The sequence below is a fragment of the Psychrobacter sp. PL19 genome (genome assembly GCF_017875835.1).
Lineage (GTDB): Bacteria > Pseudomonadota > Gammaproteobacteria > Pseudomonadales > Moraxellaceae > Psychrobacter.
This window is the reverse complement of record NZ_JAGING010000001.1, coordinates 346,029-403,699: the sequence shown is the minus strand read 5'-3', so window position 1 is coordinate 403,699 and position 57,671 is coordinate 346,029. Positions and strand designations below refer to the sequence as shown.

Annotated in this window: 47 protein-coding genes, 4 tRNA genes and 1 pseudogene (2 of these 52 cut by a window edge); 27 read left to right on the top strand and 25 right to left on the bottom strand. The window is 43.0% G+C overall.

Going from position 1 to position 57,671, the window contains the following annotated elements; all coding sequences use genetic code 11:
• A protein-coding gene (locus H4W00_RS01615) for a cation:proton antiporter domain-containing protein (RefSeq protein ID WP_209955786.1) crosses the window boundary here: on the bottom strand, window positions 1–813 show its 5' portion. 1,437 nt of this gene lie to the left of the window's left edge; 813 of the gene's 2,250 nt are visible here — the first part of the coding sequence; the start codon lies at window positions 811–813; its stop codon lies off the left edge, out of view.
• Between the two features lie 735 nt (window positions 814–1,548).
• On the opposite strand from H4W00_RS01615, the gene H4W00_RS01610 reads away from it, so the two are divergent.
• The 5 genes from H4W00_RS01610 (at window position 1,549) to H4W00_RS01590 (ending at window position 6,501) form a co-directional block, all read left to right on the top strand.
• Window positions 1,549–2,991 carry a Do family serine endopeptidase gene (locus H4W00_RS01610; protein ID WP_209955784.1) on the top strand — a complete coding sequence of 481 codons (1,443 nt, stop codon included), beginning with the start codon at window positions 1,549–1,551 and terminating at the stop codon, window positions 2,989–2,991.
• Window positions 2,992–3,456: 465 nt separating this feature from the next.
• The gene (dapA, locus tag H4W00_RS01605; protein ID WP_209955782.1) at window positions 3,457–4,362 is read left to right on the top strand and encodes a 4-hydroxy-tetrahydrodipicolinate synthase; all 906 of its coding nucleotides are present in this window, start codon (window positions 3,457–3,459) and stop codon (window positions 4,360–4,362) included.
• Window positions 4,363–4,452: 90 nt separating this feature from the next.
• A complete protein-coding gene (locus tag H4W00_RS01600; protein WP_209955780.1) occupies window positions 4,453–4,776 on the top strand; it encodes a hypothetical protein in 324 nt (107 codons plus the stop codon).
• 162 nt (window positions 4,777–4,938) lie between these two features.
• Window positions 4,939–5,652 (top strand): phosphoribosylaminoimidazolesuccinocarboxamide synthase, encoded by a 714-nt coding sequence (gene purC / locus H4W00_RS01595; RefSeq protein ID WP_209958799.1) that lies wholly within the window; start codon window positions 4,939–4,941, stop codon window positions 5,650–5,652.
• Window positions 5,653–6,168: 516 nt separating this feature from the next.
• On the top strand, window positions 6,169–6,501 hold the full coding sequence (locus tag H4W00_RS01590) for a DUF3817 domain-containing protein (protein WP_442966452.1): 333 nt from the start codon (window positions 6,169–6,171) through the stop codon (window positions 6,499–6,501).
• A gap of 8 nt (window positions 6,502–6,509) precedes the next feature.
• Here H4W00_RS01590 and H4W00_RS01585 read toward each other — a convergent pair whose 3' ends face one another.
• Window positions 6,510–7,211 carry a glutathione S-transferase gene (locus H4W00_RS01585; protein ID WP_209955775.1) on the bottom strand — a complete coding sequence of 234 codons (702 nt, stop codon included), beginning with the start codon at window positions 7,209–7,211 and terminating at the stop codon, window positions 6,510–6,512.
• Window positions 7,212–7,422: 211 nt separating this feature from the next.
• On the opposite strand from H4W00_RS01585, the gene H4W00_RS01580 reads away from it, so the two are divergent.
• Both H4W00_RS01580 and H4W00_RS01575 read left to right on the top strand, forming a co-directional pair.
• Entirely contained in the window at window positions 7,423–8,070 is a 648-nt protein-coding gene (locus H4W00_RS01580; protein ID WP_209955773.1) for a DNA-3-methyladenine glycosylase, read from the top strand.
• A 166-nt stretch (window positions 8,071–8,236) separates the two neighbouring features.
• On the top strand, window positions 8,237–8,548 hold the full coding sequence (locus H4W00_RS01575; protein ID WP_209955771.1) for an NGG1p interacting factor NIF3: 312 nt from the start codon (window positions 8,237–8,239) through the stop codon (window positions 8,546–8,548).
• A 648-nt stretch (window positions 8,549–9,196) separates the two neighbouring features.
• Here H4W00_RS01575 and H4W00_RS01570 read toward each other — a convergent pair.
• The gene (locus H4W00_RS01570; RefSeq protein WP_209955768.1) at window positions 9,197–9,925 is read right to left on the bottom strand and encodes a hypothetical protein; all 729 of its coding nucleotides are present in this window, start codon (window positions 9,923–9,925) and stop codon (window positions 9,197–9,199) included.
• 441 nt (window positions 9,926–10,366) lie between these two features.
• Between H4W00_RS01570 and H4W00_RS01565 the strand changes: the two genes are divergently transcribed.
• Window positions 10,367–11,074 (top strand): ZIP family metal transporter, encoded by a 708-nt coding sequence (locus tag H4W00_RS01565; RefSeq protein ID WP_209955766.1) that lies wholly within the window; start codon window positions 10,367–10,369, stop codon window positions 11,072–11,074.
• Between the two features lie 623 nt (window positions 11,075–11,697).
• Here H4W00_RS01565 and H4W00_RS01560 read toward each other — a convergent pair.
• Together H4W00_RS01560 and H4W00_RS01555 are read right to left on the bottom strand one after the other, a co-directional pair.
• Window positions 11,698–11,901: a CsbD family protein gene (locus H4W00_RS01560; RefSeq protein ID WP_209955764.1), complete on the bottom strand. Its 204-nt coding sequence runs from the start codon at window positions 11,899–11,901 to the stop codon at window positions 11,698–11,700.
• Between the two features lie 410 nt (window positions 11,902–12,311).
• Window positions 12,312–13,541, bottom strand: coding sequence for an NADH:flavin oxidoreductase/NADH oxidase family protein (locus H4W00_RS01555; protein ID WP_209955762.1), 1,230 nt, complete (start codon window positions 13,539–13,541; stop codon window positions 12,312–12,314).
• A 189-nt stretch (window positions 13,542–13,730) separates the two neighbouring features.
• On the opposite strand from H4W00_RS01555, the gene H4W00_RS01550 reads away from it, so the two are divergent.
• Window positions 13,731–14,468, top strand: coding sequence for a TetR/AcrR family transcriptional regulator (locus tag H4W00_RS01550; RefSeq protein ID WP_209955760.1), 738 nt, complete (start codon window positions 13,731–13,733; stop codon window positions 14,466–14,468).
• Window positions 14,469–14,533: 65 nt separating this feature from the next.
• Window positions 14,534–16,789: a molybdopterin oxidoreductase family protein gene (locus H4W00_RS01545; RefSeq protein WP_209955758.1), complete on the top strand. Its 2,256-nt coding sequence runs from the start codon at window positions 14,534–14,536 to the stop codon at window positions 16,787–16,789.
• Window positions 16,790–16,928: 139 nt separating this feature from the next.
• On the opposite strand, the gene H4W00_RS01540 is transcribed toward H4W00_RS01545, so the two are convergent.
• A complete protein-coding gene (locus tag H4W00_RS01540) occupies window positions 16,929–18,269 on the bottom strand; it encodes a D-amino acid dehydrogenase (protein WP_209955757.1) in 1,341 nt (446 codons plus the stop codon).
• 77 nt (window positions 18,270–18,346) lie between these two features.
• On the bottom strand, window positions 18,347–19,141 hold the full coding sequence (ygfZ, locus tag H4W00_RS01535) for a CAF17-like 4Fe-4S cluster assembly/insertion protein YgfZ (RefSeq protein ID WP_209955754.1): 795 nt from the start codon (window positions 19,139–19,141) through the stop codon (window positions 18,347–18,349).
• Window positions 19,142–19,472: 331 nt separating this feature from the next.
• On the opposite strand from ygfZ, the gene H4W00_RS01530 reads away from it, so the two are divergent.
• Both H4W00_RS01530 and hemL read left to right on the top strand, forming a co-directional pair.
• Window positions 19,473–19,826 (top strand): zinc ribbon domain-containing protein YjdM, encoded by a 354-nt coding sequence (locus H4W00_RS01530; protein WP_327192578.1) that lies wholly within the window; start codon window positions 19,473–19,475, stop codon window positions 19,824–19,826.
• 170 nt (window positions 19,827–19,996) lie between these two features.
• Window positions 19,997–21,298 carry a glutamate-1-semialdehyde 2,1-aminomutase gene (hemL, locus tag H4W00_RS01525; protein WP_209955752.1) on the top strand — a complete coding sequence of 434 codons (1,302 nt, stop codon included), beginning with the start codon at window positions 19,997–19,999 and terminating at the stop codon, window positions 21,296–21,298.
• A 167-nt stretch (window positions 21,299–21,465) separates the two neighbouring features.
• Here hemL and H4W00_RS01520 read toward each other — a convergent pair whose 3' ends face one another.
• Entirely contained in the window at window positions 21,466–21,807 is a 342-nt protein-coding gene (locus H4W00_RS01520) for an Mpo1-like protein (protein ID WP_209958796.1), read from the bottom strand.
• 507 nt (window positions 21,808–22,314) lie between these two features.
• Here H4W00_RS01520 and ppx point away from each other — a divergent pair.
• The 5 genes and pseudogenes from ppx to H4W00_RS01495 all read left to right on the top strand — a co-directional run bounded on the left by ppx (window position 22,315) and on the right by H4W00_RS01495 (window position 28,804).
• Entirely contained in the window at window positions 22,315–23,865 is a 1,551-nt protein-coding gene (ppx, locus tag H4W00_RS01515) for an exopolyphosphatase (protein WP_209955750.1), read from the top strand.
• Between the two features lie 429 nt (window positions 23,866–24,294).
• A pseudogene (locus H4W00_RS01510) lies at window positions 24,295–25,110 on the top strand (acetyl-CoA carboxylase carboxyltransferase subunit alpha); the annotation flags it as partial.
• 117 nt (window positions 25,111–25,227) lie between these two features.
• Window positions 25,228–26,907: a tRNA lysidine(34) synthetase TilS gene (tilS, locus tag H4W00_RS01505; RefSeq protein WP_209955746.1), complete on the top strand. Its 1,680-nt coding sequence runs from the start codon at window positions 25,228–25,230 to the stop codon at window positions 26,905–26,907.
• Window positions 26,908–27,283: 376 nt separating this feature from the next.
• Window positions 27,284–28,117, top strand: a complete 834-nt coding sequence (proC, locus tag H4W00_RS01500) for a pyrroline-5-carboxylate reductase (RefSeq protein ID WP_209955744.1) — start codon at window positions 27,284–27,286, stop codon at window positions 28,115–28,117.
• A gap of 117 nt (window positions 28,118–28,234) precedes the next feature.
• Window positions 28,235–28,804, top strand: a complete 570-nt coding sequence (locus tag H4W00_RS01495) for a YggT family protein (protein WP_209955742.1) — start codon at window positions 28,235–28,237, stop codon at window positions 28,802–28,804.
• A 97-nt stretch (window positions 28,805–28,901) separates the two neighbouring features.
• Here the strand turns inward: H4W00_RS01495 and H4W00_RS01490 are convergent, their stop codons facing one another.
• Window positions 28,902–29,708 carry a hydroxymethylpyrimidine/phosphomethylpyrimidine kinase gene (locus H4W00_RS01490; protein ID WP_209955740.1) on the bottom strand — a complete coding sequence of 269 codons (807 nt, stop codon included), beginning with the start codon at window positions 29,706–29,708 and terminating at the stop codon, window positions 28,902–28,904.
• A 346-nt stretch (window positions 29,709–30,054) separates the two neighbouring features.
• On the opposite strand from H4W00_RS01490, the gene H4W00_RS01485 reads away from it, so the two are divergent.
• The 3 genes from H4W00_RS01485 to H4W00_RS01475 all read left to right on the top strand — a co-directional run bounded on the left by H4W00_RS01485 (window position 30,055) and on the right by H4W00_RS01475 (window position 31,594).
• Window positions 30,055–30,144, top strand: a tRNA-Ser gene (locus H4W00_RS01485).
• Between the two features lie 184 nt (window positions 30,145–30,328).
• Window positions 30,329–30,405, top strand: a tRNA-Arg gene (locus H4W00_RS01480).
• A 532-nt stretch (window positions 30,406–30,937) separates the two neighbouring features.
• Window positions 30,938–31,594: an RDD family protein gene (locus H4W00_RS01475; protein WP_209958794.1), complete on the top strand. Its 657-nt coding sequence runs from the start codon at window positions 30,938–30,940 to the stop codon at window positions 31,592–31,594.
• A 52-nt stretch (window positions 31,595–31,646) separates the two neighbouring features.
• Here the strand turns inward: H4W00_RS01475 and H4W00_RS01470 are convergent, their stop codons facing one another.
• The 11 genes from H4W00_RS01470 to H4W00_RS01415 form a co-directional block, all read right to left on the bottom strand.
• Window positions 31,647–32,618, bottom strand: coding sequence for a calcium/sodium antiporter (locus H4W00_RS01470; RefSeq protein ID WP_209955738.1), 972 nt, complete (start codon window positions 32,616–32,618; stop codon window positions 31,647–31,649).
• A gap of 319 nt (window positions 32,619–32,937) precedes the next feature.
• Window positions 32,938–33,930, bottom strand: a complete 993-nt coding sequence (locus H4W00_RS01465) for a calcium/sodium antiporter (RefSeq protein WP_209955736.1) — start codon at window positions 33,928–33,930, stop codon at window positions 32,938–32,940.
• Window positions 33,931–34,162: 232 nt separating this feature from the next.
• On the bottom strand, window positions 34,163–34,543 hold the full coding sequence (gene panD, locus H4W00_RS01460) for an aspartate 1-decarboxylase (RefSeq protein ID WP_209955734.1): 381 nt from the start codon (window positions 34,541–34,543) through the stop codon (window positions 34,163–34,165).
• Window positions 34,544–34,769: 226 nt separating this feature from the next.
• Window positions 34,770–35,351 carry an aminoacyl-tRNA hydrolase gene (gene pth, locus H4W00_RS01455; protein WP_209955732.1) on the bottom strand — a complete coding sequence of 194 codons (582 nt, stop codon included), beginning with the start codon at window positions 35,349–35,351 and terminating at the stop codon, window positions 34,770–34,772.
• A gap of 276 nt (window positions 35,352–35,627) precedes the next feature.
• Window positions 35,628–36,311, bottom strand: coding sequence for a 50S ribosomal protein L25/general stress protein Ctc (locus H4W00_RS01450; RefSeq protein ID WP_209955730.1), 684 nt, complete (start codon window positions 36,309–36,311; stop codon window positions 35,628–35,630).
• A gap of 463 nt (window positions 36,312–36,774) precedes the next feature.
• The gene (locus tag H4W00_RS01445; RefSeq protein WP_209955728.1) at window positions 36,775–37,722 is read right to left on the bottom strand and encodes a ribose-phosphate pyrophosphokinase; all 948 of its coding nucleotides are present in this window, start codon (window positions 37,720–37,722) and stop codon (window positions 36,775–36,777) included.
• Between the two features lie 94 nt (window positions 37,723–37,816).
• Window positions 37,817–37,891: transfer RNA gene (locus H4W00_RS01440), tRNA-Gln, on the bottom strand.
• 222 nt (window positions 37,892–38,113) lie between these two features.
• Window positions 38,114–38,188 (bottom strand) — tRNA-Gln (locus tag H4W00_RS01435).
• Between the two features lie 164 nt (window positions 38,189–38,352).
• Window positions 38,353–39,471: a 4-(cytidine 5'-diphospho)-2-C-methyl-D-erythritol kinase gene (gene ispE, locus H4W00_RS01430; RefSeq protein ID WP_334684841.1), complete on the bottom strand. Its 1,119-nt coding sequence runs from the start codon at window positions 39,469–39,471 to the stop codon at window positions 38,353–38,355.
• Between the two features lie 101 nt (window positions 39,472–39,572).
• Window positions 39,573–40,193: a lipoprotein insertase outer membrane protein LolB gene (gene lolB / locus H4W00_RS01420; protein WP_209955726.1), complete on the bottom strand. Its 621-nt coding sequence runs from the start codon at window positions 40,191–40,193 to the stop codon at window positions 39,573–39,575.
• Between the two features lie 176 nt (window positions 40,194–40,369).
• The gene (locus H4W00_RS01415) at window positions 40,370–42,289 is read right to left on the bottom strand and encodes a hypothetical protein (RefSeq protein WP_209955724.1); all 1,920 of its coding nucleotides are present in this window, start codon (window positions 42,287–42,289) and stop codon (window positions 40,370–40,372) included.
• An 861-nt stretch (window positions 42,290–43,150) separates the two neighbouring features.
• Here H4W00_RS01415 and hemA point away from each other — a divergent pair.
• From hemA to H4W00_RS01395, 4 genes are all read left to right on the top strand, one after another.
• Window positions 43,151–44,533: a glutamyl-tRNA reductase gene (gene hemA, locus H4W00_RS01410; protein ID WP_209955722.1), complete on the top strand. Its 1,383-nt coding sequence runs from the start codon at window positions 43,151–43,153 to the stop codon at window positions 44,531–44,533.
• A 594-nt stretch (window positions 44,534–45,127) separates the two neighbouring features.
• Complete coding sequence (locus H4W00_RS01405) at window positions 45,128–46,264, top strand: aminotransferase class V-fold PLP-dependent enzyme (protein WP_209955720.1); 1,137 nt, start codon at window positions 45,128–45,130, stop codon at window positions 46,262–46,264.
• Window positions 46,265–46,452: 188 nt separating this feature from the next.
• Window positions 46,453–46,890: a YeeE/YedE family protein gene (locus tag H4W00_RS01400; RefSeq protein ID WP_209955718.1), complete on the top strand. Its 438-nt coding sequence runs from the start codon at window positions 46,453–46,455 to the stop codon at window positions 46,888–46,890.
• A gap of 56 nt (window positions 46,891–46,946) precedes the next feature.
• The gene (locus tag H4W00_RS01395) at window positions 46,947–47,366 is read left to right on the top strand and encodes a DUF6691 family protein (RefSeq protein WP_209955716.1); all 420 of its coding nucleotides are present in this window, start codon (window positions 46,947–46,949) and stop codon (window positions 47,364–47,366) included.
• A gap of 134 nt (window positions 47,367–47,500) precedes the next feature.
• Here the strand turns inward: H4W00_RS01395 and H4W00_RS01390 are convergent, their stop codons facing one another.
• Window positions 47,501–49,165, bottom strand: coding sequence for an AMP-binding protein (locus tag H4W00_RS01390; RefSeq protein WP_209955714.1), 1,665 nt, complete (start codon window positions 49,163–49,165; stop codon window positions 47,501–47,503).
• Window positions 49,166–49,858: 693 nt separating this feature from the next.
• Here H4W00_RS01390 and H4W00_RS01385 point away from each other — a divergent pair.
• Window positions 49,859–52,063, top strand: coding sequence for an FAD-dependent oxidoreductase (locus H4W00_RS01385; protein WP_334684840.1), 2,205 nt, complete (start codon window positions 49,859–49,861; stop codon window positions 52,061–52,063).
• Between the two features lie 425 nt (window positions 52,064–52,488).
• Here H4W00_RS01385 and H4W00_RS01380 read toward each other — a convergent pair whose 3' ends face one another.
• The 3 genes from H4W00_RS01380 to H4W00_RS01370 all read right to left on the bottom strand — a co-directional run bounded on the left by H4W00_RS01380 (window position 52,489) and on the right by H4W00_RS01370 (window position 54,957).
• On the bottom strand, window positions 52,489–53,253 hold the full coding sequence (locus H4W00_RS01380; RefSeq protein ID WP_209955712.1) for a lysozyme inhibitor LprI family protein: 765 nt from the start codon (window positions 53,251–53,253) through the stop codon (window positions 52,489–52,491).
• A 161-nt stretch (window positions 53,254–53,414) separates the two neighbouring features.
• Window positions 53,415–53,831 (bottom strand): VOC family protein, encoded by a 417-nt coding sequence (locus H4W00_RS01375; RefSeq protein WP_209955710.1) that lies wholly within the window; start codon window positions 53,829–53,831, stop codon window positions 53,415–53,417.
• Between the two features lie 121 nt (window positions 53,832–53,952).
• A complete protein-coding gene (locus H4W00_RS01370; RefSeq protein ID WP_209955708.1) occupies window positions 53,953–54,957 on the bottom strand; it encodes a lipoate--protein ligase in 1,005 nt (334 codons plus the stop codon).
• A gap of 463 nt (window positions 54,958–55,420) precedes the next feature.
• Here H4W00_RS01370 and H4W00_RS01365 point away from each other — a divergent pair, with 463 nt between their 5' ends.
• Window positions 55,421–56,485: a 2,3-butanediol dehydrogenase gene (locus H4W00_RS01365; protein ID WP_209955706.1), complete on the top strand. Its 1,065-nt coding sequence runs from the start codon at window positions 55,421–55,423 to the stop codon at window positions 56,483–56,485.
• 345 nt (window positions 56,486–56,830) lie between these two features.
• On the opposite strand, the gene H4W00_RS01360 is transcribed toward H4W00_RS01365, so the two are convergent.
• Window positions 56,831–57,130 (bottom strand): Trp family transcriptional regulator, encoded by a 300-nt coding sequence (locus H4W00_RS01360; RefSeq protein ID WP_209955704.1) that lies wholly within the window; start codon window positions 57,128–57,130, stop codon window positions 56,831–56,833.
• Between the two features lie 355 nt (window positions 57,131–57,485).
• Here H4W00_RS01360 and trpB point away from each other — a divergent pair, with 355 nt between their 5' ends.
• On the top strand, window positions 57,486–57,671 hold the 5' portion of the coding sequence (gene trpB / locus H4W00_RS01355) for a tryptophan synthase subunit beta (RefSeq protein ID WP_209955702.1). It continues 1,050 nt past the right edge of the window; the window shows 186 of its 1,236 coding nt (coding positions 1–186); it begins with the start codon at window positions 57,486–57,488; its stop codon lies beyond the right edge, outside the window.

The following is a 57,671-nucleotide window of genomic DNA, read 5'->3' as shown; positions in this document are numbered from 1 at the left end:
TAATAACAGCGTCAGCGACTCGTTAAATTCCAAAATCGTATCACGCGGGAACTTAGGCCAGTTGGCCAGCGCTACCCCCATTACCGTGACCGTTAATAAGCCAGATTCGTGCTCTAAATGATTCGATATCGAAAACAAAAGCAGCACAAAGGCTAGAGTAAACACATTGCGCAAAAATTCAGGCACCATATGTCGGCGCATGAGGAAAGCCAGCGCCCAGGCGCCAGCCAGACCGATAGCCGTTGCCAAGACTACAATCTTGGCAAATAGCAAAATACTACTGGCCTCGCCGCCGGAAATGATATATTCATAAACCAATACCACCGCAATGGCACCGATTGGATCGATGATAATGCCTTCCCATTTCAAGATATTAGAAATAGTCTTATTCGGACGGACACTGCGTAGGAGCGGCATAATCACGGTTGGGCCAGTCACACAAACCAGCGCACCAAATAACAAGGCGATTAAGGGATCAACGTCGAATAATAGATAAGTTGATAGTGCCACGATGGCGATAGTAATGAGTACCCCGACCGATACCAGCATCTGTACCACAGTACCGTGTTGCTTGATCTCATCAAATTCTAGGGTTAGCGAACCTTCAAACAAAATAATCGCGACCCCCAAAGAGATAAAGGGAAACATCAGTTCACCCAAGACTAAATCAGGATCGAAAATGCCCAGAACAGGTCCAACAATAATACCAATCAGTAACAAAAACAAAATGGACGGTTGCTTTAAATACCAAGCCAACCATTGGGCGGCAATGCCAATCCCAACCACGCCGGATAGCAAGAGGGCGGTATCCATAAATTAATCCTTTTATAATCTTGTTATACTTTATGTCGAGTAATGGCTGCCATAGAGCTTACTATAGTGAAATTATGACAAACGGTTATAACGGTTTTGGTAATATAAGCCATCTAGTGTAGTTGTGTTATAGAGTAGCAGGGACAAAAGTGCTCCGAGTTAAAAAAGGTCGTTGAGGGTCTCAACAGATAATCAATAAAAGCTAATGATAGCCAACTTAGCAAGCTTATAGGCGGTCAATAATAATATTTCCATATTGACTTTTGTTTGCTTCTGAAGTTATTTGGCTTATTATAATAGCATGATTTTATTTTATTGATGTCAAGCCCATTGTTCATTGTAATGGTAGGTAAGGGTAGTCGTTCTGTTTGAGCTATTATTTGGTTACCTAAATAGCCCTGCCTTAGGTTATTCTACTGTGTAGTGACCATAATAAGATAATAATAAGATAATAATAAAATTTATCATACAATAGCTGTGTCTATTGGGTTTATTAAGAATATGGCTGCAAGTTTTGGCACGGCTCACTATTAAACTGATAAACTCTTAGATGCACAGATGTCAGGTAAACTAAATAATCAGTCATTCATTCAATACCGATATCTATAAATGCTAAGTTTACAACCAGTCCTCAATATTAACTGATAGGCGGACTAAGCATTGCTAGCAATAACAGTTATAAAATAGGCGTCAATAATTAATAACAGATATAAAGACCACTCACATGGGGACAACATGCCTAAACAACGCAGTACTCGTAAGATGCATAACTGGCTACAGCGCAGTACTCTGGCGCTAGCTATTGGCACCACCATGATGGTTAGTGTCAGTGCTGCGACCATGCCAAAAGCACATGCAGCAGTGACTACCGCAGATTTTTCAGATCTGGTACAGCAAGTAACCCCAGGGGTGGCGCGCGTTAATGTGACCAAAACGGTTAGTGAGGAAGAGCTGGCCAAAGCCCAAACCGCTGAACTACTACGGCAGTTCTTTGGTGATAAAATACGTATTCCTGAACAAGCGGTGACCCCAGCGATTGAGTATGCTTATGGGACCGCTTTTTTTGTCACAACCGATGGCTATATGCTTACCAATCATCATGTGATCGTCGGGGCAGATAAGATCACTGTGACGCTCAATGACCGAACGGAGCTAGATGCAACCGTTATTGGCAGTGATGAACGCTCTGATGTGGCCGTGCTAAAAGTTACTGGTAGAGAGTTCCCAGCCTTACCCATTGGCGATTCTAATATTATCAAAGTTGGTGAACCGGTATTGGCTATTGGCTCGCCGTTTGGCTTTGATTATTCAGCATCTGCAGGCATTGTTAGTGCCAAATCACGCAACTTCTCTCGCGAGACCAGTGTCCCGTTTATACAAACTGATGTGGCATTGAATCCTGGTAATTCAGGTGGACCACTATTCAATCAACGTGGCGAAGTTATTGGTATCAACTCACGTATCTTTAGCGGCACGGGTGGTTATATGGGGCTATCGTTCTCCATTCCGATCGACGCGGCGATGGATATCTACCAGCAGCTCAAAACTAACGGCGAAGTAAAGCGTGCCTATTTAGGTATTTATCCACAGGATATTGATCGTAATTTGGCTGAAGCTTATAAGCTAGCCCGTCCTCAAGGTGCATTACTGACCCGAGTATCACCAGACTCACCGGCACAACAATCAGGCTTGAAGTCGGGCGATATTATTTTGCAGTATAATGATATCCAGATTATGCGTGCATCAGATTTACTGAATCTAATTAATCGGGCTCGTCCCAATGACTCATTTCGCGCGTTGATTCAGCGTGATGGTAAGCAAATGAGCATGGCGGGTAAGCTCAGTCATGCCCCAAAAGATGTACAGGCCCAAGGCCGTGACCAGCAAGACGATGACGTAAGCTTAGGGCTGCGTTTGCGCAGCTTAACCCCAGAGGAACAAGCAGAGCTGGCTGCCGACAATAAGACCGGCATATTGGTTACCGCCGTTGACCCGACAGGCCTCGCTGCGCGCTCAGGAATCTTGGCAGGGGACGTTATCACGAACTTTCACCAAAAACCTATCAAAAAGTTAACGGACTTTTCAAGCGCCATCTCAGCACTACCCAAAAAAGGAGTGGTCACCATTGAAGTAATGCGCCAAGGTCTTCCTAGCATCATTGGCTTGCGTATTGAGTAACTAATACAATAAGGTCGTGCTTTTGGTAGTCTCCCACTTATCGATGTGTTGACGATTCGTTAAAACCACTCAAAATATTTCATCAACACTGAGAAATTACGCTAAACTAATTATTAAACGCATGTGATTTGTTCGTGCTATTTGTTCGTGTCAACAGTTGGGCAAATAAAAGGCAAATTGCTGCTCAATGGGTAGACTGCTTGTCAATTGATAGATAGCGGTCAAACCAAAATATGCTACACTAACGGGCGTTTCTATTGCTATATACGTGTTAAACGCAAATAATAGTAGGGTTTAATTGAGCATGCTGTCATTCGCTGCGAGCTCACTGCGTGAACGTAAATGTAGTATATGAACAAACGGTATTAACATCGTGCAAGGCATTGTTATTAACATTGATACTTGCAAACGACCTATCATGTGACGGCTTTGATAAAAGCTATGATAATACAGTAAGGCAGGGTTATGAGTACAGCATACGACGACATCAAAATCCAACTACAAGGCTCAATGGTAGCGTTAGTAACGCCCATGCATCCTGACGGCACAGTCGACTATAAACATCTGGCAGATCTCATAGATTGGCAAATCGAACAGGGTACCCATTGCCTAGTCGCCGTTGGTACTACTGGTGAATCGGCGACCTTGTCCATGCAAGAGCACAGCGATGTCATTCGCTATTTTGTTAAGCATGTCAAAGGTCGTGTACCCGTAATTGCGGGGACGGGTGCCAATAATACTACTGAAGCAATCAAGTTGACTCAAGACGCCAAAGAGGCTGGTGCGGACTGCGCATTATTAGTAGCCCCTTATTATAATAAGCCGCCCCAAGAAGGTTTGTATCAACATTATAAAGCCATTGCGGCTGCAGTTGATATGCCACAAATGCTCTATAATGTACCAGGACGTACCGTAGTTGATATTGCTCAAGCGACCGTTGAACGCCTAGCGGATATTGATAATATTGTTGCGATCAAAGATGCAACCGGCTCTGTCGCTCGCGGTGAACAATTAATCAAAGCGGTGGGTAGTAGAATGGTGGTGTTATCAGGTGATGATGGTACCGCGCTTGATTTAATGAAAGTAGGCGCTAAAGGTAATATTTCTGTCACTGCTAATGTTGCCCCAAAAGCGATGAGTGAGACCTTTACAGCCGCACTACGTGGTGATTTTACCGCTGCTAATAATATACATGATGTCATCAAGCACCTACATCGCGACCTATTTATTGATTCTAGTCCTATCCCTACCAAATACGCACTACATAAAATGGGTATGATAGATACTGGTATTCGTTTGCCGTTAGTATGGTTGGCTGAAGAGCATCATGCGACCATTGATAACGCTTTGGTACGGGCAAATTTACTATAATTTTTAAGCTATAAGTCAGTATAGACGCTACGCTAACCACTATCAGCGATACGTCCATACTGACGTCGATTGCTAACTCTGAGAGACAGTATGATGAAGACATCATTAACCACCCCAAAACTGCTTACCGTCATATTTACCTTAGTGTTAGGTAGCACTGTCGTATTGAGCGGCTGTCAAACTGCAAAAAGCTTGATTGGTAAGCGGGATAATGGCAGCTTGGAGTATCAAGAGAGCAAAAAGCTTGACCCTTTACAGCTACCTGCTGCGCAAGAGACAGCACCATTCGTACCTTTATATCCCACGCCTAATACGGGCGCAAATACGCTGACACTAGAAAACGAGTCGGGCAAACAGTACCAACTGCCTAAGCCTGAGCGCTCCGTTACTGTGACTACGGCCTCTTCTGAATAAACACCCTAGGTCTCCATTTATACGGCTAACGTACTTTTGCTATTATTAATATAGTCATCAATAACATAACTATTGAACTGCTTATTAATGCTGTTGTAGAGAGTACTTAGCGGTAGCTGCGCGTTTTTACCACATAAGCTTGAACGAACAGGAACTCCCATGATGCAAAAGCAACAATTGCTATATAAAGGCAAAGCTAAATCTGTCTACGAAACTGATAACAACGATTTTTTGATTTTACACTTCCGTGATGATACCTCAGCTCTTGATGGCCAGCGTATCGAGCAACTAGCACGTAAGGGTGTGGTTAATAACCGCTTCAACACTTTTATTATGCAAAAACTAGCGGAAGCGGGTATTGAAACCCATTTCGAAAAGCAATTGTCTGCCGATGAAGTATTAGTCAAACGTCTAGAGATGATTCCGGTTGAGTGTGTGGTACGTAATTTTGCTGCTGGTAGCCTGGTACGCCGTTTGGGATTAGAAGAAGGCCAAGTGCTAACACCGCCGACCTTTGAGCTATTTTATAAAGACGATGCACTCGGCGATCCGATGGTTAATGAATCGCTAGCAGTAACCTTAGACTGGGCAACAGAAGAGCAGCTAGCAAAAATGGAAGAGCTGACCTATCGAGTTAATGAGGTACTTAAAAAGTTGTTTGATGCTGGTGATTTAATGTTAGTAGATTTCAAACTAGAATTTGGCGTCTTTCATGACCGTATCGTTTTAGGTGATGAGTTCTCCCCAGATGGCTGCCGTATTTGGGACAAGAACACTAAGAAAAAATTAGATAAAGACCGTTTCCGCCAGTCATTAGGGGACGTTATTGAAGGTTATGAAGAAGTGGCCAAACGTATTGGTGTGCCATTAAGCTAAGCGTAAAATTGAATGAAGTGTTTAACCAATTTCATTACAATAAAAAACTGAGCCATGTGCTCAGTTTTTTTATGGCAATTTCGATTTAACGTAAGCTTGACTATAAGGATAATCGACTAGAGTTTGAGTGTTTGTTAGTATAAAAAATTGTGATAAATATAGTTCATGAAAAGTAATATTGATACATAATATACTGCTGGCATAAGTTTTTCTTGCTTGCTGTGCCTACGCAGACAGAGGCTGCAAAAAGCTTATACCAGCAGTACCGTCGCGTTTTTAAGGTATTTTAACTATATCTTCAGAATATAAGAAGGAAATTAAAATGTGAGCGAATGCAGAGTGATTGCATAATGGCTAGATTAAGGCGTATCGTACTAAGTGGTAGCTGAAACAAACTAACACTTCAAAGCCCTGAGTAGAGCCAGTATCATAGCAATATTGATTGACCCCTAAATTATTTATTGATAATAACAAAAGGAAAACACAGTGTCGCAGGCTCAGTCAAATGCCAAACAAATACCCGGTCTTAAGAAAGAACAACACACCGCTTTAAAAAACCTCACGGTTATAGGCTACCTAGAAGGCACCTCTTTCTTGTTATTGCTCGGCATCGCCATGCCACTAAAATATATGATGGGTATTCCAGAAGGTGTGAAATACATCGGTATGGCACATGGGGTATTGTTCATCGCCTATATCTTGATGCTTATGGTCGTCGTCAACAAAATCAAAATGCCACTCTGGGTCATGCCCGCGGGCGTACTTGGATCGTTCTTACCGTTTGGCCCGTTTATATTCGACCATTTGTTGAAAAAGAGCTTAAAGAAAGATGTGAAGAAAGCAAACTAAAACTAACCCTACTGCGGATGAGGCAAGCACACCCCATCAAGCAGGCCCAATGATGTAGGAAAAACGACCAGGTCATCTCCTTCTTGCCATGGCTGAAATTTGGTCATAGCTTGCAAGAACAATGGGTGCTCCAACCAGTGTTGTAGCCATAGCTGCAGCTTCGGGTAAGGTAAGCTGTAAAAAACATCACGATCTACATGAGCGAACTGGCGGACAAAAGGCATGATACCAATATCGGCAATGGTCGCACTATCCCCCAGCAGGTAATGATTTTTAGCCAACAACTCTTCTAAAATCTGTAAAAAGGCTTCACCTCGCTGCCGGTACTCGGTCTGGGTCATCTCAAAATGACGGTCGGCGTATTTATAGCGATCTAGCCAATGTTTAAAGTCGTTGTCGTTTTGTTCGATCAAAGTATTGGCCTGAGGCAAAACCTTTGCATCCAATAGCCCCTGTGAATCTTTTTGCTCAAGCGCCCAAGTCATTATCTCTCGGCTTTCTTCAATCACAGCACCATCCACAGTAGCATCAAAAACTTGTAAAATAGGCACAGTGCCTTTCGGGCTAATCGCTAGCATCTGCACTGGTTTATTTTTCAGAGTTATCTCCCGCAACTCCACCTGCACTTCGGCAAACAACAGGCCGAGACGGGCACGCATGGCATAGGGACAGCGACGAAAAGAGTACAGGCGATGCAGTGAGGAAGTCATAATTATTTATGGTAACCACTTAAGCTGGATATGAGGACTATCATCTTACTACTAACTACGTTCGATTAGAAATAGCAGCGGCAACAGTAACTGGTTATAAATTAGCTTCCTTTGGAATTTGAGCCAATAGAGCCGTCATCCCATCTTATTTTTATGCTAAGTTATTGATTATCTATACTTATATCATAAAGATAAAAATAAGGTCTAACTAATGACATCCTCTAAATCCTCACCTCCCCAAATAACTATACTAGACTCCTCTTGGTTCACCCGCCCAACCTGTGTGGTTGCTGGCGATTTGGTTGGTAAAATACTATGTCGACAGCTGACAGATAGTGATGGCTCACAAAAAGTGCTAAGGATGCGGATCTCTGAAACTGAAGCTTATATCGGCGAAGATGATGGATCAGTTCAGGCGCATGTGGCAAAAGGAAAAGAAAAATCTGAAATCATGTATCGCGAAGGGGGCGTATTTTATGTATATCTGACTTATGGCATTCATCATATGCTTAACTTGATCAGTGGGCCTTCAGAATCACCAGAATCGGTTCTTATACGGGCGGGGTTTTTAACGGTCAATAGTGATCGACTGGTAGAGGAGCAATTGCTCAGCGCGGATAAGCAGCTGACACATCCTAAGCAACTTGCCGGCCCCGGAAAATTGACTAAGCGTTTGCAAGTCAATCGGGACTTATATGGCAAGTCTATCAGTCCAGAATCTGAGGTTTGGGTTGAGGACGATGGTTGCCAGCCGCCAGTATCGCTGCGACCGCGTATCGGTATTGATTATGCTGGCGATGCCAAGGACTGGCTATTACGTTATATATGGACCGATCATCCCTCTTTATCAAAGAAGTAGAGCATGGCTATTTATTCAACATCGATTATTCAACATTGATTATTCAACATCGATTACTCAAAAGTGTTTTTTAAATATTTCTTTTCAATGCCTCTTCTAAAGATCTTTTCAAAGTTGCGTTGTCAAAAAAAGTTGCGTTGTTAAAATTAGATCATAAGGTGATGACATGTATAAGCTAACGGTTTTTATTCCTGAACAAGCTCTGAACGAAGTAAAGTCTGCGCTGTTTGCAGCGGGTGCAGGGACAATCGGCAATTATGAACAGTGCTGCTGGCAGGTACAAGGAATAGGGCAGTTTATGCCGCTGGCAGGTAGCACACCGCATATTGGGTCAAAAGATAGTTTAGAGATCGTCAATGAATGGCGGGTTGAGATGGTGGTTAAAGACTCTGCTATTCAGGCTGTTATTGCAGTGCTAAAGGAAGCCCACCCTTATGAGACACCTGCCTATGACGTGATCAAGGTGTTGGACTTTTGACTTAATTAATCATAAGAGAGGTCATAAAAATGCTCGGTAGACAGCTAAATATACCGAACATTGACTTATTTGGCTTTAAGTATAAAGACAGAAATATGTAGAAATAACTATTATGAATTTGAGTGACTGCTCGTCCTTGCTGACCTTAAATATATTACAATTGGGATAGCCAAGCTCGATGTTATAATCTTTGTGGTCGTGCTCAGCTTTGACTTCAATAATATAGCAGCCGACTCAGTAGCGGGCTTCTTTTTTGAAGAAGTTTCTGAGTTTTTAGGGTATCTTCGAGATAATTCTCTTATTTATACTGCCCTCTTATTTATGATGGTTATTGTTATTGTTATTGTTATTGTTATCGCTTGGCGTCACAGTAGTACAACCAACAGCGGTACCTAATAAAACAACCACTAGACTGGCAGAGAGGGCTGTTTTTAACATTAAGGGTGATAAAGTTTTTATAATAAAACTTTCTATCATGCTGTCAATACTCCGCTGATAGGTATTTTGGTTTTATAAAATTTTAGAATAGGACTTCATAATAAAAAAAGCCAGATAGAACCAAGGACTGGTTTATCTGGCTATAGACGTCAAGACATAAACAACGCCAAAATTTTAGCTTAACATTGAAAAAAATATAGGCATCAAGCGTTAATCTTTTTCAATTTTAATCACGTTTAGGTTGGGATAGCCTAGGGTGATCTCGTAGTCTTGTGAGCCGCGTTTGGCTTCAATTTCAAAGATACCACGATTATTCTTTTCCTCAAGCTCAATATCTTTGACCCGATAACCCATCCCTTGAACCTTATTAATTGCCCGCTGCTTAACGGCAGGGTAACGCGCTTCTCTTTTAATATTGTCTTCAACATCATCGTTCTTATAACGTTTATTATTATTTTTATGTTTACCGTTGTTTTTATATTTGCCGTTATCGTAATAGTCATTGCCATTATTATGCTTGTTGTCTTGCCAAACGTTCGACCAGTCTTTTTTGTTCGAACTTATGAGCTTTAGCCCAGGATAACTATATTTCAGCTCATAGGGTTGATTGTTCTTTTTAGCATATACCGTAACAGCTTGGTTACCACGGTAATTATCAGGTTTTATATCCATCACCTGATAGCCCTTACGGCGTAAATCTTGGCGTAGCTGTTGGGTGATACGACCAAAATTACTATCACGATAATTACTATCACGATAATTATTGTCACGATAATTATTGTCACGATAATTGTTATCTCTATAGTCACCACCGCCATATGTAGGCTGGTTGTCGTAGCCTGAGGCCACAGTGGTACAACCGGCTGTAGTGAGCAATAAAGCTGCTGCAAGTCCAGTAGCTATTGCTGTATTGAGTGTTGAAGGTTGTAAAAATTTCATGATGTAATCTCTCATAGTATTTGGTAGCTTACTGTTTATATGTTTTTCTTAACGTTATTTTTTTGCTCTGATAATGGTGGTAAACAACTTATCTAAGAATATTTTTTGATATGACTCTTATCAAAAACGAGCAGCCACTAAATAGCGTTCGTACAGAAATTGCCTATCAAAATAAATATTTAGGGCTGGTCTAATACCAAAAATCAGAGTCATTAGCTTTATTGTTAGCCGATTTCTTGAAATAATTTCTTACATTCGTATATTAAGGTGCCAAACTTGATAACAGATGTCTTCGGCGTTAATAAGTTGTAAATATTGCAAATGCTTGCGTAAGAATTAAAGGCTTTGAGTGAATGGGGGCTTGCTAAGTGCTGTTTTTGTCGCTAACACTACCGCTATTTATCAAGTACGGCATGCCCGTAGTAAGAAGGAGTAATTATAATGTTATTAACGCTCATTTTGTTTTCAGGCTTTGCTGGAGCGACCGTATTTATAGGGGGATTACTGGCTAATTTATTCGATCATCATGTTAAAGACAGCCCAATTAAATATGAAGTTATTCATACTTTGATGTCATTTGGGGCAGGCATTATTTTATCCGCGCTGGCCTTAGTATTGGTGCCCAAAGGTATGGAGACACTCAGCATTTGGGGCGTGGTGGGTTCGTTTTTATTGGGGGCAGTGCTGTTTATGCTCATTGATCGCAAGCTTGCCAAATCAGGCAGTCAGCAAGCGACGCTTTTGGCGATGATGATGGATTTTGTGCCAGAGTCTATCGCACTCGGCGCCGTATTTGCCATTGAGCCACAGATGGCATTATTATTGGCTGTATTTATAGGGTTACAGAATCTACCGGAATCATTTAACTCGTTTCGCGATTTGGTACAAAGTGGTTTTAGTGTCAATAAAACCTTATTTATTTTCTTCGGGCTCAGCTTCTTTGGTATTCTCTCAGCGCTTGTCGGTCATTTCTTGTTGAGTCAGCATCCTAACCTCACTGCGCATCTGATGATATTTGCCAGTGGTGGTATTTTATATTTACTTATTCAAGACATCATTCCTGAGAGTAAGTTGAATAACAACCATTTGACCTCACTAGGTGCCTCGCTTGGGTTTTTAGTGGGTGTCGTTGGTGAGATGTTGATCTAAAAGTAAGAAGAAATGACTCATTATAAAGCGCTTGTAAGCATATGCTTACAAGCAAAGACGCTCACGCGACTTAACAACAAGGCAACAATTTGGCACTATAGATACACGGCATTAGGGAGTGCGACTCAAGGATTGAGTTTACCGTATTATGGATAATAATTCAGTTACTAGCATCAGGATGGTAATAGCAACTGAAGAAAGGACACATATCCCGTGCTGGTGGTAGATAATGCCAATAGTAGTTGTACGTAATGGGCAGGATGCCCAGCTGTCACGACACACTTGATATCTTGCAAGGATGCAGCGATTAGAGTGGTGATGGGTAACATGGATCGTTAACAATAAAGCCGCATAACAATTAATTGCTATGCGGCTTTATCGTGTCTAGAGTTTATGACAATTATGAGCGATATAAAATTATAAGCGATATAAAATTATAAGTGATATAAGAAGCGCCTATATAAATGGCGCTACCGATCATTAAAATTTAGTTGGCCTCTTTTTTTTCGTAGTACTTAAAATCCACTCTTTTTTTAGTGCATTGTTATAAGTGGTCATTATATTCAGTTCTTATAAAATTATTGATAGCTCATACAAGTTTTTATGTGTGATGTATCTATCAACTAATATTTATTATCACGGCGCCATTCGTCCACTTCACGTTCAGCATCGTCTTTAGCATGGCCATAACGCTCTTGCACACGGCCGACTAGCTTGTCGCGGCTACCTTCGATATGGGTGAGGTCATCATCAGTTAGGTCGGCCCACTTCTGTTTTACTGCGCCTTTCATCTGATTCCACTCACCTTTTAGAGTATGTTCATTCACAGTTATATTCCTCTTTCTATTTATTAAATTATTGACCGCAATACTTATATTGTAATGGATGTTTTTTAGTTATTGCTCTTCATCACCAATTTTATTATTGCTTTGCTATACAAGCGCTTAGCTTGTAGCACTGAATATAGGCGGTTTAGATTGTGTTGTCTGTATACACAATGTTTATAATGTTACTTAATTATAAGAAACGCCCTGTATGTGTTGTCCATACAAATGCTGTGTTATAGCAAACGTGAATTATGTCTATTATGCGTAATGATGATTAATAATTCATCGAAGTGATTTTTACTGACATTAATGAGTAGCGGAGAATCTATCAGAAAGAAAATCAATAAAAAGCAGAAGCCAAAACATGGAACTTCTGCTTTTTTATACTTCTTCTAGTATGAAGTCCTGAGTTATCTGGCTAAGTAGCCTTGATAGCGCTTCGTTAGTTTTTTTATTCGAATGCGATCACTAATCAGTGAAAATATCGGTGAGGCGTTTGGTTTAGGCGGCTTGCCTTCTCCCATACGTCGCAGTTGGCGCTTGACCACTGCCATCGTGGCAATCGCACTTAAGGTTTTGTCCTTCCATTGCACCCTTGGGTTGTGAGCGCTGAGTTGCTCATCTTTTTTCCAATCATTGGGCAAAGAAGGGTTCATTGCTAAAGCTGTTCCCATTCCGATGACATCGATACCGTGAGTCAATACGTCTTCCGCTATCGCTAAACGCCTGACACCGCCCGTGGTCATAATAGGCATAGTGGCCACTTGCGCAATATCTTTTGCGAAGTCCAAAAAGTAGGCTTCTCGCTGTAAGGTTCGGCCATCAGCGGTTGATCCTTGCATTGCTGGGCTTTCATAACTGCCACCAGACAGTTCGACCAAATCAACGGCCAGCGTATTCATCGCCAGAATAACGGTTTTTGCATCATTGGCATCGAAGCCACCACGCTGAAAATCAGCCGAATTTATTTTTACGGCTACCGCAAAGCTAGAGGCAACTTGAGCACGCACGGCCTTGATAACAGCAATCAATAAGCGCATACGGTTCTCAATGGATCCGCCATATTCATCCTCACGTTTATTGGTTAATGGCGATAAAAATTGAGAGAGTAGATAACCGTGAGCGGCATGAATTTGCACGCCATCAAAGCCTGCTTGTTCTGCTTTTACAGCGGTATCAACGAAGCGCTGAATCAGTTGCTCAATATCTTGGTGGGTCATGGCTCTAGGCTTACCAAATAAGTGAGAGTGCTTTCCCAAATCAAGGGGCACATCAGAAGGAGACAACACATCGCCTCCCATAGCCGCATACACTTGGCGGCCAGGGTGATTAATCTGCATCCAGACTTGAGTATTCTTCTGTTTGGCAGCTTGAGCCCACGCTTTGAAAGGGGCTATAGCACTGTTTTTTTCTAATACGATGCCACCTGGACCGGTCATAGCGCGGCCATCGACCATTACGTTACCTGTGATTAATAAGCCTGTACCGCCTTCAGCCCAGCGCTGATACAAGCGCAGAATAGCAGGGCCAGGAATTTGTCCTTCATCGGCCATATTTTCTTCCATGGCAGCTTTGGCTAGGCGATTGGGGAGACTGGCACCACAAGGGAGTAAAAACGGAGTAAAAACTGCTGACGTCATAATGGCAACCTAACGGTGTGGTTTTGTGAAAAATAAGTTCTGCTATGAATTAAACGATAGACTTATAGTTTAAATGACTATAGCCTTATAGTCGAAGTAATCTTTATAAATTTATAATCGCTTTATGTAACCTCAAACAAGTTACTTGAACCTTGATTCAATCATTTACTAGACAGGGATAGATCAGCTTTGAATGCATTAGCACAGCAACATTCAGTAGTACTGACAGCAGCATCAGCATCAGTACCAGTAGAATCGAAGCGTGAGCTGGCAAAAGCCAATACGCGTCGAGCGCTATTGAAAAGTGCATTACAGCTTTATAGCTTGGAGGGCGCTTGTGGTATGAGCATGAACAAAGTCGCTAAGGGCGCAGGTATCGCTCAGCCCAGCTTTTACAATCATTTTGATAGCATGGATGACCTGCAAAGTGAATTAAGTGCACAGCTGAAAGCCAATTATTTATCCCCTATGCGCATGGCTTGGGTGAACATGATAAAAGATTATGATTCCTTGAACAAAGACCAGTTCAGTCAGCGTTGCCAGCAGTGCCTGACCCTAATTTTTGACTCAGCATTTAAAAACATTGCTTTATTTCAACATTTAATCGAAGACCGCTCGCGTTGTGGCTCAAAGATAGAAGGTTTAGATAATAAGGGTTTAGAAAATAAAGGCTCATTAAACAAAGGCCTAGGAAACTTAATTATAGAAATACAAGAAGAGTGGGCGGACATATTTATTCAGGGGTTACAGTTATCCAATCGTTGTTTCGAACGCACTGATGTGAATCTCTGTGTCGATATCGCTAGTGCACAGGTCCATGAATTAATACTGGGTTGTCATCAAGAGCGTTATTCAAGACAACAGGCCATTGCTATATTAAGTACGAATTTTAACGCACTCTTTATCAATTTTTTTGCCCGCAAGTAACGATGATTAAAAGTAATTCATATAATGAAAACTAGGACTAATACAGAATAAAATGGAGCACGACAATGGTTAAAGCAGCTAAAGCGGCTAAAGTAACTACAGCTAAAGTAACTACAGTTAAAGCAACTAGGGCTAACGAACAGACACACTTTAGAACCTGTAACTTATGCGAAGCGATGTGCGGCATCGAGATAAAGCACGATGGCAACAAGGTCTTATCCATTAAAGGGGATAAAAACGACCCTTTTTCCCAAGGCTATATTTGTCCAAAAGCGACGGCCTTACAAGATTTGCATGAAGACCCTGATCGCTTGCGTCAGCCTGTCGAGAGAACTGCTAACGGCTGGAAGGAAATCAGCTGGACGGACGCCCTAGATAAAGTGGCTGCCGGTATTCAATCAGTACAGAAACAGCACGGTCAAAACGCCCTCGGTATTTATCTGGGGAATCCGAACGTACATAACTTGGGAGGCATGTTGACGATTAGGCATTTACTGCACAGTATAAAAACGCGCAGTCGCTTCTCTGCCACCTCAATCGACCAATTACCGCATCACATTGTTAGCATGCATTTATTTGGTCACATGCTGCGCATTCCTGTACCGGATGTCAATCGTACCCAGTACATGCTGATCATTGGTGGTAATCCGCTCGCCTCTAACGGCAGTATCATGAGCGCGCCGAATATGCGTCAGAAGCTAAAAGACATCAAAGCACGTGATGGCAAAGTGGTGGTGATTGACCCAAGACGTACGGAAACAGCAGATATTGCCAGCGAACATCACTTTATTCGCCCAGCGACCGATGTTTTATTACTGCTGGCCATGCTGAATGAAATCCACTTACAAGGTTATGCTAAAGAGCATGCCAAAAATAATAGAGCGGCGGCTTTAGCACCAGAAATCGACCGTATCGCCTCTTTTGCTAAAGATTATACCGCTGAGTCAGTGGCGGGTATTACTGGTATTACCGCCGTTGAAATCAAACGTCTAGTGAAAGAGTTTTGTGAGGCTGAAAGTTCAGTCTGCTATGGTCGTATGGGTATATCGGTGCAAGAGTTTGGTTTATTAAGCCAGTATCTCGCTATGGTCATTAATATCGTCACGGGCCGTTTGGATGAAGTTGGCGGTTTAATGTTCCCTAACCCTGCGGTCGACGTCGTCAATAATTCGGGTCCAGGCTATCTAGGTAAGCGGCTTAGCCGAGTAAGTAACTTGCCTGATTTTAATGGCGAGTATCCGGTAGTGGCTATGGCGGATGAGATGCTGGTAGAAGGGGAAGGGCAATTGAAGGGATTCATCAGCGTCGCTGGCAATCCTGTATTAAGTACCCCCAATGGTGAAAAGCTAGATAAAGCGCTGTCACAATTAGACTTTATGGTGTCGCTCGATTACTTCGTTACTGAAACCAGTCGTCATGCCAATATTATCTTACCGCCAGTATCGCCATTAGAGCGCGATCATTATGACCTTACTTTTAATGGTTTTGCTGTGCATAATGTGGCCAAATATTCGAAGGCATTGTTCAGTAAGAAAAAGAATGAAAGACATGATTGGCAAATTTACCTAGAGCTTGCGAAACGCTTGAATAAAAAAGTGCCTTTGGCAACCAAAGCCGAACGCTTGTTAATCAAGGTTTTAGGGCCAAAATTCTTGCTTGATCAAGGTTTGAGACGTGGTCCTTATGAAGGCATGACGTTAAAGAAGCTGAAAAAAAATCTTCACGGTATTGATCTAGGACCTTTAAAAAGTATGTTACCGCAAGCCTTAAAGCACAAAGATAAGAAGATTCATCTTAATGTTGATTTTTATCAAGCAGATTTAGACCGTGTGAAAGAGATGATGCAGCAATATGACGACAGTCAGATTCTACTCATTGGCCGTCGTCATGTGCGTAGTAATAATTCATGGTTGCACAACAGCCATCGATTGGTAAAAGGCAAGTCGCGCTGTACCTTGATGTTGCATCCTGAAACGGCGCAGCAGCATAGTATTGAGCACGGTCAAGACGTAAAAGTCAGCTCTCGGGTGGGTAGCGTTGTCATTGCAGCAGAAGTCACCGATGAGCTCATGCCAGGGGTTGTAAGTATTCCGCATGGTTGGGGTCACGGTCGCAAAGGCGTTAAGCAAAAGATTGCCCAGGCGCATGCAGGCGTCAGCGTTAATGATTTAACAGATGATACTTTAATTGATCAGTTGAGTGGTAATGCGGCAGTGAACGGCGTACCGGTGCAATTAGAGGCAATCCATGCAGAAGCAGGTGAGCTAGAGGTAAATAAGATCGATAAATTAGAAGCTACTGAACTTGAGGTATCGGGTTAAGTGGTATCGATCTAGAGGCTAGAGGACTCATTAATAATCTAAACTGAAAAGGCACTTACCTATAGTAAGCGCCTTTTTTATGTTTGTATTACCGTAGCATTTTTAAGATATTGTAACTATAGCTATGAGACTGACGCCGTTAAACTGGCATGTATTGAGCCTTTATACCAACGAAGTCAAAATCGACTGCGGGTACTTCACCCTGCATCAATAAACTAATCGCTTTAGCTGAGCCGCAAGCGTGCGTCCAGCCAAGCGTTCCATGGCCAGTATTTAGCCACAGGTTATCAAAGGTAGCCCCTGTATTATGACTACCATGACGAACGTGACCAGCGTGTGCCCGCCCAATTAACGGTACATTTGAGGGAGTCATAGGGCGTAGCCCCGCCCAATACTTAACAGAATTGGCAACGATGCCTTTAGGGAATAGCTGCTGTACGCGCTGGGTAATAGCTTCGCAGCGTGTGCTATTAAGGTCTAGATTATAACCATTAAATTCGGCTGTCCCCGCTACCCGTAATTTATCACCCAGGCGCGACACAACCAGTTTGTACTCATCATCAATGAGGCTAATAAACGGCGCTAAGTGTGGCGCGCGTGGATTCACTTGATAGGTAGCAGAATAGCCTTTGGCTGGGAAGATGGGTAGATGAATATTTAACGGCTTCACGAGCGGCACACTATAACTGCCGAGTGCCAGTACATAACTATCAGCACTAAAAGTCTGCGCATTTTCACCCGCTGGGCGAATGGTGATGCTATGGACACGAGGTCTGGTAGACTCAGTATCAGTATTTATGGCTAAAATATCAGTATCGTATAAAAACTGCACGCCAGCTTCGACGCAACGTTCTGCTAGACGCTGGGTAAATAAGTGCGTATTGCCTGATTCATCACTGCTGGTATAGGTTGCACCCTTCAGTTTGTGGGCAATGGGGTACAGTGCTGGCTCTAAGCTGGCGGCAGTATTGATATCAATGAAGTGGCGCTCACAGCCTAGTTCTTGCATACGCTCGGTTGGCGCAATGGCCGCATCAAACTCAGCTTGGCTGGTATAAAAATGCATGATACCTCGCGTTTGCTGCTCGTAGCTGATATCTATATCGGCGCGTAGCTGCTGCAAAGCGGCTCTTGAATATAGGCCCAAATGTACCATCTGTACTAGATTGGCATCGGCCTTATCAGCGCGGCACTCTTGTAAAAACTGCATTGCCCACTTGAGTTGGGCTTTATCCGCACGCAAGCGATACAGTAGCGGCGCATCTTCTTGGAACAACCATTTGAGCGCTTTCATCGGTGCGGCTGGGTTGGCCCAGGGAGTGGCATGTGATACCGATATTTGACCACCATTAGCGAACGAGGTCTGTAGTCCTGCGGCTGGCTCACGTTCAATCACAGTCACGTTATAGCCTGCTTGCCGCAGATACCATGCGGTAGTTACACCGACTACGCCTGCACCGAGTACTGAGATATGGGTCATAGAATTCTCTACTGTGATGGATTAAGTCATACTGTCGGAATGTCGATTAAGGCCGTTATTTACCTATTAACCGCCATCTATTTAGGACGGGCAACATCTGTTTGTAGCGCTGGGGGCAGTGCTAATACTGTTAGGTCGCTATCAGCAAGATGTTCTGGACGGGCCACTACTAATGCTTCAAAACCTTTGTTACGTTGGTTATGTTGGCTATCTTGGCCACTTACTATTGCATTGACCACTTGAATTTTGCCTAGTTTTTCGCCTACTGCTGGTAGGTCGCCTGTCCCCTGTACATAATGTAAAAATGCCTTAGGCGCTGATTTAAAGTAAATACGCGCGATGACTTCTTGACCTAAATAACAGCCTTTATCGTAGTCCATACCGCCGCGCTGATGTAAGCGTAACTCTTGTGGCTGAAACTCGCCTTGGGTGGCGGCCACTATCCAGTAGTTACCGGTTGCAATACTAGACTGCACCCATGCTTGCGTATCTTCTGGCGTATCGTGAGTATCTTTATGGCTAAAGGTTGGCTCATCTGCCAGTACGCAAGGATAAATCGGGGTTGGTGCACTGGTTTCAAACTTTGAAAAGGCACCATATTTACCAAGATGTGCTTTTAAAGACTCTGCACAATCCGCACTGATAACCACGTCATAATGCTTTTCGGCTTGTTTTTTAATCCAAATGCCAAACTCAATACGACCTTTTAAGTTGCCGATAGCAGCGGCCTGATAACTGAGACCCAGTTTGGTCACGTCACAGGTTAATTGGCCTTGTAAGAATTTTTCGGCATCGTCACCTTGGATGGTTAATTGTTGGAATTTGACCGTAGCAGCGGGTACAGAAGAATCTGGAGTCAAAGATTGAGTCATAGTGGTCATCCTTATTATGAGAATTGAGTGATTGACCTTTAGGTACAAAAAACAACGTCCAGATGTAGGTGCTGAGATTGGCTACTAAAGAACAACTGATTAACCTAGCATGATTTAAAGGGTATAACCTAAAGGTAGAAAAGTAATATATAGAAGTAAATGAGTTCAAAGAGAGTACCATAAAAAACAGCCTCAAAAAAAATGCTGAGCTTATAGTGTAAGTTGGGCATATAGTATGGTTTTCAACCGAACCGATTGGTTAAAATCAGCGACTTACGGTACAATGAGTACTCTAAAGCGGACCTAATTTATGACGGCTAACGAGGATATTATGAGTTTACCCAATTGCCCAGCATGTGATGAAAATTATACTTACGAAGATGGTGCGCTACTAATATGCCCAATGTGTGCCCATGAGTGGACCGCGGCTGAAAATGATGTAGCGCAAACTGACGAGCAAGACACTGTGATACGTGATGCCGTTGGCAATGAGCTGCAAGATGGCGATGCCGTCACCGTAATTAAGGATCTAAAAGTCAAAGGCTCGTCCACCGTCATTAAAGTGGGTACCAAAGCAAAAAGTATCCGCCTATTGCCCGATGCATCCGATGGTCATGATATTGACTGTAAACTCGACGGCTTTGGCCCCATGAAGCTTAAGTCTTCAGTGGTTAAAAAAGCTTAATAAACAGGATTTACATCCCTAGTTTTTAAATCCTTAACTGAGCTGTTTTAGCTTTATTTAATGTCACGTTTATCCCTTTTATTCGAAACTGACGATGTTAGTTATCTATTAAATAAAGCATCGACTGTTGCTGCTCAATTCTTAATAAAATAACATAATAGAGATCATTTATGAGTACTAAAAACGAACAACTCTTCGCCCAAGCCCGCAAACATATTCCTGGTGGTGTGAACTCCCCAGTTCGTGCCTTTGCTGGGGTGGGCGGCACACCCGTATTTATGCACCGCGCTAAGGGCAGCAAGATTTATGACACTGAAGACAATGCTTATATCGACTATATAGGCTCATGGGGACCGATGATTTTGGGTCACGCCCATCCAAAAGTCATTGATGCGGTCAAACAAGCCGCTGAGGATGGACTTAGCTTTGGTACGCCAACACCGTTTGAAACCACGGTTGCTGATAAGATATGTGACATCGTTCCTAGTGTTGAGATGATTCGTATGACCAGCTCGGGTACTGAAGCAACCATGAGTGCAATTCGTCTGGCACGCGGGTTTACTGAGCGTGATAATATTGTCAAATTCGAAGGCTGTTATCATGGTCATTCAGACAGCTTGCTAGTCAAAGCTGGCTCAGGAATGCTTGATATTGGTGAGCCCACGTCAAAAGGCGTGCCAGCTGACTTTGCCAAACACACGATTACTCTACCTTATAATGACCCACAAGCGATCAAAGACTGCTTCGAAAAATGGGGCGACACTATTGCTTGTGTTATCGTCGAGCCTATCGCTGGCAATATGAATATGGTTATCCCAGAGCAGGCTTTTCACGATACCTTACGTGCTCAATGTACTGAACATGGAGCCGTGCTGGTTTTTGATGAAGTAATGACTGGCTTTCGAGTGGGACTGGGCGGTGCTCAAGCACATTTTGGTGTTAGCCCTGACTTAACCTGTTTTGGTAAAATCATCGGTGCCGGCCTACCGGTTGGTGCATTCGGTGGTAAGCGTGAGATTATGTCTTGCATCGCACCAATGGGCGGGGTCTATCAAGCAGGTACCTTATCTGGTAATCCTCTCGCTATGCGTGCTGGCATCGCCATGTTTGAAGACTTAACGGTAGAGGGATTTTACGACGAGCTGGCCGGCAAAGTTGACCGTCTCATTGATGGTATCCAGGCCGCCGCTGACAAGCACGGTATCCATTTGCGCACCAACAAGCTTGGCGGTATGTTCGGTATGTTTTTTGTCAAAGACAGCGATACCAAAACCCCACTCGATTTTGATGATGTCACTGAATGTAATATGGATGCTTTTAACACCTTCTTCCATGGCATGCTTGATCGGGGTATTTATCTCGCGCCTTCTGCTTATGAAGCCGGCTTTATGTCTATTAAGCATAGCAACGAAGATTTAGATTTTTCTATCCAAGCCGCTGACGAGATATTTGCAGAAATGGCCAACGCGTAATTTAATGGCTTTAAGCTTTAAATGATAAGTTTTAACGTCTAATCAATCTCCATAGAAAAGGCCAGCATATAATTATGCTGGCCTTTTCTATGGCTGGAAGCTTTTAGTTATATAGTTAAAATACCTTAAAAAAGCCACGGTACTGCTGGCCCAGACGAACCCGGCACTTACTGCTGTCGCGGCTTATCAAACGTGCGATCTTTCAAGCTTAAGTTACCGCGCAGCACGTCGCCATACATGCGAAAATCACTGACAAAGCTTTTTAGTGGAAATTTAAAAGAGGCCGGTTTGTTTTTTTCAAAGAAAAAATGCCCGACCCAAGCACAAGCATAGCCTGCCGCAATACCCTTCAGTAATGGTTTCGGTGAACGGGTTCTGATAGAGTTGGCTATGCCTAATAAGCCAAAACTACTACCTGCAAAGTGGAGGCGGCGGCAAGCCATGTTTTGATGCTCAGCTAAATAAAAATCATAGAAGCCCGTTTCAACTGACCTATCCATTTTTACCATATCAGTCCTGGCGCTGCTAGATTTAGAATTAGTATCGGTTTTAATGTTGTTAGCATTAGCGACTTGTTGTGCTTGAGTGGTAGCAGTCTGATTCATTATATTAGCTTCCTTTGCCGGTGGTTTATCTACTATTGATTAATCATTGACAACGTCCTGGTTATCAGTGATTAATCAGCATCATCCATAGTCATGTTCAATAAATTATTTATGAATGACAGTTAAATGCTTGTTATTTATTGTAATATTGCTGATTTTAAATGTAGCAAATAGCGCTGGTTAATACAAGTGCTAGGCGTTGACTGAGCGTTCGTATTCTGGGCGCACCTGAGCAAGCGTTGCGTCCTGCTTGCCAGTGTTTGGCATAAATGCTTTAATGACGAAACTTGTCTATGATGCGCATGGCTGACACTACTATTAAAAAGTTATTGATACGATGTGCATAAGATATTTGTTTGTATTTGACCTTATAAGCTACCCCAACCCTCATAAATGGTAACTATTTTTCCTATGCTCAATAACACCCTTGAAAATCCACCCATCGCTGATGATGAACTGATAGCAGCCATTGATATTGGCTCTAACAGCTTTCATTTGGCGATTGCTCGCCTTGATCATGGCGAAGTACGAAAAGTAGCTTCCATGTCCGAAAAGGTACAGTTAGCAGCAGGATTAGATGAGCATAATATCTTAGGAGCTGCTGCCGAAAACCGAGGGCTAGATTGTCTGAGTCGCTTTGTGGCACGCCTTGATTCAGTGCCGCCTGAGCGCATTCGTATTGTCGCAACCAATGCCCTGCGCCAAGCTAAAAATGCTAACGATTTTATCGCACGCGCTAATGAAATTTTGCCCAAGCCGATTGAAATTATCGCCGGTCGTGAAGAGGCGCGGTTGATTTATCTGGGCGTATCACATACCAATGCCAGTAGCGACAAGCGCTTAGTGATTGATATTGGCGGGGGTTCGACAGAATTTATCATTGGAAAAGGCTTTGATCCGTTATTGACCGAAAGTTTACAGATGGGCTGTGTGGCCTTTACTCAGAAGTTTTTTGCGGATGGACAGATTACTAAAGAGGCTTTTAACCATGCTATCGCAGCGGCCCGCAAAGAAGTATTATCGATTAATGGTCGCTATCAAAAGACTGGTTGGAACAGCGTAGTTGGCTCTAGTGGGACGATTAAAGCCGTACGAAACGTGCTAGTCTCAAAAGGTTGGTCTGATGCTCAAGAACGCGTGACTTATCGAGGGGTCAAAGAATTAGAAAAGCTATTGATTAAAATCGGTGATGTGAACGATATTGAGCTCACTGGGGTCAAAGAACATCGCAAAGCCGTATTTCCAGCAGGGGTGGCGGTACTGCGTGCCGCTATGAAAGTACTGGGTGTGGAGACTATAACTTACTCTGATGGGGCGCTACGCGAAGGTGTTATGTATGACATGCTTGGTCGCTTTGCTAGTGAAGATGTGCGCGACCGCAGTGTCTTGGCGCTAATCAAACGCTATTCTGTGGACAAAAAACAAGCCCGCCAAGTGGTCAGGACCAGCCGTCATTTACTCAAGCAAGTCCAAAATGACTTACAGTTGACTAGCGATGATGCAGATGTATTGAGACGTGCTGCTTATTTGCATGAGATTGGACTGGCAATCAGTCACAGCAATTATCATCGCCACAGTGCTTATCTACTTGAAAATTCGGATATTCCTGGTTTTTCACAAGTGGATCAAAAGCGTATGGCCCAATTGATGCTGAGTCATAGGCGCAAGTTAAAAGGTGATATGCTCGAGAAAACTTGTCTCATTGGTGGTAATCAACTGGTTTATTTATGCTTGCTACTCAGACTTGCGGTCTTAGCTCATCATAGCCGTAGTGAATATGACCTGCCTCAGATGCAGCTGATTGTCACAGACACCAATTGCTGGCAAATTACTGTTAGTACTGACAAAAAGCATTATGCATTTTTATATTCCGATCTTTGTGCTGAGATTGAACAGTTTGCCAAGTGGGGCGTCAAGCTAAATGTCATCGAATCTAGTGTTATTAAAAAACTAAGTCAGTAACTTAGTCATTAACTTAGTCATTAACTCAGCAACTGATTTAAATATTAGATGGCATGATTGTTTGCTCAACAGTCAATCAAAAACTAACATTACAAAAGCTGCCTTCTCGGTAATGCCACGACATTTGAGATGTGCTACTATAGCTTTTATTGAGTTTACAACTGTACTGCTGTGTTACTCAAAGTAATAACCGTGCTATATAATTAGATTCACATAACATAACCAGATTCATATAACCAAAACCATATCATTTTAATACCCGTTTAACCATAAAACGAGTAACCATAAAACGAGTAACTATAAAACGAGCATCCATAACAAGTGCCAGTAAACAATACTAGCGAACTGTGTGTAAATAGTACGCATCGTTCAATAGGTAGGGCTGGCACGGTAGCGAAGTGATATGGTTTTGACCACAAAACGACAAAAAAGGAAACGTCTATGAGTACTGTTTGGGATAGCGTTCAGCTGGCACGGCATGCCAAGCGTCCATTATTTATGGACTATGTTAATCAGCTATTTACTGAGTTTGATGAGCTGCATGGCGACCGTGCCTTCGCTGATGACAAAGCGATTATTGGTGGTCTAGCGCGCTTAGATGGTAAGCCAGTAATGGTGGTTGGTCAACATCGAGGGCGCAGTACTCGCGAGCGTATCGCCCATAACTTTGGTATGGCAAACCCTGAAGGCTACCGTAAGGTTATTCGCTTAGTCAAAATGGCTGAGCGTTTCAATATTCCGGTAATGACTTTCGTTGATACTCAAGGTGCTTACCCTGGTATTGGTGCTGAAGAGCGGGGACAAGCGCAAGCTATCGCTGAAAGTATCGCAGTATTCTCAAGTCTTAAAACCCCTATTATCGTCACCATTATCGGTGAAGGTGGTTCAGGTGGTGCATTGGCTATTGGGGTTGGTGATAAAGTTAATATGCTACAAAATAGTATCTACTCGGTCATTTCTCCTGAAGGGTGTGCTGCCATTCTCTGGAAAACAGCTGAAAAAGCCCAAGAGGCTAGCGAAGCCTTAAAATTAAATGCTATCAACCTTTATCAAATGGGCTTGATTGATGCGGTCATCGAAGAAGGTGAAGGGGCACATATTCATCCACAACCGGTAATGAACTCGCTTAAAGCCCTGTTAATTGAGCAGCTAGACGAGCTACAAGATATGGATGCGCACGACCGTTGTGAGCAGCGTTATGAAAAGCTAAAATCTTTTGACTCAGAAGTGATGTTGCCCTGCTAACTGATGTTGTTTTGACAAGTGACGATAGCAGATTAAATATTGCCAACTAAATAATAACTGACGTGCTACTTTGTGGCACGTTTTTTTGTATATAAAACCAGATAAATAAGATCAATTATGACCAGCAGCGCAATCCGTCAATATCCTATTGAATCAATAGCCAAATCGCTAATAGATAAAGACTTAGCACAGGCGTTACTAATCAGCGTGGCTGAATATACTGACCAGCTACAGGGTCACCGGATCTGGCTGGCCTGTAGTGGTGGGCGTGATTCATTGGCGTTAGCTGCTATCTGTTTACAATTGTATCGGCAAGGTCAGCTAGCGTTTTTACCGCAACTATTGCATGTCGACCATGGCCTGCAAGCTGATAGTAAGTGTTGGGCGCTGCACCTTGCTGAGTGGGCGCATGCGCAACAAATGCCTTGCCATATTTTACAAGCAACGGTTAACGGTCATGATGAGCAAGCCGCCCGGCAAGCACGTTATCAAGCCATGCTCGCTCATATCAATCAAGATGATGTTTTATTATTAGCCCATCATGCCGATGACCAAGCTGAAACTGTGCTGATGCGCTTGATTCAAGGCGCAGGAGTAAATGGCTTGTCCGGTATGGAAGCATGGCGAGTACAATCGCAAGGCGCACGTCGCAACGTCGTATGGCGGCCTTGGTTAACAGTACGTCGTGCGAATATCAGCAGCTACGCCCAGCGTCTACAGCTCCCCTACATTGACGATCCTACTAATACCAGTGGTGACAATGTACGTAGTGGCTTGCGTCATGAAATCATGCCGGCATTGGCACATTATAATACGAATGTCATTGATAATATTGCTCGTAGTGCGCAGTTGCTCGCCGATGCTCAAGCAACGGTCAGCGCGCAAGCTGCCCAAGATTTTCAGCAGACCGCCATCACATCGCTGCAATTTGTACCGGCGCAACGGGTGCTGAGTATTCTTGATTTACAGCTATTGCCATCCTATCGCCAGCGACAATTGCTGCACTATTGGCTCGCACAAGATGAGCCATTACCGCCTGCTAAGCAATTAGTCGATGATGTGATTATGCTGATTCAGCGTAGCGATAATGACCATCAGACTCAGCTATATTGGCAAGGCCGTAAGCAACAGTACCTCATTTGTCGCTACCGTCAGCAATTGTATCGTCTCAGCAAGAGCTGGCTGACCTGGCTGACCATACCACTGATTGAACAAACGCACGTCTTACCTAGTACTGTTGTGTCTGAAACCCGTTTGTCTGAAATTAATGGGGCTGAAACTAATGGGGCTGAAACTAATGGGGCTGAAACTAATGGTTCTCAAAATACCTTAACGACACTTACCTTACGTACAGATGAAAATTTTGTTTGGCATTTACCACTGACCTGCGATTCAATAGGGCCGTTATTAAGCCGTTTAAACACTTTATTAGGTAACGCTCACACACCAATAAATGTATTAAACTTGATAAGTCATCAAGATAAAGTTGTGTTAAAGATCGCCCCATTAGGTCGGCAGCAGCGATTACAAACCACCCTGGCTACACGTCCACAAGCCGGCAAAAAGCTGTACCAGACGCTGGGTATTCCTTTATGGCTACGTGACAGCCTAGCAGTGGTTAGTATTGTCTGTATAGATACGCAGAATGATCTACCGTTTGATTTACCCATATTACTACTATCACCATTTGACAGCTGGATATTAGGGTTTGATAAATCGGTAGCGAATATGATGAGTGACGAGTTTGATGAGAATAACACTGTCAACAGTACTTTAAGCCTTAATAATAGATCCTAAAAATACAGTAGATCCAATTTAAAAACGATACAGTGCTGCAAGCTAATTGAAGCGGAAGCTAGTAAAAAAATTTTCTTAAAAAAGTCTATTAGAAATAATATGAAGTCACAAAAGTAAGCGCTTTTCTTGTATAACTCTGTTTGCTAAAACCTGCCCTGAAAAATTCTATTAACAACTTTCTAAAAACTTAACATATTGGTTCTCACTCAGTGGTTAACTCAATACTCTAGCTGAGTCTATTGTCACTGTTACCGTCACGAATTTATCAAACGGTAGCAGTAGCAGTATGATAGAATGAGTGTCATTTTCAATAGCATTATATTAGTTTGAGTGCTTTTAAATGTTGCCGATAGGGGACTGTTCTTAGGAGATCAGAATGTCAGTATTAGATAACAAGAAAATTAGCTTCATCGGTGGCGGGAACATGGCCCAAGCCCTTATTAGTGGGCTTATTAGCTGTGGTGTCAAGCCTGAGCTGATTACGGTAGCAGATCCTAGCGCGGAAGTGCGTCAGCATTTAGCGGCCCAGCACCTGAAGACTGTTGATCCGGTCGCCGATCCAAAATCGGCCGTTATTGATGCTGACGTGATTGTGCTGGCGGTAAAGCCGCAACTGATGAAAGTGGTAGTGAGTGCATTTGCTGATGTGTTGGATAATCAGCTGGTTATCTCAGTAGCAGCGGGCTTATCGACTGATATTTTATCCGGTATGCTTGGTGGTTATCGCAATATTGTGCGCGCTATGCCTAACACTCCAGCCATGATTCAAATGGGTGCAACGGGTCTATATGGCACCGATGATACCACTGAAGAACAACAACGGTTGGCAACAGCAGTGATGGAAGCGTCAGGTCTGGTAATGTGGGTAGATAATGAAGAACATATGCATGCGGTGACCGCAGTTTCCGGTTCAGCACCCGCGTACGTCTTTTACTTTATCGAATCAATGATAGATGGCGGGATTGCCTTAGGGTTGGACAAAGAGCAAGCCTCAGCACTCGCTATGCAAACTGTCCTAGGCGCAGCAAAAATGGCTATTGGCAGTGATGACGCGCCAGCTGAGCTACGTCGTAAAGTCACGTCGCTAAACGGAACCACTCAAGCGGCGATTGAATCAATGCAAGGCAATGAGATCGGTCGTCAAATCGCTGAGGCTATGAAAGCCTGCGCTGACCGTAGTCAAGCACTGAGTGATGAGATGAGTGATTAATTGGTTATAAAAAATCAGCTATAAAGCCAGCCGCATCAATGGTGGTTGTGATATTAGCTGTAAGCATAAGAGTTTAATAATGGTATCTGTTAACACGGGCATATTGAGTAGCGCTTCATGAATAACATGTTATTGCAAATTTTTGATCTGGTCACCACCTTCGCTATGTTGTTGGTGTTTATACGCTTCATGCTACAGTTTGCAGACATGGATGCAAGCGATCCTATGATTCGGCCGGCTTACAAAGCGACCCATATTGTAGATGTGTTTGGTCGTATCTTTCCGACCGTGGCTCAAGGGCGTATCAGTATTGCTGCAATTGTACTGATGCTGTTAATTCGTCTGATAGACATTTCTGGTAAAGCCGCATTAACTCAACAAGGCATTGCGCCTGTGCCGCTATTTTTCACCGGCTCAGTAAGCTTGGTTTTAGACTTTTTGCGTATGTGTCGCTATCTGGTAATTGGCTCTATTATTGTCAGCTGGATTGTGGTGTTTACCAACTCTTCGCATCCAGTCATTGGCATTATTATGCGTTTAGCGGAGCCCATCTTAGCCCCGTTCCGCCGTATCACGCCAAACCTTGGTATGCTCGATCTATCCCCTATGGTGGCCTTCTTTGCTTTTTACTTGCTAGAGATCTTCATTGGTGGCTTGGCCTCAAACTTTATGCCAATGTTAGGCTAGGCTGGACTGATTTAAGTCGGTCTAATAAAGACCTACTATTTTGCTATCAAAAAAGACGCCTTAGTAATCAGGCGTCTTTTTTACGTCTAAGATTCTCTTAAGTACTAGCTGTTATTTTTACGAACCGATTCGGTATCAACTGAGCTTTAGCATCATCAGGATGCGGCGCGTCAGCAGCAATGAGCGTTTGGGTGATCCAATGGTCTGCCGCAATCACCGCTGCTGTGAGCGCATCGCCCAGCGCTAAGCGTCCAGCAATGAAGCTAGCAAGCGAACAGCCAGAACCATGAAATTCACCATCAAGGCGTGATAGCGTACTCTGATGAATCATTTCACCTTGCACATACAGATATTGCTCAATATCACCGCTATCAAAGTCATGCGAAGTTTTGACCAGTACTGCATGTGTTCCTTGGGCACATAACTTCTGTGCGCCAATATGTAAATCTTGCTCGCCACTCAATGCGCGTAGTTCGTGAGTATTGGGGGTAATTAAAGTGGCATAGGGCAACAGCTTTCTAAAGGCAGCTACTAGCGTTTGCTCATCGCCTAAACTGCCACCACTGTTAGCAACTAGCACGGGATCAAGTACAAAAGGCGTGCCGTCAGCGATTATCCGTTCAGCAAATAAGCGCGTTAGCATCGCGATGTTATCTATGGTACCTAACATGCCAGATTTAATGACTCGAACCGGTAAGTCATCTAGCACAGTCGTTGCTTGAGCTTCTACCAGTGTGGCCGCACACGCTTCGAAGCCAATCACCTGCTGCGAGTTTTGCACCGTGATGGCGGTGCAGGCGACTGCTGCATGGGCACCTGCTTGTCCAATCGCCTCAATATCCGCTTGTAGTCCAGCACCGCCTGACGGATCTAACCCTGAAAAACACAATACTACCGGCCGCATAGCTTTTCCTTTTATGGTTCATTATGAGTGTGCAATAATTTTTGTTCATCGTATCTAATGACTGCTACTCACTATAGCCATCCTGATTTAAAAAAGCCATAGTAACGTATAGTCGCTAGCTGCTGTTTGGCTGCTATAGCAGCTAAGAATGAGAGCAATATAAGAGAAATGAGCACTTATGAGCCATTTGGAACAATTAATATTCAAAATTATGCTAAAAGCCTTACCAAAACCACGTGTAACGCTTGCAATTTATTTTGGCTTTGATATAATACTCGCCCACGACATAGGACGTATCATTAGCATTGATACTTGTTTTTAGAACTTAAAAAGTCTGACGTCGTTTGGTGAAGTGGGTGAGTGGCTGAAACCAGTTCCCTGCTAAGGAACCATACGTTTGCGCGTATCGAGGGTTCGAATCCCTCCTTCACCTCCATTATATTTAGTTGTTTGTAGATTTAGAACGCAGCTTATTCCTGTTAAAAATGATTTAACTTTTGAAATAGAAAGAATTCTGTCTTAATCGTTAAAATGCATTGACACTAGCTGTATTATCTATATAATGGCCAACCTAATTTGCTGTAATAGTTTTTGACTGTGCAGTAAATGATGTGCAATACGCGCCTGTAGCTCAGTTGGATAGAGCACTTGGCTACGAACTAAGGGGTCGGGAGTTCGAATCTCTCCAGGCGCACCATTTGCATCATCGCTTATATACTAGATCAATCGCCTGTCTTACGACACTTTGGCGGTTTTTTTATGTCTGCTACTTTTACAGATTGATCCCACTCAGTTCAAAAAATGCGCTCTAATCTCGATGTAGCAAAGAGCAGTGAATACTTTGATTCTTAAATCATGCTCGCAGACTCTCAATGCTGCTTGCTGCTCACTTATCTTTACCCAATCTACAGTCACAAACCTATAGTCAATGAAAAGTAATATCGACACATAACCTACTGCTGGCATAAGTTTTTTTTGCTTGCTGTGCCTACGCAGACAGAGGCTGCAAAAAGCTTATACCAGCAGTACCCTAGCGTTTTTAAGGTATTTTAACTATATAGTCACAAACATTTTGTTGCATATCATAGCGATCTGATGAGAATTGCTCAAAATTTATAATCAGTACCTTTTCGTTTCATCTGCAGATAGCATATTAGGATTGTGTACGATAAAGGGTTTAATTACGGTACAATAGAGTTATTATTTTCCGCTTGCCATGAGCTTGTATGATGCCAAAAAATACACCAAAAGCTGCTGCTAACTCAAAATCTAGAGCCAAAATGCCATCACGACGCCTGCCCGAAGTCGAAGAACCTACCATTGCCAAACCAACGGAGCGGGTGGTTGCTATTGTCTACGATGGTATGTTGATACTGGCGCTACTGTTTTTGGTGGGGACGGTACTGACCGTTATCGGTACGCTGCTCACGATGCAAGCTGGAACCCAGTCAGCAGAGGCGCAGTCGTTGCCAACTTGGTATCAGAACTCTATCATGACCCCCTCGTTTGTGCTGACGCTGGTCGGATTCTATGGTCTGTTTTGGCGTCGTGGCGGTCAGACATTAGGCATGCAAACGTGGCGGCTAAAAACGGTCAACAGCACCGGTCATTTATTGACTTGGGGTCAGTCATTTAAACGTATTTTCGCCGCCTGTTTGATACCATTGTTGTGCGGTATTATTGGCAGTGTCGTTGATGGATCACGGGCTGTTCTATTAGCCAGTATTTTTTTGGGGTGGATATTTAATTATGTGTTTTGCCTCTTTAACCCCCGCGGTCTGGCAGTGCAAGACATGCTATCCAACACCATCACTCTAAAAATGCCCAAACTAGAACATGAAGGCTTATGGAGTGGTTTTAAGAACCGTAAGCAAAATAAAACTTAACTGACGGTTCTTAAATGAGGGTTTTTGTACGACTATGTTCATCTGACCCTACTTACATACTAACCGTTCGGATAAGTAAAAAGGAATAACCGACAAAGAACAATACTAAGGTGACCCCAGAGGCACGACCGAATTTACGCTTAGTTTTGTAGGAAAATATACACATTGCAAACAATAACAGAGTCAAAACTCCCATAGCCAATACATCGCGCGATAAGATGATGGCGTTAGGGGCAATAGGTGCGATAAGTGCTGCCAATCCTACTACTGCTAAGGTATTGAAAATATTAGATCCGATAATATTGCCCAAAGCCATATCATGCTCGCCTTTGCGCGCGGCTGATATACTGGCTACCAATTCAGGTAATGAGGTACCGATGGCAACAATAGTTAAACCAATAATTAGCTCACTTAAACCCCAAAGTGTAGCCAACTCGACCGCGCCCCAAACGATAGCTCGTGAGCTCAATATCAGCACTAATAGCCCAAGAAACAAGCTACCTAGACCACGCGCCATGCTGTGTTCAGAATCCGAAATTTCTTCTATAGTATCATCTTCATGCTCATGATTGCCTTCACGTAGGCTCAGCACAATTTGAAGACCTAAGACTACTACTAGTAATACTATGAGTATAATCCCGTCAGTATTGTTCAAGACCCCGTCGCTTAGCTGCCAGGCTGCCACTGCCGTTACTAACAATAATAAAGGCATATCACGTTTAATGATGCTCTTGCGAATGATGATTGGACTTATCAATACGGTTACCCCTAAAACTAAGGCAATATTGATAATGTTGGAGCCATAAGCATTACCCAATGCCAGTTCTGGGCTACCCTCTAGTGCTGCCAGTACGGACACTACCATCTCAGGTGCTGAGGTACCTAGCCCCAAAATGATCACCCCAATCAAAAAACTTGGAACGTTTAGCTTATTTGCTAAGGCTACTGCGCCATCAATAAAGACATCAGCGCTCCAGACCAAAATTATAAGACCTATTACTACCGCAGTTACGGCCAACCACATAATTTTATTTCCTTATCTATAAAAAATACCAAAAGATTACTGCTAATAAAAGCACTAATAACAGGTATAAAAAAAGCTGAAACAGCATTGTTTCAGCTTTTATATTAGCACAGGTTTTTGATTAAGTTATAAAAATAACTTAAGTAATTTGACTCTATCTTTAGTTTTATTAATAAATGTCAAAGTAATGATCAATCAATATTGTCATCAACATTATCATCAATATTGACCGGTTATAGTCGAGCTACCGTAAAGATTGCTAGGGTTTGTTTAGAGATACAATCAACTTGATGAGTATCCCTTTTCATAGAGTTATGGACTAAATACTGGCTGTCTGGATTAACCATAGGGTATAACCGATGAAGAATAGCACCAGCACAATTCCAGCTAGGCGGCCTAGTTTGCGTTTGGTTATAAAGGCGAACAGACACATCATAAAGAGCAATAGGGTCAGTACTGCCATCACTAAAACGTCGCGCGACAGAATAACTGGATTGGTGGTAATCGGTACAATAATCGCCGCTACCCCCACCACCCCTAAAGTATTAAATATATTAGAGCCAATAATATTGCCTAATGCCATGTCATGCTCGCCTTTACGAGCTGCTGATAAGCTCGATACCAGCTCAGGCAAGGAGGTGCCAATAGCGACCACCGTCAAGCCGATAATCAGCTCACTGACTCCCCATAACGTTGCTAATTCAATCGCCCCCCAAACGATAGCGCGCGAGCTCAGCACTAAAATAAGTAGGCCAATAAATAAGCTCACTAAGCCGCGTATTAAGCTTGGTTCTACATGCTCCAGACCTTCATTTTTGATTATCACATCGTCTTTATGCTCATGCTCAATCTCTGAATTACCCGCGCGTAGGCTCAATATAACTTGCAGACCTATTACTATGACCAAAACTAGTAATAATACGATACCGTCAGCTTGACTTAGCCTTCCATCACGCAGCTGCCACCCTGCCAAAGCGGTAATTAATACTAGTATCGGTAGATCCCGCTTGACGACACCTTTACGAATAATAAGGGGACTTATCAGTAACGTGGCCCCTAAGACTAAGGCAATATTTACGATATTAGAGCCATAGGCATTACCTAAAGCCAAGTCAGGGCTACCTTCTAACGCGGCTAATACCGAGACTACCAATTCAGGTGCTGACGTGCCTATACCTATGATCAGCATGCCTATTAAAAAACTAGGAATCCTTAGCCTTTTCGCTAATACTGTTGCCCCATCAATAAAAACATCGGCACTCCATACTAAGATTGCCAGTCCAATAATTACTGCAATAACTGCCAACCACATGAGTAGGCTTCCTTATGAATAAGTTAATGTAAAAAAAGTACCAATCAATAGACATAAAAAAAGCTGAGTCTCTATTTAGACTCAGCTTTTATGCCAGTATAAGTTCCCTATGGAGAGGTAAGAATACCTTTAATAACTTTGCTACCTGTGTAGTATTTGTTAATTACTAGCTAAAATAGATACTTTGCTGACAAGAAAAGTAAGTAACTGATATTCCAGACAAAACCAGTCTTTAAGCGACTTGTACTGGAATGATATTAGCTGTGTCTTTAACAGTATTGTCTTCGTTGCAATAGACCAGCTTTGGTTGATAAGTGTCTGCTTCGGCTTCATCAAAATGAGCGTAGGCACAAATGATAACGATATCGCCTAAGTCAGCCATATGAGCGGCAGCACCGTTCAATGAGATGATACCAGAGCCGGCTTCAGCACGAATAGCGTAGGTACGAAAGCGTTTGCCATTGGTGACATTATAGATGTCGATGGACTCATTTTCGCGCAGACCAGCGAGGTCTAATAAATCGCCGTCAATGCCGCACGAGCCTTCATAGTGGAGCTCAGCATGCGTGACGCGGGCACGGTGCAATTTGCATTTAAGCATATTAAGTAGCATGGATTGCTTCCTTAGCGTAATAAAAGTAAAAAGTAATAAGTTAGTGGGGGTGCTTACCGTCACACTAAAGGGTAAGGAACCGGTTCAGCGCGCAAACTTGAGCACGGAGCCCAAACTTGAGATAGCAGTTAGTGCTGCTACCGGCGAAACTACAATGGGCGTTGACGTGGTTCATATCGACCAGCCGTCAAAACATTTACTATAATAAAAAACGCATCATACCTTGTCAGTCTGGTAATTTAAAGCCATTAATTTGCGTACGCGCGCGTTCAATATCACCTGCTAATAATAGTGGTAGCGACTCAAAGGCCGCAGTGAGCGCACTATCAATAGCGATCTGTTCATCAGGCGAGGCTTTAGAGAGCACATGACCCGTGACTTTAGACTTATGACCTGGATGACCAATGCCCACACGTAAACGGTGAAAGTCATTGCCAAGGTGCGGGGTAATATCACGCAGACCATTATGACCGCCATGACCGCCCCCAGTTTTTAGCTTGATACTACCTGCTGGAATATCCAGCTCGTCATGAGCGATGAGTAACTGGTCGTTATGAATGTCATAAAAATTAACCATCGGCACCACTGACTCACCAGACTTATTCATAAAGGTCAGCGGTAATAATAGCCGCACATCATGCCCATGAATTTGTCCACGCCCAGTCACTCCGTGAAATTTTTTGTCAGGGCTCAGGGCAATATTAAACTGCTGCGCTAAATGATGCACGAACCAAAAACCTGCATTGTGACGGGTAAACATATACTGCTGACCAGGATTGCCAAGACCGACGATAAGCTTTAGGGACATGACTGTACTCTGCTTGTAATCAATGAGGGAGGGATAACTGGTTGAAAACTTGCTGTTTGTTCCCTAAATAAATATATGGCTAAATTAAGATGTAACACAGGCCATTTTTTAAGGATTTTAAATCCAAAGTTTCAGATTCGGGGTCTTCAAATATCACTTACAAAAACAGCAGGAGACGTTTATCCCCTGCTGTTTTTTGAACATAAGCACAATAAGCTAATTTACCGTTTAAACAGGACGCCATAAGCGCCTATAGAACAGGAGTTAATGTGCTTATTATTCGCCGTCTGCGTCATCAGCAGCTGCTTTGTCGCTTTGCTCAGTAGAAGGAACTTCGTCAGCGTCAGTTTCAGCATCTTCATCAACTTCTTCAACCGTTGGTGGCTGCATGTTGACGATAGTACGGTCATGACCGTCTTCTAGCTCAAGCTCATTAATAACCACGCCTTCAGGCAAATCGATGTCTGATAGACGGAATAGGTCACCAATTTCCATAGTAGATACATCTAACTGTAAGTACTCAGGTAATAATGATGGTAGGCAAGAGATTTCGACATCTGATACAAGCGTAGATAGTACGCCGCCTTTTTCAGTACCTGGGGCATCTTCTCTACCGACAAAATGCATAGGAACATTCATACTGATTTTTTGACCTTTCACAATGCGCTGAAAGTCAGCATGCATTGGGAAGCCTTTAGCAGGATGGCGCTGTAAGTCTTTGATAACGACTTGATGTGCTTCGCCATCAACGGTAATAGTCAAAATATGCGAGAAGAAGGCTTCAAATTCAAGCGCTTTTACCAACTCGTTAAGTTTGATAGAAATGGCTGTTGGCTCTGCGTTACCACCATAAATGATAGCAGGAACAAGATTCTGCTTGCGTAGGCGGCGGCTCGCACCTTTACCTTGCTGGTCTGCAGAACGATTGACCGTGTATAGTTCAAAATGATTAGTGCTCATGGGTATAATCCTATAAAAAAATAGATGAAGTGTCGGGTCTAAAAAGTGGATTTGCGACCGATCCACTAATAGGTGATGATAGCCATCAGTCATGGTTACCAACGATAAAACCAGTAACAACGACATAGTGCTATTCGCTACCGTCAGTCGTTTGGCTCGATAATCATTATTATCATAGCCGTCGTCGTATGGCATGCTCAGCACTTTTTTGATGCTGTCCTGCTCAAATAGAGCAAATGACTAGCACAGGCGCGCATTATACGTGGTTTTATAGCAATAATAAAGTCTTACAGACAACACTTAGCGCCAAGACTAATCCAACACTAATATTGGTATTAGATCTTGACGCTAATTTTTGCGCATTAGTGTTGCTTATTTGCGCCGTCCAACAGCAGACTAGCAACTAATAGCTCAGTAATTAATAGCTCAGTAACTAATAGACCAGTAACTATAATTCAATCATTTAGGCATCAAACATGGCACTGATAGACTCTTCGTTATTAATACGACGTAAGCTTTCAGCCAGCATCGGCGCGATAGAGATTTGGCGAATTTTGCTACAAGCTCTGGCAGCATCAGACAATGGAATAGTATCAGTAACTACGATTTCATCTAGTACCGACTCGCTGATATTTTTCAGGGCATGACCTGACAATACTGGATGCGTAACGTAAGCGACCACGCGACGTGCGCCACTGTCTTTTAGTGCTTGCGCCGCCTTACATAGAGTACCTGCAGTATCAACCATATCATCAACAATCACACAGTCGCGGTCACGAACGTCACCAATAATATGCATGACTTGTGACTCATTAGCGCGCGCACGGCGTTTGTCAATAATGGCTAAATCGGTACCGCCTAATTGTTTGGCCATTGCACGGGCACGTACTACCCCACCAACGTCAGGTGACACCACCATGATGTTGTCATAATCTTGTTTTCTAAGGTCGTTAAGCAGGACAGGAGTCGCGTAGATGTTGTCAACTGGGATATCAAAAAAGCCTTGAATCTGATCTGAGTGCAAATCAACAGTCATGACCCGGTCGATGCTGACGATATTGAGCATATCAGCGACGACTTTAGCAGAGATAGGCACACGAGCTGAGCGCGGACGGCGATCTTGACGGGCATAACCAAAATAAGGCATGACAGCCGTGATGCGACCAGCACTAGAGCGACGCAACGCGTCAGCCATCATCATGATTTCCATCAAGTTATCATTAGTTGGTGCACAGGTGGGCTGCATAATAAACACGTCTTTACCGCGCACGTGCTCTTTGATTTCCACGGCAATTTCGCCATCAGAAAAACGAGTGATGTCAGCTTTACCAAGGGGAATATGAAGGTGGTCGGCTACGGTTTTCGCTAGTTCTGGGTGGGCATTACCCGTAAAAATCGCCAAATAAGGCATGACAAAAGTCCTATTGAGTGACTCAAGCAGCGACCGCTAAGCAGTGACAAACTGCTCAAATTAAGAAAAGTGTGGTGAACATGACTCTAGAAAATGGTAGGGGTAGCTGGACTCGAACCAACGGTGTCAGGATCAAAACCTGATGCCTTACCAACTTGGCTATACCCCTGTAATGTGTAGACTGAGCACTGCCAATGTTTAACGTTAAGCATTGGAATGGCGGTGCTGCCTTTTAAATCATTTGAAGAACAGTTAAAAACCGTCTAAAAACAACATCTTCCTAGCGGTGTTCGTTGCGAACTATACCGAAACTGGAAGGCTGTTGTCAATTGTTATAAGATAACTGGCCATTTATATTAGTGACGAATTATCATGATGCAAACTGAAAATATGGTAGGGGTAGCTGGACTCGAACCAACGGTGTCAGGATCAAAACCTGATGCCTTACCAACTTGGCTATACCCCTATTAAGGCGACCTATTATAAATTAATATTCATACATTGCAAGTCATTTGCGCTTTTTTATGACTTTTATTCATAATAATTTGAAGTCGAAGCTATTTTAACAAATTAATCCCCTTAATCCTACCACTGCTGGTGATTTAGATGACTATTTATATAATATTTACATTACATTGACTTTTGTAAATTATTGACGACATAGGCAGGGCATGGGGCATTTGTTATCCAATCTGATAATAGCGCGGTCTCATTCATCAGATGAGCGTCTAATGGCAAAAATACAGCGCTACCGGAACCGGTCATCCTTGCTACTCCTAACGCTTGCGGCTCTAAACCACGCAGATATTGCAAAGCTTGAGCTGCCGCTGGTGCAAGACTCTCAACCACCGGCGCAAAAATATTATTGTAAGGGGCACGTAGTGTTTGGATGTAATGCGAGGATTGGTCACGGATAGTGGCAGCGGATAGCGGGGTAGTGTTGCGTTGTAGCTCTGGATGCGCGAACAGCTGGGCAGTATTGATATGCGCATTCGGGGTCAGTAGTAAGTACTGCTGATTGGGCACATGAATCGCAGTGAGCTGCTCGCCAATACCCATTGCAATAGCATCTTGACCAAAGATGAATATTGGCACATCGGCCCCAAGGGTTGCCCCAATAGTGCGTAGCTGCATATTACTAAAATCTAATTGCCAAAGCTCATTAAGCACCAGCAAAGCAGTCGCTGCATTAGAGGAGCCCCCGCCCAATCCTGCGCCCATGGGCAAGCGTTTATCTAGGGTGATACTAACATGATGTAGCCGAGCGGGTAGTCTACCCAATGGGATGGCATAAGCTAACAATGCGCGTGCTGCTTTTATAATTAAGTTATCAGCTAGGCTGTCGGTGATGGTTTCAGCACCGTCGAGTGTCAGCAGTTGAGCGCAAAGTGTAGCGGCCTGCTGATGGGTAATAGGGTTTAGTGTGGGTAACACTACCTCGGATGCGCATAGGACTTCTGGAATAGGCTGCGCGTCATTGTTAACAGCATTATCAAAGTCATTGCGACCATCGTTATTAATTTTGATGCTGGAAGTAATAGTGGCTTCAAGGTCACTATCAGTTGTGGATATCAACAGCAATTGGGCTGGTAAAAAGTGTAGGTAGTCACCCCAATCAAGCAGACGAAAAACCGTCTGCAAGTTGTGGTAACCGTCAGCACGCTTACCAGTAACATGCAAAAATAAATTAATCTTCGCAGGCGATAGGCGGGTGATTAGGGCGTGCGTAACCGTTATACTGTCAGTCATAAATCACATTTTTAGTCATAAACAGGGGTCTTTATAAACGACAATCAAAGATATTATGATTTGCCTTTTTGACGATTCATTTATTAGTTTTAGTGATTGATTTATTGGTTTCGATGATTAATAGTCATGACGACTTTATGACCTTCGGGCTGTACAGCGCTGATTTTACTGGGTAGCTTATCGCTGCCCTTATAACTAAAGCTGGCTGTCCACGCACCATTGACCGAGCTAGTAAGTCGACCTTGAGCATCAGTTTGCGGCGCGCTGTCTGAGGGTGCCGAGCGTCCAGAAATCCAGTAAGGCATTTGCGAGATCGGCGCTTGCCAGCCAGTGGCTTTTTGTAGCAAGGTCTCAGGATTATCTGCAGTCAAGGTGCCGGTCTTTTCACTCACTAAAGTGGCCGTCTGACCATCATACTCGATATTGGTCTTGCCAATCCCTAAAGCACCAATCAGCTCAATAGCGAAGCGCTCGTTTTGCTGACCCCAGGCATAAAAAGCACTGCCACCTTGAGCGCCACTATTGCTAGGGGTGGTCACGCCGATTTTACCGGTGATGTTAAAGTTATTAAGTTTTTGTGCGGGTACGATAGAGCTAGGTTGGGTGGTGGCGTTCGCACCTTGCAAAGACTGACAACCAGATACGAGTCCCAAAGCTGCTGTTAAGGCAGCAAACATGGCTAATTTAGCGGATTTATGGCGGCTTGTTTTTATAGATAACATGACTTTTCCTCAAAATTTACAAACTTAAAGAGATTTAATTTTAATAAGTTAGCTTAAGCCTTGGTTGTTACCCTGTTATGCACCGTTGTTGGCTTATTATAAGCGAGGTGTACAGGAAGTTCGCTCATAGGTCTTTATCACAATCATATCGAACTTGAGACCATCTTAGACCGGCGTTAATAAAGTTGTATACGGTCATTGACGTTATGCTGTCCAAATGAGAAGCGTAGCTGTAGATCTACTAATAACGCTTCAACTTTAGCATTATCGCCTAAGCCTTGGTAAGCGCGGAGTAACAGCACACCTGAACGTAAGTTAGGCAGTACATCATAAGGCGTTTGCAGATAATCGATAACCTGGCTGTAATTATTATAGGCTAAGGCGCTACTGGCCAGCACATTTAACGCTTGTAGGTGTAGCTCATTGTCATAACGTGGGTCATCGTAACGAATTTGAATGACAGTCGTTGCCAGCGCTAAACCTTGCTCGGAGCTGCGATCGTTAGACAGCAGTAATTGCGCGTAGCTGAGCTGATAAGATAGATTACTAGGCGCCAGCGCTTGTAAATGGTTGAGTAAAGTACGTTTGATCACGTAATCATTACGGTCGTCAAGCAATTGGACGCGAGCAAAAAGCAAGGTTTCATTATCAGGATATTTACGGCTGGCGCGAGTTAATAGTCGCAATGCCTCAATGGGCTCTTCTTGCTGCCATAAGATATCTGCTTGTAACACATAGGTTTCAGGGGCGAATACCTCAAACTGTCGACGCAGTTTTTGTAGCGTGGCTATTGCTGCATCCACATCATTGTTCAGTAATTCAAAAGCCATAACCTTTTTGCGTGCCGCCAGCACTAAGTCTTCCTGCATGACCGCATTTAGGTAGTATTTAGCCTGCTCAAAGCGCTGCTGACGCTCTGCACTGATGCCAAGGTAATAATAGGCTTGGTCAAGGTAAGCTGAGTTTTTTGCGAGCATATTAAGCAGCTGATCAGCGCTGCGGTACTCTTCAATGTCTAAACTGACCAGCGCTGCCAATAAGGTAATTTCAGCATCATCATTAAAGCGATTATGTGCATCAAGCAATAGCTGCCATGCGTCTTGGCTTTGCTTCAAATCAAGCAAGTAGCGAATTTCATATAGGTATAAGCTTTTGCTACTAGGATTACGCAGACGTGATTGGTTGACATAAGTCAGCACTGTCGCGTCTGGTTCAGTTTTACGCAAAATGTCAGCTTTTAGCGTAATAAACGGCACATAGTCTGGCTGGCGATCCAACGCCCGATTAATATGAATAAGGGCTTCTTGAGGCTCATTGAACTGGTAGAGCAGCCCTGCTTTTAGTACTGACAATGAGGCATTTTGCTCGCTATCAAGAGGCTGCAAAGCGGCAAGCAATTCACGCTTGTCATTGTCTGTATCGGGATAGATGCCAATAAGAATTTCGCTTAAATCGGCACGAGGGTCATAGCGTAGGATGCGGTTTAAGGTTTCGCTAGCCAGTGTATAATCGTGTGCTCTTAGGGCCAGATGTGCGACATAAAACCAAGCAGGAACGTGGTCAGGGTTTTGGTCTTGCCAAGTCTTGGCAAACTGTAATGAGGCGCCCACAGTCTCGTTACGTAAAGACAAACTAAGCGCTCGCTCAAATACGGCGGTAGCATCTTCTTTAAAAGACTGCTGTTTATAAATAGCCAAGGCACGGCGGGTATCCCCGCGATCAGCTGCGAACTCGGCATCCAAAAGGCTATATAGGCTCGGCTCGTTAAGCCCAGTCTGCCATACGGTTGCTGATGGTAGGCTGGTAAAAGTAGCCACACTAGCTGCCATTTTTATTCTTTTACTGCTATGGTCTTTGTCACTATCGGAAGGGGCTACCGAGGTACTAATTCTTGTCGTAGTAGTGATGACAGTATCTGGTGATAAATTTAATAGATTGGCATGAGCAGGCGTCCCTAAGCACAGGCAAGCGGCCAACAGTAACGTTAGCTTATGATGCCGGCATAGTCGGTCAATGATGACGCGCAATAGAGCTTGGAGGCTAAATTGGTCGCTATGCTCAAGTTGTGATTGTAACGATAATCCAAAAAAAATCATAGACAGCAGTATTCACCCATTAGTTACCCATCCTAGTATGTACTCATGTCCTTTTATCCATAAGGTCACTTTATGTATTACTTGGCCTTAAGGCTACTTTATTACGTACTTATTATAATATTATCACAGACATATATTGCAGGTATTATATAGGTGGATGAGTATTATAAACAATAGTGCTCATGTTACTCAAACACTGGCAAAATTGATTAGATTTAAACGTGTATCGTTACTATCAAGGTTATTAGGGCTCAAGGTTATTAGAGCTGAAAAAGTTATTAGAGCTGAAAAATGCCATTAGGGCCGAAAAATACTCACCACGATCTGAAACCATAGTAAAAACGGGCTTAATGGAAATAACGCCATAGCGATACTATTTATTCAAACACGTTATTTAAATTATTCAAACAGGTCATGCAAACACGAGCAACCAAGACGCGGGAAGTCAATGGCTCATTAGCTCAACTGTATTTGCAGCAAGGGTTTCAAAACCTAAAATAGATATGAATAATGATAATTAAAAGTCATCAGAGCAGTTGATTTGTCGTTAGGTTACCCAAATACAAGTAGATAGTGGTAAGGCTGTAGAGCAATTATTAAATAAAGCCGGTAACAATGATATAATGGGCGGTTTTATACTTATCGTAACTGATTTTGACCTATTTTTAACCTGGTCTTTAATCTATTCAAATCAATAACGCTCATGATTTATGCGGCTAATGGCGTTTGATCATAGTATGTTTTAGCCTGCTATTCAAAACGAATTTCACCCGCTTTTAACACTCGCTTTTAAAGTCCGATTTTAAAAACAGAACAGTGGCTTTGCAAGTAAATGAGCGTTATGTTTATGGTCTATCAATAATGAGATTAGTGGTCATTGGGGTCAATCATAACACCGCACCAGTCGCTTTACGTGAGCGCCTGGCGCTCGTGGGTGAGGATGTCACTATTGCGCTTGAGCAGCTCAAAGGCTTTACTGATGGTAGCGTGATTGTCTCGACTTGCAATCGCACTGAAATATATGCGTTGGTACCACAAGCGCATGCCACTAACAATAATACAGCGACAAGCTCATCTACAGCACTTTCTAATAGTAGTGGCACTGCCATTAATGGCTCCAACTCTGGCGTCACATCAGAAGCTACAAGCGCCTATATTAATCATATTAAAACTTGGCTGGCTAATTTTAAGCAGTTTTCTGTCGCTGAGATTGACCAGTATTTGTATGTGCATCGTGACACCCACGCGCTCACTCATTGGTTACGAGTCGCTGCTGGCTTGGACTCAATGATATTAGGCGAGCCGCAAATACTCGGTCAAATTAAGCAAGCCGTTCATCTCGCGCAAACTGAGCACGCACTAAGCAATCAGTTAGGCTGGATTATTGACCAGGTATTTGCCGCATCTAAACGGGTGCGTAATGAGACCAATGTGGGCGCCCATGCAGTATCGCTTGGCTTTGCAGCCGCTAAATTAGTGACCCAGATTTTTGATAACCTACCCAGTCGTACCTTATTGGTGGTGGCTGCTGGCGAGATGAATCGCTTAGTCGCCACTCATATTGCAGGGCTTGGTGTTGGACGGGTGATTATCTGTAACCGTAGTCCTGAGCGTGCTGAAGCGCTAGCCGCTGAGCTGCGTCAGCCTAACCGCAGCGTAGAAATTAGGACGCTACAAGAGCTACCACAAGTGTTGGCGGAGGCCGATATTGTTAGTAGCTGTAGTGGTAGCATGGACTTGCTGATTGATAAGACCATGACCACCCAAGCGCTTAAAAGCCGCCGTTACCAGCCGATGCTGATGATAGACTTGGCCGTGCCGCGTGATATTGATTCGGCTGTCAGTCAGATTGATGATGTTTATCTTTATTCTGTCGATGACCTACAGCATGTAATCGCCGGTAATATCGAACAGCGCCGTCAAGCTGCTGTTGATGCTGAGTTGCTAGTCAGTCAATTGGTCGTTGACATAGAACGCCGCTTTCAAGTGCGCCAAGTAGGCAAAGATATTCAGCAGTATCGTGACCGTACCCATGTGCAAGTGGACAAGTTACTTATTGAGTCGATCGGCGAACTGCAGCGTGGCGATGCGAGCCCTGAAGAAGTGATTGCTGAGTTATCACGGCGTTTGACTCAAACCCTGACTCATGCACCATCGAAGCTTATGCGTAAGGCGGCAGCTGAAGGTGATAGTGAGCTGCTAGACTTTGTGGTCTCAGGGCTACAGGATGCTTATAGCCGCTAACGACGCTTATAGTCGCTAAAAATAGGCAGTAAGTTATTGGCAAACTGCTAACAACTTACTAGGAACTGCACTGATAAGACCATTGGTAAATAGAAAATTATGCTAGAGTTACCGCTAAGCGAACAATCCGTTGTCAACCACCATTATCAATGCTAATATCAAGCTGTCATGATTGTACTGAGTCATGATACTGCTATGGTAATGTCTACGTCGTGTACGTTGCCATATCTCTGACGACTGTCGCTCAACACTTTAGCTCAACAGAGTTAATTGAGCGAGATCAACAGTAGTCATTATCATCTGTCTGCCTCCGCGCAGCACCCATGATGGCGCTGATGTCACATGCAGCCTTGCATAGGACATACCTTACCAACGGCAATAGCGCTAGGATAAAGTGCTATATCGTCAATCCTATGTCTTACTGTCTATAAATACCCAATTATTACTGCCGATAGTTAGTAATGCCCATAGTAGTAACCTTATCGATAGCTATCTTAATAGTGAAAACTACAGGCTTTCAAAGCGGGCATTCAAAAATATACACCCAAATTTTAATAACATCTAAATAATCTAACCACGAACAAGGAACGTGCTATGCCTGCATTACTTCAAGATATTGATCCAGAAGGCTTATTAGAATATTCAGTGGTTTATACTGACCGCGCCCTCAACCACATGTCAAAAGCTTTTCAGCAAGTGATGAATGACTTATCTACGGAGCTAAAATCAGTTTATAACGCTGATGCCGTGGCTATTATTCCAGGCGCCGGTACGTATGGCATGGAAGCGGTCGCCGCTCAGCTAGCAAGAGACCAAGATTGCCTAATCATTCGTAACGGTTGGTTTAGCTACCGTTGGACCCAAATTTTAGAAAAAAATAATATCGGTAACACCACTACTGTCTTGGCTGCTGACCGCACTGAAGATACTGATGCGCCCAAGCCATTTGCTCCCGTTGATATCGAAACTGCCGTTGCCAAAATCAAAGAACACAAGCCTGGTATCGTATTTGCACCACATGTTGAAACTTCAGCCGGTATTATCTTACCGAATGATTATATTAAAGCCCTGAGCGACGCTGTTCATAGCGTTGGTGGTTTATTGGTTATCGATTGCATCGCTTCAGGTTGTGTCTGGCTTGATATGAAAGCGCTGGGTATTGACGTGATTATCAGTGCTCCGCAAAAAGGCTGGAGCAGTACCCCTTGTGCTGGTCTGGTTATGCTCAGCGACGCGGCAGTCAAAAAAGTGGAAACTACCGAATCTAATAGCTTTAGCCTCGACTTAAAACAGTGGCTCACTATTATGCGCGCTTATGAGAATGGCGGTCATGCTTACCATGCGACCATGCCTACTGATAGCTTACGTCAGTTCCGTGACACGATTAATGAAGCCAAAGAAATTGGTTTTGAGACACTATGTAATGCACAGTGGGAACTGGGTAATAAGATCCGTAAAGTACTCGAGGCCCAAGGTATCGAAAGTGTGGCAGCTGAAGGCTTTAGAGCCCCAGGTGTGGTGGTTTCTTATACCAGTCGCAATGATATGCATAAAGGCAGCGCGTTCGCTGAGCTTGGCATGCAAATCGCTGCTGGCGTTCCGCTTAAATGTGGCGAGCCTGATAGCTTTAAAACTTTCCGCTTAGGTCTATTTGGCTTTGACAAACTGACTAACGTTGATGGCGCTGTTGAGCGTTTTGAATCTACTCTCGAAAAAGTAGTGGCCGAATAAACGCATTGATTTGGCAAACGATTTACTGAATATTACAGGTAAATAATACTAATAAAAGTACTGATAAAAATACTGAGCCAACGCGTTCAGTATTTTTTTACCTATTTATTATACTTTATTATATAATGTATTTTTATAAATAGAATTTTAGAGTAATACTTGATAAAAATTAGGTTAGGTAATCAGTTATGACTATACAGATAGACTGGCAAGCATTTACCCCAATCTCATTAGTAGGTGGCTTAATATTGGGGGTGGCGACTGTCATTTTGCTATTAGGTATGGGACGTATCGCAGGTATCAGTGGTATCGCGTCCAGCTTGTTGAAGCCCAAGCGCGTAGAGGTGTGGCAAATATTATTTGTACTGGGCCTTGTCGTTTCACCGTTATTGTATCAACTGGCATCGCCGCTACCCATTATGCAAGTGACCAGCTCATTGCCGTTATTAGTTGGTGCCGGCTTACTAGTTGGTTTTGGCACACGCTTGGGATCAGGTTGCACCAGTGGCCATGGAATCTGTGGTAATGCTCGGCTATCACCACGTTCAATGGCGGCAACGGTGACCTTTATGTTATCTGGTGTGCTTACGGTCTATATTGGCCGACACCTGCTTGGGCTCATCTAATCGTAGCTGGTTGCTAACAGGTTCACTATTTTGACTAGACAATATAAGAGACTAAGATGTTAAAAAATATAATTGGGCTAGTAGCAGGGTTATTATTTGGTTTAGGGCTGCTAATATCGGGTATGACGGACCCTACCAAGGTACAGGGGTTCTTGGATGTCTTTGGCGCATGGGATATCTCTCTAGCACTAGTGATGGGTGGCGGATTAATGGTGGCCATCGTTGGGGTACAATTGGCCAAACGCCAAGGTAGCAGCTGGATTGGGACACCGATAGAGATGCCCAATAACACTACAATTAATAAAAAATTACTAATTGGCGCGATATTATTTGGCATTGGTTGGGGTTTAGTGGGTATCTGCCCAGGACCAGGCATTGTATTGCTAGGTACTGGACAGTGGCAAGCTTATGTATTTATCCCTGCCATGGTAATTGGTATGTTGATCTATCAGTGGCTTGAGCCCAAGCTTACTTAGAAGTCAGCTTTAAAAATAGATAGTAAATAAAAAGGTCAGCTTAATCTTAAATTAGGCTGACCTTTGTTAATAGCTGATCTTAACAGCTGATTGTAATGATTGGTTCTAATAGCCAGTCAGTTGTTTTTGGCTGCTCATTTTGGTTGGTGCGTGACCTTTGAGGTTTCATGTGCCAAAGATTTGGCCGCTTGGCGTAACTCAAACTTTTGTACTTTGCCGGTGCTGGTTTTAGGTATTTCGGCAAAGATAATGTGTTTGGGTACTTGAAAGCCAGCCAGATGATGGCGGCAATGCTCGATAACCGCATCGCGCTGCAAGGTGCTGCCGTCATAAATCTCAATAAAGGCGACGGGTACTTCGCCCCATTTATCATCTGGTGCGGCAACCACTGCGCAGCTTTGAATTGTCGGCATTTTATATAAGACATTTTCGACTTCAATACTAGATATATTCTCACCGCCGGAGATGATGACGTCTTTAAGTCTGTCCATGATTTTGATATAGCCATCAGGGTACTTAACCCCCAAATCACCCGTGCGGAACCAACCGTCAGCAAACGCGGCTTCGGTGGCTTTGCGACTTTTGAGGTAACCTTTCATCACCATATTACCGCGTAGGGCCAATTCACCCATTTCTTCGCCATCAGCTTTTACCAGTTCCATGGTTCCTTGTTTGAATACATCAAACCCTGCCATTAAATGTGAGGTTACGCCTTGGCGTGATTTCTTTTGAGCGCGGGCAGCAATATCAAGATCGCTCCATTCTGCTTGCTCAGCGCAGATAGTCACCGGTCCATATGCTTCGGTAAGGCCGTAAGTGTGAGTGATATCGAAGCCCATCTCTTCCATTTGTGCGAGCATAGTTTCAGAGGGCGGTGCACCGGCAACCCAGCCTTTGACTTTATGATTGATCGCTGCTTTATATTCTGACTTACCGCTCGCAATCATATTGTGAACCACTGGTGCTGAGCAATAATGACTGACTTTATACTTGGCAATCAACTGCAAAATGAGATCGGTGTCCATCTTACGCAGGCAGACGTTAACGCCAGCTCGCTCAGCGATAGACCACGGAAAGCACCAGCCATTGCAATGAAATAGGGGCAGCGTCCATAGATAAATAGGATGCTTGGGCATGTCCCAATCTAAGATATTAGACACCGCATTGAGGGTCGCACCGCGATGATGATAGACCACACCTTTTGGGGTGCCGGTCGTGCCTGAGGTATAATTAAGCGCAATAGCGTCCCACTCGTCTACTGGTTTTTCCCAATTGTCTAAACGGTCGGAGCTAGTAATTAATGCTTCATAGCTCATCTGTCCAAAATCATCAGTATCAACAGCGTTATCTGTGGCATGGATAACAATTAACTGAGGGAAGGTCTCATCGATAATCTCAGCAAGATCAGCGAATTCGCTGTCCATGATTAAGACTTTGGCTTCAGAATGTTGCAGACAAAAAGTTAAAGCATTAATATCTAGACGAGTGTTCAAGGTGCACAATACACCGCCTGACATTGGTATGCCAAATGCGCACTCTACCATGGCTGGAGTATTGGGCAGCATAACCGCGACGGTATCGTTTTTATCAATACCTAGTTTACGTAGACCATCCGCCAACTGTTGGCAACGAGTATAAGTCTGCTGCCAGGTTTGGGTTAGATTGTTATGTTTAAGATCGTCGTAAATGATGGCGGTCTTATCAGGATAGACCTGTGCGCTGCGGATAATAAAATCAATAGGGGTGAGTGGTTGGTAATTGGCAGGGTTTTTGCCGAGACCTGTATGAAAGTCGGTCATGGAGATAGTCCTTTATCGTATTCTTATAAAATGGTGAACCAAGTATAAAACCGCTATAGTATCAGACTGGCTTAATATAGTGCTCAGCGCTCAGTCAGCTACAATTTTCACGCATCTTACTATAGCCAGTTCAAAATAAAATAGATACAGCTGTGTCAGCGCACTACTGTTATAAATTTTTCTTGCTTGCTGTTCGAACACGTGACAGAGGCTACGAAAAATTCATAACAGCAGCACTGCATCGTTTTTAGATTGGATTTACTATATTACTAGTTCTATACTTGACCTGCTATAAATACTAGGTCTTTCATTAAGGGTAATATCGCCTAAAAAACGAGTTTGTTTGGTGACTTTCGCTCAATCGTATAACATTTTGTACTATACAGATATCTATTTTAAGCAATAATTTTAAGGCAGATGTTTAAGGTAGATGTTCAAGGCGCTTTCTTAACGTGAAGACTTCAACTCTGACATATGCTTACTATCCATCTGTAGTAAATAGATCATACTAGGAACAGTAGACGGTACGAATTATTGAGTAGCCGTTAGCAATAGACAGTATTACCATAATGCTCACTCATCAGTCGTTTGTGTGCGTAGCTGAGAATAAAGGGGGTGTGGTACGATAGAATTAATATCAAATTTTCATATCGTTTTTATAACAATAACCCGTAGATCCAGAAGGATAATGTCATGAGCGCCAGCCTTGATACCGCCAGCCAAGCAAACCCTAGTCAATCAAACAACAGCATTAAAAATACCGATCGTATTGCTACCAATAGTGCTGCGATTGATGCTGCTAATGCCTCCGAGTATTACCCACATTTGTTTACACCGTTAGATTTAGGGTTCACTACTTTGAAGAACCGTGTAGTCATGGGCTCGATGCATACCGGTCTTGAAGACCGTTTTTACAACTATGGCAAGCTCGCTGCGTATTTTGCTGAGCGTGCCAAAGGTGGTGTGGCCATGATGATTACTGGCGGTATCTCGCCCAACCGCGAGGGCTGGCTATTACCGGCAGGCGGTACTATGAACAGCAAGATGGATGTTATCAACCATCAACGCGTGACCCGTGCTGTGCATAAGCACGACAGCAAAATAATCATGCAGATATTGCATAGTGGTCGCTATGGTTATCACCCGTTTGTCGTATCATCTAGCCCGATCAAGTCGCCAATCTCACCGTTTAAACCGCGTAAAATGAGTATTAAAAATATCGAGCAAACGGTCAAAGACTTTGCACGCTCAGCTCGTTTAGCCAAGCAAGCTGGCTATGATGGTGTTGAAGTTATGGGCTCTGAGGGTTATCTACTCAATCAGTTCTTATCGCGCCACGTCAACAAGCGTAGCGATATTTATGGTGGCGATATTCATGGGCGTATGAAGCTGGCAGTAGATGTGGTCAAAGCCGTTCGCGCGGCGGTTGGCGAAGATTTTATTATCTTATTTCGCTTATCAGTGATTGATTTGGTCAAAGACGGCAACGTCATGGATGAAGTCATTACCGTCGCTAAAGCGCTAGAAGAAGCTGGCGTGACCATAATGAATACCGGTATTGGCTGGCATGAAGCCCGCGTGCCGACTATCGTCACCAGTGTCCCGCGCGCCGCTTTTGTAGACTTTACCGCTGAGATTAAAAAACATATCAGCATTCCGATGATGGCTGCCAACCGTATCAATATGCCAGATACTGCTGAATCAATCGTCGCTAGTGGTCAAGCTGATTTGATTCAGATGGCACGCCCGTTCTTAGCGGATCCAAACTGGGTCAATAAAGCTAAAAATGGTGAGGCTGCTCGTATTAATACTTGTATTGCTTGTAACCAAGCTTGCCTTGACCACACTTTTGAAAATAAGCGCTCAACTTGTCTGGTCAACCCACAAGCCTGCTATGAGACCGAATTGGTTTACAAAAAGACTAAAAAGCCTAAAAAAGTCGCGGTTATTGGTGGCGGGGTAGCGGGTATGTCAGCAGCGCATGTCGCAGCATTACGCGGCCATAAAGTGACGCTGTTTGAAGCCAAAGATATCTTGGGCGGACAGTTTAACTACGCCAAGGTTATACCGGGTAAAGAAGAGTTCTTTGAAACCATTCGCTACTATATTAACGAGCTTGAGCACTTAGGCGTGAAGGTCAAGCTCAATACCAAGGTAGATAAAGCATTGCTAGAAGCTGGCAAGTTCCATCATGTGATCGTGGCAACTGGGGTGGTGCCTAAAAGCTTGGTTGGTAAACTTGAAGGTGCAGATTTGCCGCAAGTGATGACTTATGCAGAATTACTCTCTGGACAAAAAGCAGTCGGAAATACCGTTGCAGTTATCGGTGCAGGCGGTGTTGGCTTTGACGTAAGTGAGTATCTAACGGCTCGTCATGGTCAGCCATTAGATGAGCTGCCACCTGAAACCTTAAAAGACCCAAGCTATCGTCCAAAAGCGCAATCAGTTAGTGAATGGCGTGAAGAGTGGGGCGTGACTGATGATTTTAATTATCAAAGTGAAGGCGGCTTGATTAAACCAGACGCCATTACGCCCGTACGCCAAGTCTATCTGATGCAACGTACTAAGGGGCGCTTGGGTGGCAGTCTCAATAAAACGACCGGCTGGGTCCACCGTGCTCATGTCAAATCGCATGGTGTTATTCAAGTGTCAGGGCTACAGTACGAAAAAATCACTAACGAAGGCATCTGGATCACCAATAATCAAGGCCAAAGCCAGCTGCTGCGTGTTGATAGCGTGGTAGTGTGTGCGGGTCAAGAGTCAGTAGTAGATTTGATGCCCAATGTTGGCGACGCGCCTGATGCACAATATCATTTGATTGGCGGAGCCAAACTGGCCGCTGAGCTAGACGCCAAACGTGCGATACGTGATGGGGCTGAGGTAGCGGCAGGAATTTAACAGTTAAATAAAGCTATAGAAGTGGCGAAGTATTCTATCTCGCTATTCACTTAATAATCGCATGTCGATAACCCGCTTAATTTTAGGCGGGTTTTTTATTGGTTATATTTCTCTTTATTTATCTCATAATCCCTCAAATCAAAAAATTTATATCCAAACTTAGGTTGCGTATCACCTTGACTTGCTAACCTTTTCATCAACTTAAAACTTTCAGATTCTTTACTATATCTATAATAATTAAATATTATTATAGATAAGACTATCGCTCTGACTACAAATCAGACGAGCATATAAACTTATCCTAAATAAGCAGGCGTAGGATGGGTTATCTAAAGCGTAACCCACCAAGTTTATGATTCTAATATCCAATGGTAGATTACGTCTAATCTTCATTCTTTACGAGAGTTCGAAGAAACTAATCTACCTTATTCCCTTTCTAATACAATACCGTCAAAATAACCTCGCACACCACAACGTCCCGATCTGAATTGGTCGTCAATGTCTTTTAATAGTAGCTGAGTCTTACCTTTATAAGGTGCTGGATACAAGCGCAGCTCAAGAATTTCATCTTGTCCATCGTCATTAATGACCCAGTGATTCTGAGACCATGTTGCAATGTTGTCTCCAACATCACAGGTATGAAAATTAGTAAAAAATAAAGTTCCCTCTATAATTGAGAGATAAGGTTTATTAGCGACACTATAAATCGATAAAGTATTCGTTACCTCTTGCGGATCATTCCGGTTAGTTTCTGAATTGTATATTGAGGTTTTAAAAGTTTGAGAAAACTTGCCAAACTCATTTTTGCTAGGTAAATCAGAACGACTTAGCTCGTCTGGGAAGTTCCAAGCCACACCATAATAATTTTTATCTTCAATATACTCTTTATACTCGCGGATGAGACACTCTGTTTCTTTACACGTGTTGCGCTGAAATTTAAGCCAAAGTCGTTGATCGATAATCATGTTACCTTTAAGAATTTCGCTGTCTTCATAATCAAAAGTATTAGTGAGATTTTGTTTATATTTTTTCGCCATAGCATCATCGAGTTTGGAAAGCTCAGGACTTTTACAAATAGTTTTTTCTACCCAAGTAGCAGCTTTTTTGCAATCGAAACTTGCTGAATTTGCCTGAGTAGATAATAAAGAAGCTCCTAAAATACTTACTATGGCTAAGACTAGTTTTTTCATATTATTCTCGTTTTCTTAAAGCTTGATGATATTTTAATGAAGTTATTGTAGATACAAGAGTAAGTCATTAGCAGCGCAACTCACCAAATTTGATATCTAATAGTGAATTACGTTTAACTTTTCCTATTTATGAGAATTTGGTAAGTCCAATCCAGCCTTATTTACCATGTACCCATATTTTCCATCGAAATCCAAGGTTCAAATGGCTCTAGTCGCTCACCATCTTGCAGCAATTCGATTGAAATATCGTTAGGGTCTTTAACGAAAGCCATATGTCCATCTCTAGGTGGCCTTAATATGTCGACACCCGCTGCCATAAATGTTTCGCATTGCTCATATATATTATCAACTCTAAAGGCAAAGTGCCCAAAGTTGTCTCCATTGCTATATTCTTTTTCGTCCCAGTTATGAGTAACCTCAATCTCTGGAGCACCGTCATGAGTCGCTAAAAAGTATAAGCTAAATCGTCCTGTTTCAGAGTCCTTTTTCCTAAGAAGCTCTAAACCCATAAGCTCACAATAGAAGTGTAAGGTGTCCTCTAGTTTGTTGGTTCTAATCATTGCATGTAAGTACTTCATAAAAACACCTTATAATTTATAGTTGTTTAAAAAATTTAGCGGTAAAGTTTTAATTGATAGTGATAGCCTTGAATGAATCTATATCCTATTTTTATGTCTTCTTCATCAAACGATAAAAATCTCAAATTTCCATCTCTGTAACCAGCCATTCACAAAAATCATCAACTTGAGCTGCTAAATTTGGCTGTGTTTGTTTAAGCTCGTCTAGCTTAGCTCTGATGTCCTTCTTATTGTATTTGACCCCTGTCAGTGTGTCTCTTAAGACGTCAATTAATTCGATATTTAGTGCATCAGAAAAAATAACCACTTCTTCGATCACCGCCTGTTTTACATCCATATGTAAATCAATCATGCCCCAATCAAAGCGCGTTTCGATACGATGGGAGAATTCAGGGGTTTTGCCAAAGCGCCAATTCCAGTCTGACATTTGCTGGTAGTATTTATTAAGAGTAGGCTGCTTGGCGAGGCTGGCTTCATCTAACTCTTCTACTTCGACCGTTTGTCCATAATACTCACAAAACGCCTCGATAATTGCTTCAGACAACATCTCGTGATTGATGTCTTTATTGAATTCAACCAAGTTAGCAACCCGAGAGCGGACGGACTTGATACCTTTTGCTTGCAATTTTAGCGGGTGCGGATTGAGATAATCACCAAGCTTTTGCATGTCAGCATTCACCAGTAAAGTGCCGTGATGAAAGCTACGATCAACTGCATGTTTGAAAGCGCTACCTGATATTTTACGATCACCAACTTGCATGTCGTTACGGCCGGACAGCTCGGCGTCTATACCCAGTTTCTTCAGGGCATTGATGATGATAGTAAAGTTAGCTGCCTGATCATACTTATTTTTGGGCGATAAAAAGGTAAAATTGGTATTGCCTAAATCATGAAAAACAGCCCCACCACCACTTTGACGGCGAGCAAGAAAGATATGGTCTTCTTCCATTTTGTCAGTCTTACATTCTACCCAAGGGTTTTGTGAGCGTCCAATAACCACGGTTTCAGAATTACGCCATAAAAATAGTGTGTGGGAGTTGGGATCAAGCGCTTGAAATATCCAATCCTCGGTCGCCAGATTAAACCAAGGGCTGGTCACCGCCGATTTTAAGATACGTAGTTTCATTTATTTGATTCCTTGTTTATCACGGTATTTATAATGATTTTTATCAGTTAACTGTTATAGATTGGCTTATTAATATTAGAGACAGTCATTTTTACTGATGCGTGGCCAAGGCTTGATTATTCTTTAAGACTGGCAATTTAGCGAGATAAAATATCTAAACCTATTAATAGAGCAGATGCTTTGACCAGTGCTTTTAACTATTAAGATTAACACTATTGGATTGAGAATTGGGTAGGGGATTACAGCTAGAGTTTAAGAAAGGGTTGAAAGGGTTTCAGATTTATGAAAAATTCACGGGTATGTCGAAGAATGAATTGGTATATGATGAAGGCTATGAAACTAAATTTTAAGCTATCAGCGGCATAGCCAGTTCAAAATAAAATAGGTACATTTACAACAGCGGTACTGTATCGTTTTTAAACTGGATTAACTATATCATCGGATGCATTAAAAGGAGATTTATATGAAAGCGGCACGTTTTTACGACAAAGGCGATATTCGTATTGAAGACATCCCAGAGCCTACTGTAGAACCAGGTACGGTCGGAATCGACGTTGCTTGGTGTGGTATCTGTGGTACTGATTTGCATGAGTTTATGGAAGGTCCTATTTTTATTCCACCTTGCGGTCATCCCCACCCCATTTCAGGAGAGTCTGCCCCAATCACTATGGGCCATGAATTCTCGGGCGTCGTTTATGCTATCGGTGAGGGTGTTGATGATATTGAAATCGGTCAGCATGTCGTGGTTGAACCATATATTATCGCTGATGATGTTTCTACCGCGCCTGGTGAGAATTATCACTTATCAAAGGATATGAACTTTATCGGTTTGGGTGGTCGCGGCGGTGGCTTGTCTGAAAAAATTGCGGTCAAGCGACGCTGGGTACATCCTATCTCTAATAAAATCCCGTTAGATCAAGCAGCCTTGATTGAACCGTTAGCCGTTGGCTATCATGCTTTTGTACGTAGTGGTGCTAAAGCAGGTGACATTGCTTTGGTCGGTGGTGGTGGTCCGATTGGCTTGTTATTGTCTGCAGTTTTGAAAGCCAAGGGCATTACCGTAATTCTCACTGAATTGAGTACCAAACGCAAAGAGAAGGCTAAAGAAAGTGGCGTCGCCGATTATGTTTTAGATCCGACTGAAGTAGATTTGACTGAAGAAGTCATGAAGCTTACGGACAATCGTGGTGTAGACGTGGCCTTTGAATGTACTAGCGTCAATAAGGTGTTAGATTCGCTGGTTGAACTCACCAAACCTACTGGAGTGGTTGTGATTGTCTCTATCTGGAGTCATCCAGCCTCCGTAAATGTCCATAGCGTAGTCATGAAGGAACTTGATATACGCGGGACTATCGGCTATGTAAACAATCATCAAGAAACCATCAAATTGGTCGAAGATGGCTCGGTTAATCTTGAGCCCTTTATTACTCAACGCATCCAGTTGGATGACTTAGTTTCTAAAGGCTTTGAGACCTTAATTCATAATAATGAGTCAGCGGTGAAAATTATTGTGAACCCAAACCTGTAAATAATAAGGCAAGGGGCTAGTTGTCATAGACTAGGGCTGTTTGGCTAGGTGATCTTAATTGGTACGTTAGAATTAAGACCATCTCAAGCGGCTTGCATTCATCTAGGAAAACGTAGACACAGCAAATACCTCTGTAAGCTTTGTAAATTAAGCATTATGAAGGTATTTGCTGTCTATATATTAGAGCATGTTGTCTATTTAATGACTGCTTTATAATAACTTATACCAAGATTGAGAGTATTTACGTACATAGATTGTGTACTTGCTAGCGCTGTTCGATAACTCGCTAGTCTATTTAAATTATCCTATATAAAATTCCTTTATCCACTATAGTATTCAGAGTTTTTAGACCTTAAGCTTGTCACTAATATTTGGCAGTAACTCATTAATTTGGTGTTGCTGAAAGACCTTGGCGCCACGCGAAACGGTGGCAATACCGACCCCCAGTCTGGCACTAATCTCTCTTTGCGTCACTCCTTGATGCAGCAGCGCAAAAATCTTTAACCGATTCACTAGTTCTTGCTGTTCTTTGTCGGTCAGCAATGCTTCTAATATCTCCGACAGCTGCTCTTTATCATTAGTTTCCAGCAGCAAATCTAATAAATAATCGTATGCTCCGTTGGACGAAATGTCCTCTGTTGGCATGTTGCTCTCCTTTTTATAAAAATAAATTAAAGTGGTTGATTCTTTGCAAGTTTGCGACCGCTTCAAGCTCACCTGACGCACTGTAGGTAGTGTAGCCTGTAGTTCTACGATCTAGTTCTTGGTTCTAGAATACTTCCTAGTCCCATAATTAAATGCAAGCAATTGTAAAAATAAGCGTTAAATACTCTGAAGGTAATGCTTAAGCTTGACCTGAAATAAAACTTAGCTTAGAATAATGTTTCATTGTACTAGAACATGATAACAATTACTTTATTATATCGTACAAAACTAATCTTCAAAACGGCTTTATTAAACAGCTTTCTTAACTAATTTTCAAAAATATTGAGGTTTTAATATGACCACTGTAAATGAGGCAACTGCTACCAATAGTTACGGGCTACCTCAATTGATATTACCCAGTAATGATGGTTTGTATGGTGAGTTCGGTGGCAAGATTGCCCACCCTGATCTGGCCAAAGCCATGGATGAGATAGAAAAGGGCTTTCGTGAAATTATCAAAGATGATGATTTTATTATTGAA

Bases quoted from the DNA above. Each gene is read 5' to 3' on its own strand.
- H4W00_RS01585 (WP_209955775.1), bottom strand. From the start codon at position 7,211: ATGACTTCCTCACTGCATCGCCTGTACTCTTTTCGTCGCTGTCCCTAT.
- H4W00_RS01365 (WP_209955706.1), top strand. From the start codon at position 55,421: ATGAAAGCGGCACGTTTTTACGACAAAGGCGATATTCGTATTGAAGAC.
- tilS (WP_209955746.1), top strand. From the start codon at position 25,228: ATGACCAGCAGCGCAATCCGTCAATATCCTATTGAATCAATAGCCAAA.
- proC (WP_209955744.1), top strand. From the start codon at position 27,284: ATGTCAGTATTAGATAACAAGAAAATTAGCTTCATCGGTGGCGGGAAC.
- H4W00_RS01580 (WP_209955773.1), top strand. From the start codon at position 7,423: ATGACATCCTCTAAATCCTCACCTCCCCAAATAACTATACTAGACTCC.
- H4W00_RS01385 (WP_334684840.1), top strand. From the start codon at position 49,859: ATGAGCGCCAGCCTTGATACCGCCAGCCAAGCAAACCCTAGTCAATCA.
- dapA (WP_209955782.1), top strand. From the start codon at position 3,457: ATGAGTACAGCATACGACGACATCAAAATCCAACTACAAGGCTCAATG.
- H4W00_RS01570 (WP_209955768.1), bottom strand. From the start codon at position 9,925: ATGAAATTTTTACAACCTTCAACACTCAATACAGCAATAGCTACTGGA.
- pth (WP_209955732.1), bottom strand. From the start codon at position 35,351: ATGTCCCTAAAGCTTATCGTCGGTCTTGGCAATCCTGGTCAGCAGTAT.
- H4W00_RS01520 (WP_209958796.1), bottom strand. From the start codon at position 21,807: ATGGTAAAAATGGATAGGTCAGTTGAAACGGGCTTCTATGATTTTTAT.
- H4W00_RS01445 (WP_209955728.1), bottom strand. From the start codon at position 37,722: ATGCCTTATTTGGCGATTTTTACGGGTAATGCCCACCCAGAACTAGCG.
- H4W00_RS01495 (WP_209955742.1), top strand. From the start codon at position 28,235: ATGAATAACATGTTATTGCAAATTTTTGATCTGGTCACCACCTTCGCT.
- ygfZ (WP_209955754.1), bottom strand. From the start codon at position 19,141: ATGACTCAATCTTTGACTCCAGATTCTTCTGTACCCGCTGCTACGGTC.
- panD (WP_209955734.1), bottom strand. From the start codon at position 34,543: ATGCTACTTAATATGCTTAAATGCAAATTGCACCGTGCCCGCGTCACG.
- H4W00_RS01575 (WP_209955771.1), top strand. From the start codon at position 8,237: ATGTATAAGCTAACGGTTTTTATTCCTGAACAAGCTCTGAACGAAGTA.
- H4W00_RS01545 (WP_209955758.1), top strand. From the start codon at position 14,534: ATGGTTAAAGCAGCTAAAGCGGCTAAAGTAACTACAGCTAAAGTAACT.
- lolB (WP_209955726.1), bottom strand. From the start codon at position 40,193: ATGTTATCTATAAAAACAAGCCGCCATAAATCCGCTAAATTAGCCATG.
- H4W00_RS01475 (WP_209958794.1), top strand. From the start codon at position 30,938: ATGCCAAAAAATACACCAAAAGCTGCTGCTAACTCAAAATCTAGAGCC.
- H4W00_RS01405 (WP_209955720.1), top strand. From the start codon at position 45,128: ATGCCTGCATTACTTCAAGATATTGATCCAGAAGGCTTATTAGAATAT.
- H4W00_RS01370 (WP_209955708.1), bottom strand. From the start codon at position 54,957: ATGAAACTACGTATCTTAAAATCGGCGGTGACCAGCCCTTGGTTTAAT.
- H4W00_RS01565 (WP_209955766.1), top strand. From the start codon at position 10,367: ATGTTATTAACGCTCATTTTGTTTTCAGGCTTTGCTGGAGCGACCGTA.
- H4W00_RS01360 (WP_209955704.1), bottom strand. From the start codon at position 57,130: ATGCCAACAGAGGACATTTCGTCCAACGGAGCATACGATTATTTATTA.
- H4W00_RS01465 (WP_209955736.1), bottom strand. From the start codon at position 33,930: ATGTGGTTGGCAGTTATTGCAGTAATTATTGGACTGGCAATCTTAGTA.
- H4W00_RS01555 (WP_209955762.1), bottom strand. From the start codon at position 13,541: ATGACGTCAGCAGTTTTTACTCCGTTTTTACTCCCTTGTGGTGCCAGT.
- ispE (WP_334684841.1), bottom strand. From the start codon at position 39,471: ATGACTGACAGTATAACGGTTACGCACGCCCTAATCACCCGCCTATCG.
- H4W00_RS01490 (WP_209955740.1), bottom strand. From the start codon at position 29,708: ATGCGGCCGGTAGTATTGTGTTTTTCAGGGTTAGATCCGTCAGGCGGT.
- H4W00_RS01390 (WP_209955714.1), bottom strand. From the start codon at position 49,165: ATGACCGACTTTCATACAGGTCTCGGCAAAAACCCTGCCAATTACCAA.
- H4W00_RS01610 (WP_209955784.1), top strand. From the start codon at position 1,549: ATGCCTAAACAACGCAGTACTCGTAAGATGCATAACTGGCTACAGCGC.
- H4W00_RS01375 (WP_209955710.1), bottom strand. From the start codon at position 53,831: ATGAAGTACTTACATGCAATGATTAGAACCAACAAACTAGAGGACACC.
- ppx (WP_209955750.1), top strand. From the start codon at position 22,315: ATGCTCAATAACACCCTTGAAAATCCACCCATCGCTGATGATGAACTG.
- H4W00_RS01400 (WP_209955718.1), top strand. From the start codon at position 46,453: ATGACTATACAGATAGACTGGCAAGCATTTACCCCAATCTCATTAGTA.
- hemL (WP_209955752.1), top strand. From the start codon at position 19,997: ATGAGTACTAAAAACGAACAACTCTTCGCCCAAGCCCGCAAACATATT.
- H4W00_RS01380 (WP_209955712.1), bottom strand. From the start codon at position 53,253: ATGAAAAAACTAGTCTTAGCCATAGTAAGTATTTTAGGAGCTTCTTTA.
- H4W00_RS01540 (WP_209955757.1), bottom strand. From the start codon at position 18,269: ATGACCCATATCTCAGTACTCGGTGCAGGCGTAGTCGGTGTAACTACC.
- H4W00_RS01600 (WP_209955780.1), top strand. From the start codon at position 4,453: ATGATGAAGACATCATTAACCACCCCAAAACTGCTTACCGTCATATTT.
- purC (WP_209958799.1), top strand. From the start codon at position 4,939: ATGCAAAAGCAACAATTGCTATATAAAGGCAAAGCTAAATCTGTCTAC.
- H4W00_RS01415 (WP_209955724.1), bottom strand. From the start codon at position 42,289: ATGATTTTTTTTGGATTATCGTTACAATCACAACTTGAGCATAGCGAC.
- H4W00_RS01450 (WP_209955730.1), bottom strand. From the start codon at position 36,311: ATGAGCACTAATCATTTTGAACTATACACGGTCAATCGTTCTGCAGAC.
- H4W00_RS01395 (WP_209955716.1), top strand. From the start codon at position 46,947: ATGTTAAAAAATATAATTGGGCTAGTAGCAGGGTTATTATTTGGTTTA.
- H4W00_RS01470 (WP_209955738.1), bottom strand. From the start codon at position 32,618: ATGTGGTTGGCCGTAACTGCGGTAGTAATAGGTCTTATAATTTTGGTC.
- hemA (WP_209955722.1), top strand. From the start codon at position 43,151: ATGAGATTAGTGGTCATTGGGGTCAATCATAACACCGCACCAGTCGCT.
- H4W00_RS01530 (WP_327192578.1), top strand. From the start codon at position 19,473: ATGAGTTTACCCAATTGCCCAGCATGTGATGAAAATTATACTTACGAA.